The sequence below is a fragment of the Methanoregula sp. genome, from assembly GCF_050010295.1.
In the GTDB taxonomy this organism is placed as follows: Archaea; Halobacteriota; Methanomicrobia; order Methanomicrobiales; family Methanospirillaceae; genus Methanoregula.
The window spans coordinates 1-48260 of record NZ_JBEKLH010000013.1 but is presented as its reverse complement, the minus strand read 5'-3'; the positions used below and the strand labels follow the sequence as shown (position 1 = coordinate 48260).

43 protein-coding genes are annotated in these 48260 nt (G+C 57.0%); 20 read left to right on the top strand and 23 right to left on the bottom strand.

The window, feature by feature from the left end; genetic code table 11:
* Nucleotides 1-269 (top strand): hypothetical protein (locus tag ABSB80_RS12725; protein WP_428371005.1); only part of this gene is annotated, 269 nt, incomplete at its 5' end.
* A gap of 322 nt (nucleotides 270-591) precedes the next feature.
* Here the strand turns inward: ABSB80_RS12725 and ABSB80_RS12720 are convergent.
* Nucleotides 592-1428, bottom strand: coding sequence for an ABC transporter permease (locus ABSB80_RS12720; protein WP_428371004.1), 837 nt, complete (start codon nucleotides 1426-1428; stop codon nucleotides 592-594).
* 1 nt (nucleotide 1429) lies between these two features.
* On the bottom strand, nucleotides 1430-2443 hold the full coding sequence (locus ABSB80_RS12715) for an ATP-binding cassette domain-containing protein (RefSeq protein ID WP_428371003.1): 1014 nt from the start codon (nucleotides 2441-2443) through the stop codon (nucleotides 1430-1432).
* A 234-nt stretch (nucleotides 2444-2677) separates the two neighbouring features.
* Between ABSB80_RS12715 and ABSB80_RS12710 the strand changes: the two genes are divergently transcribed.
* The 3 genes from ABSB80_RS12710 to ABSB80_RS12700 are packed head-to-tail and all read left to right on the top strand — an operon-like array spanning nucleotide 2678 to nucleotide 6077.
* Nucleotides 2678-3352 (top strand): vWA domain-containing protein, encoded by a 675-nt coding sequence (locus ABSB80_RS12710; protein ID WP_428371002.1) that lies wholly within the window; start codon nucleotides 2678-2680, stop codon nucleotides 3350-3352.
* A complete protein-coding gene (locus ABSB80_RS12705; RefSeq protein ID WP_428371001.1) occupies nucleotides 3349-4116 on the top strand; it encodes a PP2C family serine/threonine-protein phosphatase in 768 nt (255 codons plus the stop codon). The genes ABSB80_RS12710 and ABSB80_RS12705 overlap by 4 nt, the downstream gene beginning before the upstream one ends.
* Before the next feature lie 5 nt (nucleotides 4117-4121).
* Entirely contained in the window at nucleotides 4122-6077 is a 1956-nt protein-coding gene (locus ABSB80_RS12700; RefSeq protein ID WP_428371000.1) for a helix-hairpin-helix domain-containing protein, read from the top strand.
* Nucleotides 6078-6148: 71 nt separating this feature from the next.
* Here the strand turns inward: ABSB80_RS12700 and ABSB80_RS12695 are convergent, their stop codons facing one another.
* Nucleotides 6149-6784, bottom strand: coding sequence for a class I SAM-dependent methyltransferase (locus tag ABSB80_RS12695; protein ID WP_428370999.1), 636 nt, complete (start codon nucleotides 6782-6784; stop codon nucleotides 6149-6151).
* Nucleotides 6785-7062: 278 nt separating this feature from the next.
* On the opposite strand from ABSB80_RS12695, the gene pth2 reads away from it, so the two are divergent.
* Nucleotides 7063-7425, top strand: coding sequence for a peptidyl-tRNA hydrolase Pth2 (gene pth2, locus ABSB80_RS12690; RefSeq protein WP_428370998.1), 363 nt, complete (start codon nucleotides 7063-7065; stop codon nucleotides 7423-7425).
* A complete protein-coding gene (gene truD, locus ABSB80_RS12685) occupies nucleotides 7422-8696 on the top strand; it encodes a tRNA pseudouridine(13) synthase TruD (protein ID WP_428370997.1) in 1275 nt (424 codons plus the stop codon). Before pth2 ends, truD begins: the two co-directional genes overlap by 4 nt.
* An 11-nt stretch (nucleotides 8697-8707) precedes the next feature.
* Here truD and sppA read toward each other — a convergent pair whose 3' ends face one another.
* Entirely contained in the window at nucleotides 8708-9451 is a 744-nt protein-coding gene (gene sppA / locus ABSB80_RS12680; protein ID WP_428370996.1) for a signal peptide peptidase SppA, read from the bottom strand.
* A 61-nt stretch (nucleotides 9452-9512) separates the two neighbouring features.
* The gene (locus tag ABSB80_RS12675) at nucleotides 9513-10199 is read right to left on the bottom strand and encodes a dihydrofolate reductase family protein (RefSeq protein ID WP_428370995.1); all 687 of its coding nucleotides are present in this window, start codon (nucleotides 10197-10199) and stop codon (nucleotides 9513-9515) included.
* A gap of 140 nt (nucleotides 10200-10339) precedes the next feature.
* Here ABSB80_RS12675 and ABSB80_RS12670 point away from each other — a divergent pair, with 140 nt between their 5' ends.
* Complete coding sequence (locus ABSB80_RS12670) at nucleotides 10340-10972, top strand: CDP-alcohol phosphatidyltransferase family protein (protein ID WP_428370994.1); 633 nt, start codon at nucleotides 10340-10342, stop codon at nucleotides 10970-10972.
* Here the strand turns inward: ABSB80_RS12670 and artA are convergent.
* Nucleotides 10944-11753, bottom strand: coding sequence for an archaeosortase A (gene artA / locus ABSB80_RS12665; protein WP_428370993.1), 810 nt, complete (start codon nucleotides 11751-11753; stop codon nucleotides 10944-10946). The genes ABSB80_RS12670 and artA overlap by 29 nt on opposite strands.
* A 164-nt stretch (nucleotides 11754-11917) precedes the next feature.
* On the opposite strand from artA, the gene ABSB80_RS12660 reads away from it, so the two are divergent.
* The 4 genes from ABSB80_RS12660 to mreA all read left to right on the top strand — a co-directional run bounded on the left by ABSB80_RS12660 (nucleotide 11918) and on the right by mreA (nucleotide 15540).
* A complete protein-coding gene (locus ABSB80_RS12660) occupies nucleotides 11918-12229 on the top strand; it encodes a transcription factor S (RefSeq protein WP_428370992.1) in 312 nt (103 codons plus the stop codon).
* A 243-nt stretch (nucleotides 12230-12472) separates the two neighbouring features.
* Nucleotides 12473-14365: an acetate--CoA ligase gene (gene acs, locus ABSB80_RS12655; protein ID WP_428370991.1), complete on the top strand. Its 1893-nt coding sequence runs from the start codon at nucleotides 12473-12475 to the stop codon at nucleotides 14363-14365.
* Between the two features lie 51 nt (nucleotides 14366-14416).
* A complete protein-coding gene (locus tag ABSB80_RS12650) occupies nucleotides 14417-14977 on the top strand; it encodes a TATA-box-binding protein (protein WP_428370990.1) in 561 nt (186 codons plus the stop codon).
* A gap of 188 nt (nucleotides 14978-15165) precedes the next feature.
* Nucleotides 15166-15540, top strand: a complete 375-nt coding sequence (gene mreA / locus ABSB80_RS12645) for an MreA family transcriptional regulator (protein WP_428370989.1) — start codon at nucleotides 15166-15168, stop codon at nucleotides 15538-15540.
* Here the strand turns inward: mreA and rpiA are convergent.
* Together rpiA and surE are read right to left on the bottom strand one after the other, a co-directional pair.
* The gene (rpiA, locus tag ABSB80_RS12640; protein ID WP_428370988.1) at nucleotides 15520-16233 is read right to left on the bottom strand and encodes a ribose-5-phosphate isomerase RpiA; all 714 of its coding nucleotides are present in this window, start codon (nucleotides 16231-16233) and stop codon (nucleotides 15520-15522) included. The genes mreA and rpiA overlap by 21 nt on opposite strands.
* 62 nt (nucleotides 16234-16295) lie before the next feature.
* Nucleotides 16296-17078 (bottom strand): 5'/3'-nucleotidase SurE, encoded by a 783-nt coding sequence (surE, locus tag ABSB80_RS12635; protein ID WP_428370987.1) that lies wholly within the window; start codon nucleotides 17076-17078, stop codon nucleotides 16296-16298.
* Nucleotides 17079-17285: 207 nt separating this feature from the next.
* Here surE and ABSB80_RS12630 point away from each other — a divergent pair, with 207 nt between their 5' ends.
* On the top strand, nucleotides 17286-18173 hold the full coding sequence (locus tag ABSB80_RS12630; RefSeq protein WP_428370986.1) for an ATP-grasp domain-containing protein: 888 nt from the start codon (nucleotides 17286-17288) through the stop codon (nucleotides 18171-18173).
* Complete coding sequence (locus ABSB80_RS12625; RefSeq protein WP_428370985.1) at nucleotides 18170-19171, top strand: hydantoinase/oxoprolinase family protein; 1002 nt, start codon at nucleotides 18170-18172, stop codon at nucleotides 19169-19171. The genes ABSB80_RS12630 and ABSB80_RS12625 overlap by 4 nt, the downstream gene beginning before the upstream one ends.
* Before the next feature lie 340 nt (nucleotides 19172-19511).
* Here the strand turns inward: ABSB80_RS12625 and ABSB80_RS12620 are convergent, their stop codons facing one another.
* A complete protein-coding gene (locus ABSB80_RS12620) occupies nucleotides 19512-20165 on the bottom strand; it encodes a hypothetical protein (protein WP_428370984.1) in 654 nt (217 codons plus the stop codon).
* 186 nt (nucleotides 20166-20351) lie between these two features.
* Between ABSB80_RS12620 and ABSB80_RS12615 the strand changes: the two genes are divergently transcribed.
* Together ABSB80_RS12615 and ABSB80_RS12610 are read left to right on the top strand one after the other, a co-directional pair.
* Complete coding sequence (locus ABSB80_RS12615) at nucleotides 20352-22211, top strand: molybdopterin oxidoreductase family protein (protein WP_428370983.1); 1860 nt, start codon at nucleotides 20352-20354, stop codon at nucleotides 22209-22211.
* Nucleotide 22212: 1 nt separating this feature from the next.
* Nucleotides 22213-23466: a Coenzyme F420 hydrogenase/dehydrogenase, beta subunit C-terminal domain gene (locus tag ABSB80_RS12610; RefSeq protein ID WP_428370982.1), complete on the top strand. Its 1254-nt coding sequence runs from the start codon at nucleotides 22213-22215 to the stop codon at nucleotides 23464-23466.
* Nucleotides 23467-24061: 595 nt separating this feature from the next.
* Here the strand turns inward: ABSB80_RS12610 and ABSB80_RS12605 are convergent.
* From ABSB80_RS12605 to ABSB80_RS12590, 4 genes are all read right to left on the bottom strand, one after another.
* On the bottom strand, nucleotides 24062-24553 hold the full coding sequence (locus tag ABSB80_RS12605; protein ID WP_428370981.1) for a GNAT family N-acetyltransferase: 492 nt from the start codon (nucleotides 24551-24553) through the stop codon (nucleotides 24062-24064).
* Entirely contained in the window at nucleotides 24550-25896 is a 1347-nt protein-coding gene (locus ABSB80_RS12600; RefSeq protein WP_428370980.1) for an ATP-binding protein, read from the bottom strand. The genes ABSB80_RS12605 and ABSB80_RS12600 overlap by 4 nt, the downstream gene beginning before the upstream one ends.
* Nucleotides 25897-25973: 77 nt before the next feature.
* Nucleotides 25974-26426 carry a hypothetical protein gene (locus tag ABSB80_RS12595; RefSeq protein WP_428370979.1) on the bottom strand — a complete coding sequence of 151 codons (453 nt, stop codon included), beginning with the start codon at nucleotides 26424-26426 and terminating at the stop codon, nucleotides 25974-25976.
* Nucleotides 26427-26481: 55 nt separating this feature from the next.
* Nucleotides 26482-27519: a histone deacetylase family protein gene (locus ABSB80_RS12590; RefSeq protein ID WP_428370978.1), complete on the bottom strand. Its 1038-nt coding sequence runs from the start codon at nucleotides 27517-27519 to the stop codon at nucleotides 26482-26484.
* A gap of 432 nt (nucleotides 27520-27951) precedes the next feature.
* Between ABSB80_RS12590 and ABSB80_RS12585 the strand changes: the two genes are divergently transcribed.
* The 3 genes from ABSB80_RS12585 (at nucleotide 27952) to ABSB80_RS12575 (ending at nucleotide 30305) form a co-directional block, all read left to right on the top strand.
* A complete protein-coding gene (locus ABSB80_RS12585) occupies nucleotides 27952-28851 on the top strand; it encodes a formate/nitrite transporter family protein (RefSeq protein WP_428370977.1) in 900 nt (299 codons plus the stop codon).
* Nucleotides 28852-28874: 23 nt separating this feature from the next.
* Nucleotides 28875-29399 (top strand): nucleotide-binding protein, encoded by a 525-nt coding sequence (locus tag ABSB80_RS12580; RefSeq protein ID WP_428370976.1) that lies wholly within the window; start codon nucleotides 28875-28877, stop codon nucleotides 29397-29399.
* Nucleotides 29400-29474: 75 nt separating this feature from the next.
* Entirely contained in the window at nucleotides 29475-30305 is an 831-nt protein-coding gene (locus ABSB80_RS12575) for a hypothetical protein (protein ID WP_428370975.1), read from the top strand.
* Nucleotides 30306-30379: 74 nt separating this feature from the next.
* Here the strand turns inward: ABSB80_RS12575 and ABSB80_RS12570 are convergent, their stop codons facing one another.
* The 7 genes from ABSB80_RS12570 to ABSB80_RS12540 all read right to left on the bottom strand — a co-directional run bounded on the left by ABSB80_RS12570 (nucleotide 30380) and on the right by ABSB80_RS12540 (nucleotide 42587).
* Nucleotides 30380-31027, bottom strand: coding sequence for a DUF4013 domain-containing protein (locus ABSB80_RS12570; RefSeq protein ID WP_428370974.1), 648 nt, complete (start codon nucleotides 31025-31027; stop codon nucleotides 30380-30382).
* A gap of 92 nt (nucleotides 31028-31119) precedes the next feature.
* Complete coding sequence (locus tag ABSB80_RS12565; protein WP_428371006.1) at nucleotides 31120-32739, bottom strand: ATP-binding protein; 1620 nt, start codon at nucleotides 32737-32739, stop codon at nucleotides 31120-31122.
* Nucleotides 32720-33745, bottom strand: coding sequence for a DNA double-strand break repair nuclease NurA (locus tag ABSB80_RS12560; protein WP_428370973.1), 1026 nt, complete (start codon nucleotides 33743-33745; stop codon nucleotides 32720-32722). Before ABSB80_RS12560 ends, ABSB80_RS12565 begins: the two co-directional genes overlap by 20 nt.
* Nucleotides 33746-34021: 276 nt before the next feature.
* Nucleotides 34022-38074, bottom strand: a complete 4053-nt coding sequence (locus ABSB80_RS12555) for a PAS domain S-box protein (RefSeq protein WP_428370972.1) — start codon at nucleotides 38072-38074, stop codon at nucleotides 34022-34024.
* A 119-nt stretch (nucleotides 38075-38193) separates the two neighbouring features.
* Entirely contained in the window at nucleotides 38194-38691 is a 498-nt protein-coding gene (locus ABSB80_RS12550; RefSeq protein ID WP_428370971.1) for a putative immunity protein, read from the bottom strand.
* Nucleotides 38692-38719: 28 nt separating this feature from the next.
* Complete coding sequence (locus ABSB80_RS12545) at nucleotides 38720-41158, bottom strand: AAA family ATPase (RefSeq protein WP_428370970.1); 2439 nt, start codon at nucleotides 41156-41158, stop codon at nucleotides 38720-38722.
* Between the two features lie 286 nt (nucleotides 41159-41444).
* On the bottom strand, nucleotides 41445-42587 hold the full coding sequence (locus ABSB80_RS12540; protein ID WP_428370969.1) for a metallophosphoesterase family protein: 1143 nt from the start codon (nucleotides 42585-42587) through the stop codon (nucleotides 41445-41447).
* A gap of 209 nt (nucleotides 42588-42796) precedes the next feature.
* Between ABSB80_RS12540 and ABSB80_RS12535 the strand changes: the two genes are divergently transcribed.
* Both ABSB80_RS12535 and ABSB80_RS12530 read left to right on the top strand, forming a co-directional pair.
* Complete coding sequence (locus ABSB80_RS12535; protein WP_428370968.1) at nucleotides 42797-44740, top strand: ATP-dependent helicase; 1944 nt, start codon at nucleotides 42797-42799, stop codon at nucleotides 44738-44740.
* A gap of 65 nt (nucleotides 44741-44805) precedes the next feature.
* Nucleotides 44806-45699, top strand: a complete 894-nt coding sequence (locus tag ABSB80_RS12530; RefSeq protein ID WP_428370967.1) for a PD-(D/E)XK nuclease family protein — start codon at nucleotides 44806-44808, stop codon at nucleotides 45697-45699.
* A 52-nt stretch (nucleotides 45700-45751) separates the two neighbouring features.
* On the opposite strand, the gene ABSB80_RS12525 is transcribed toward ABSB80_RS12530, so the two are convergent.
* The 3 genes from ABSB80_RS12525 to ABSB80_RS12515 are packed head-to-tail and all read right to left on the bottom strand — an operon-like array spanning nucleotide 45752 to nucleotide 47721.
* Nucleotides 45752-46996 (bottom strand): 7-cyano-7-deazaguanine synthase, encoded by a 1245-nt coding sequence (locus tag ABSB80_RS12525; protein WP_428370966.1) that lies wholly within the window; start codon nucleotides 46994-46996, stop codon nucleotides 45752-45754.
* Nucleotides 46983-47276 carry a hypothetical protein gene (locus ABSB80_RS12520; protein WP_428370965.1) on the bottom strand — a complete coding sequence of 98 codons (294 nt, stop codon included), beginning with the start codon at nucleotides 47274-47276 and terminating at the stop codon, nucleotides 46983-46985. The genes ABSB80_RS12525 and ABSB80_RS12520 overlap by 14 nt, the downstream gene beginning before the upstream one ends.
* The gene (locus tag ABSB80_RS12515) at nucleotides 47269-47721 is read right to left on the bottom strand and encodes a hypothetical protein (protein WP_428370964.1); all 453 of its coding nucleotides are present in this window, start codon (nucleotides 47719-47721) and stop codon (nucleotides 47269-47271) included. Before ABSB80_RS12515 ends, ABSB80_RS12520 begins: the two co-directional genes overlap by 8 nt.
* Nucleotides 47722-48260 lie beyond the last annotated feature (539 nt).

Genomic DNA, 48260 nt, shown 5'->3' with positions numbered 1-48260 from the left:
TCGGAGCTGACCTGAAATCACGAATATTCCAGATTCAGAAGAAAGAAATTTCATGCAAGATCATTCTCGCTAACCTTGACAGGTTTATACAATTTGTCTGGATAGAGGTTTTCTACAGAGCATATTTTTCTGATCATTTGCTTGTACTCTGCTGCGGTCAGGAGGGTGACCCTCTCTCTCCCCCGGAGGGGGAGGCATCCCAAGGGGAGCATCCCCTTGAATCTCTGAGAGGTCTTCAGACTTCGAAAAGGAGAAGATTTACAAAGTAAACCTTCGACCCCTTTTTTCGGGTTTTCCATCAACCTTCTGAGGAACTATCCCAATATAGGGGGTGCCCGAGCGGCGGGGAATGAATCGTCGCATCAGCGAAGAGAGCCTAACGGCTCTCTTCTCGTGTTCCTTCGTCACACAGCGAGGATTAATTGGAGAAGAATTCGCCAGAATTCTTCGACTGCGGATTCGGGAATAATCGAAGAACGCTTCGCATTCTTCTCCCGCCTCACCTCACGTTCCGTGAGGTTCGTCGCCCCCAAGAGCGATTGCATGTTTCTCCGAGGATTTCAACAGAGCTCAAAATTCTGTTCTCAGGTTTTACGTTACGACGGCTTTTTTGAACCGCCACCATGCCAGCAGGAACGTGATCCCGGTGAAGACTGTGAGCCCGGCAAACGAGACCAGAATATCAGCGGGCGTGAACACATAGTGTTTACCGAGTGCGACAAAGTCCGGGCCGATCGCAAAGTACCGGATGCCGGTGATAAGCAGGGTCATCGGGTTATAAATTGAAATGACTTTCAGGATCTCGGGGAACGCGTCGATCGGGTAGAGCGCGTTGCTGGCAAAGAATATCGGCATGGTGAGGAGGGTGATGACTCCCTGGAGCCCCTCGGGACTCTCCATCGAGATGGCGATCGCTGCCGAGAGAAAGAGGAACCCGAGGGCGAACATACCAACGAACGCGAGGATGCCGAGGACCCCGGTAACGACCTGGACGGCGGTATACCCGGAGAAGAATGCAGCTCCGATCAGGATGCCGAAAACCATGATGATGATGGCCTGGATGAAGGACTTGGTCACCCCGGAGAGCCCGATCCCGAAGATGATGTGGTTCCGGTTCATCGGACTTGCGAGGATCTCCCGCATGAGCCCCCAGTTCTTGTCAAACAGGATGACAATGCCGCCGAAGAGGCTGGTGAAGAGCGTGGTCATCGCGATGATGCCCGCTCCCATGAAGGTGAGGTAGCCCACCGCGTGAACTCCTGCGGGAACCGGCACCCCGGCCAGGAGCCGGTCAAAGTTACTGGACATGGCAATCCCGAAGAAGGCCAGCCAGAGCGCCGGCTGCAGGAGGGAGGAGACCAGCAGTGTCTTGAACCGGACAAAGCGGATCATGTCGCGCCAGTAGATGGTGGTAAACCCGTACTGCATCTCACCGCCCCCCGGCCCGCATGAACCTCGGGCGTGCGGGAGCCTGCCCCTCGTCCCGGATCTCTTTTCCGGTATAGAAGACGAAGACGTCGTCCATGGACGGCTTCTTCAGGTTGATGGTGGAGATCTCTATGCCGGCATTGCGGAGGGTGTCGATGATGCCGGGCAGCACTTTCGTCCCGTCCTCGTTCACCATCAGGGTGAACCCCCGCGTCTTGGCCTTGATGTCCCTGACAGGTGGCAAATCCTTCAGGAGTCCAAGGGCGGCCTTGTCGTTGTCCGTCTCGAGGTAGATCAGATCCTGCCCGAGCGTGTTCTTCAGTTCCCAGGATGTCCCCGTGATGATGATCTTCCCGTGATCGATGATGCTGATCCGGTCCGAGAGCTGGTCTGCCTCGTCCATGTAATGGGTCGTGAGGAAGATGGTGGTCCCTTCGCGGTTGACACCCTTGATGTACTCCCACATGCGCATCCGGGTCTGCGGGTCGAGACCGATGGTCGGTTCATCGAGGAAGAGGACTTTCGGGCGGGTCATCAGGCCGCGGGCGATCTCGAGCCTGCGTTTCATCCCCCCGCTCAGTCTCTTGCTGAGCTCATTGCGCTTCGATTCAAGCTGGACCAGTTTCAGGAGTTCGTCAATCCGTTTCCGCCGCTCCCCGGCCGGCATGGTATAGAGCCTTCCGTGGAACTCGAGCAGTTCCCAGACGGTCATGTCCCGGTCGAGAGTGATGTCCTGGAAGACAATGCCGATCGATTCCCGGACCTTTTGCGGCTCTTTCGTGACGTCATACCCGGCGATTGTCGCGCGTCCCTTCTGCAGGGCGAGCAGCGTGATGAGCACGTTGATCGCGGTGCTCTTGCCCGCGCCGTTCGGCCCGAGGAACGAGAAGATCTCCCCTCTCCTTACCGCGAAGCTGATACCATCGACTGCCCTGAAGTCCCCGTAAGCATGTTCGAGGCTCTCAACGCATATGATCGTCCCGTCACTGCTGCCTGCCGGGTCATCCGTTTCCATACCGGGAATATTCCTGAAGAGAATATATGAACGTGGCGATAGCGGCCAGCGGCCCGGAACAGGGCAGGGTCCCGGCAGGGCAGTTGACTGGCAACCAAGTACTGTGCAGGGATTTGCGGTACCAGGGGTTCGCTCTATCCCTTTCCGCAATACAAATGTATAACCAAAAATACGGGAAAGATCTAATGAACGTTATCCACTACCCGTGCTCCGGATAGTGAGAGGTGAACACAATTGAACGATACCATACTCCTTGATCAGCAGCCCCTCGGGCCCGTCACCTTTGCAGAAAATCCCGAACCCCGCTGCCCCTGCCTCCTGTTGCTGGACACGTCCGGTTCCATGGCAGGGCGTCCCATAGAGGAACTGAACGCCGGGATCCGCGCGTTCTACGAAGAGCTCCAGTCCGATTCCCTCGCGGTCAAACGGGTCGAGGTGGCACTCATCTCCTTTGGCCCCGTCAGGATCATCAGCAACTTCAGCACCGCCGATTTTTTCCTCGACCCGACGCTCGTTGCTGAAGGAGACACGCCGCTCGGCGAAGCAATAACCATGGGGATCGACCTCGTCCGGAAGCGCAAGGAGGAGTACCGCTCAAACGGCATCTCCTTCTACCGCCCGTGGATCTTCCTGATCACTGACGGCTCGCCAACCGACAAGTGGCAGCATGCTGCGTCAATGGTCCGCGAAGGGGAGAACACAAAGTCCTTCGCATTTTTTGCCATCGGCGTCCAGAACGCGGATATGAAGGTGCTCCGGCAGATCTCGGTGAGAGAACCGCTCAGGCTTCAGGGCCTGAAGTTCCGGGAGTTCTTCCAGTGGCTCTCGAACTCCATGAAGTCCGCCTCCCGCAGCAACCCCGGGGACAAAATTCTGCTCGCTCCACCGTCAGGTTGGAGCGAGATATGAGCTGGAAATACACTGCTTCATCCGTGACCGGGAGAACACATCTGGACCGGAACGAACCGGGCCAGGACTACTGCCGGGCCGGCGCAGTCCAGATCTCGGACCGGGAGTTTTTCATCGGTCTCGTAGCAGACGGGGCCGGGAGCACGAGGTGTGGCGGGGAGGGGGCAAGGACTGCCTGCGACACCGCTTATGAGTCCATAATGAAGGCGATCAGGGTGGCGGGGGAGATCCATCCCACCATGACGGACGCGGATGTCAGGGACTGGGTCTGCTCTGCCCGGGGGGCAATCGTCGCACAGGCCGCTGAATCGGGAGCACCGGTCCGGGAGTATGCCTGTACCCTGATCGGCAGCGTGATCGGCAACGGGCAGGCGATCTGCTTCCAGATCGGGGACGGGGCCATTGTCGTGAAGGAACGCGATGAGTACCAGGTCGTTTTCTGGCCGGACCAGGGGGAATATGCCAATACCACCTTTTTTGTCACGGATGAATCGTTCCTGAAGCACCTGGAGATATCCCGGAAGGATTTTCTGCCGGAAGAGGTCGCGCTGTTCACGGACGGCCTGCAGAGCCTCGTCCTCTCGTTCTCGAAAAAGGCTGCCCACGACGGTTTTTTCCGCCCCCTGTTCGCTGCGGTACGGGCCCATTCGGGAAACCGGCTGCCGGACCTTTCCGCCCAGCTCGATGGGTTCCTGTCCCGCAGCGACGTCAATGAGCGGACTGATGACGATAAAACGCTGGTCCTCGCCGTCCACGTCCCGTGATCCCAATGCAGGAAAAAGGTCGTTCGTTCTTCGATTGCCATGGCAGGAGGATCCTGCCCGGGAAAAAGGTCGGGAGCGGGGGGGAGGGCGATGTGTACGATATCGGGCAGGGCCAGCGCCATGTGGCAAAGATCTACCACAAGCCGCTCAGCATGCAGAAGCAGGAGAAACTCCGGCTGATGGTCCAGGGGTGCAACGAGGAACTCGAGGAGATCTCCGCCTGGCCGGTCGACCTTGTCTATGACGGGCCTGACGGGCCGGTCTGCGGTTTTCTGATGCCCAAGGTGACGGACGGCGAGCCCGTCCACAAGGTATACGGGCCAACGCACCGGAAGCTCATCTTCCCGACCGCTGACTGGAAATTCCTGGTCCGGGCTGCAAAGAACCTCGCCGCCGCGTTCGACGTGATGCACCATTACGGGTACGTGATCGGGGACGTCAATGAAGGAAATATCCTGGTCAGCAACCATGCCTGCGTAACCCTCATCGACTGCGACTCGGTCCAGGTGCGGACTTCCGGCACCGTCTATTACTGCGAGGTCGGGGTGGCCCAGTTCACCCCGCCGGAGATCCAGAACTCGAAAGACTTCCGGATCGAGCGGTCGAAGAACCATGACAATTTCGGCCTTGCCATCCTGATCTTCCAGCTCCTGTTCATGGGCAGGCACCCGTTTGCCGGAGTCTATTCCGGAAAGGAAGACATGCCGATAGAACGGGCGATCGCAGAGTACCGCTTCGCGTTCAGCCGGGATGCACCAAAAAGGCAGATGTCGCCCCCGCCGAATTCGGTGGGTCTCGCTGTCGTCCCGCCGGAGGTGGCTCGCCTCTTCGAGCAGGCGTTCGGCCAGTCCCACGGGAGGGACCGCCCCTCTGCAGGGGAGTGGTGGACAGCGCTCGACTCGCTGGAACGGAAGCTGAAGCGGTGCAGTGCCGATTCGGGACACGTGTATCTCTCCGGTCTCCCCTCCTGCCCATGGTGCCGGCTCGAGCAGGAGTCCGGGGCGTTCCTCTTCCTGAGCCCGGATGCAGTCTCCAAATTCGACCTGGTTGCCGAATGGAAGAAAGTCACTGCATTTCCGCCGCCCGGTCAGCTCCCGGTCATCTCCCCGGACCAGTCCCATCCCGCTCCGGTCCCCCTGCCCCCGGACCTGGAACGATCGTTTTTCTTCACGAAAGTCCGGATGGTTACAGGATTGGCGCTCGCGATCTGGTGCGGGCTTGTCCTCGCCAGCAGCCTATCCACCGATTACGGGGTCACCGCTGCAGTCGCGGTCGCTGCAGCCTTCCTACTGCTCTTCCCGGGAAAAGAGGCAGCGGAGAAGAGAAGGCGGCGGACGGCGTTTGAAAGTGCCCGCTACCGCTGGGACCTGATCCGCAAGAAGTGGACTTCAGATGCCGGCGATGAAGCCTACCGCGCCAAGCTGCAGAAGCTTCAGGTGCTCAGAAATACGTACGCGTCCCTTGAGAAACAGTATACGGTCGCCCGGGGCTCATTCCAGCACACGGCAAAGGAACGGCAGCTTGCAGCGTATCTCGGGACCTGCTTCATCGACAGCTACAACTTTCTCCGGATCGGTGCAAACCGGAAAGCGGTGCTGAGGTCGTTTGGGATCGAGACCGCGGCAGACATCAACCGGGGGAGCCTCCAGCGCATCACCGAGTTTGGCGATATTCACCGGGACGAACTCCTGTCCTGGCGCACGCAGATGGAGGAGCGGTTCAGGTTTGATCCCTCCAAGGGGCTGGACCCGGCGGACCGCCAGAACCTGATCCACCGCTTCCAGCCGAAGATGCGCCCGGTCGAGCGGGAACTTCGGCTCGGGATCGAGTCCCTGAACCAGGTCAGGCAGAAGATCCTGCAGAACCGGGCCCGGTACCGCCCTGCGGTCGAACGAAGCGCCCGCGAACTTGCTCAGGCGGCCGCAGACCTCGAGGTCTTCACCCTCCTGAAAAAACCGTGAAACCGGTCGACGGGGCCGGAAATTTCCGGGTGAGGGGGTCATCCTGGGCCCGTCCGGAGCAGATCAGCCGTTCACTCCGGTTTCTTCCCGGTCAGCAGGAAGACGGTGAGCGCCCTCGTCCCCCCGCCGGGCACCGGTTTCAGGACAATTGCCGCGGTCCGGTTCCTGACCGATTCAAACCCTGCATCTTCCAGTTGTTTGCGCAGGAGGCAGCGGTCGAACCCGGCATGGAAGACACCGGTATTGTCGTCGTGGAATGTTCCGCCGTCCGGATCAAGGTCCGCAACACAGAGAAGCCCGGAAGGTTTGAGAATCCGGGAAAACTGCCCGAGCAGCGGGCGGATGTCCAGGATGTGGTGGAATGTCATGCTGCTGACAACCAGGTCATACTGCCCCTCGAGCAGATCCCCGCGGTCAGGATCCATGAGCCGGGTCTTCACGTTCTTCAGGCCCAGGCTGGAGATCTTCCTGTTGAGAATTTCCAGCATTCCCTGCGAACTGTCAACCGCAATGGCAGAACGGACTTCGGGCTGGAGCTCGAGGGTTAAGAGCCCGGTCCCGCAGCCGAAGTCGAGTACGTCCATATCGGGTCTGATCGCGATCGTCTCGCGGATGGCCCGGGCGACATCCTGTGCCATCTTCACCCGCCCCGGGTTCTCGTCCCAGGTTGCTGCCACGGCATTGAAATCCCGTTTTTCGTCGCTCATCTGATCTCAGGTTAGTTAGCGGGCGGCAGCGAATAAATTCATGGGATCTGTGTGCAATGGAGTGATACAACTCGTGTACGGGAGCCCGGATACCATGTGCCGGGAAGAACCGGCGGTTTTCTCCTGCATCTGCATCATGGCCGCCGGCCATCCAGGCGTATTGTTCTGGCAGGAAACCGGTCGCAGGCGATTGTAATGCGGATCCATGATCCGGAACGTTTCTCGGAACATGGCGTCGTGCTATACATATTTGACGTGAAGCGACCAAGAATAAAAGAATGGTACCCGAGCCCGTATTCCGCTACAAACAGTGCCTGATCATCAGGAACGATATCAAGATGAGCTGCGGCAAACGGTGCGCCCAGGCCGGCCACGCCTCCGTCGGAGCGTACAACGGCGCGGACAAGGCCCTGCAGAAAGCGTGGCTCTCCGAAGGGCAGAAGAAAGTGGTGCTCAAGGCAAATGACGAGCGGACACTCTTCGAACTCAAGGTCATTGCAGAACGATCCGGCATCTCCACATCGCTCATCCAGGACGCAGGAATGACCGAGATCCCTCCAGGTACAATCACGGCCCTCGGCCTCGGGCCTGCGAAGAGCGAGGATCTCGACAAAATCACCGGTGCTCTCTCTCTTTTATGAACCAGAGCCCCTACCCCCTTGAACGCGAGCTCGGCATGCGGTACTACGCGAGCGATGCCGAGGGGATCGGCGGGAGACTGCGGTCGGTGCCCGGGGACTTCCGGGTAGAGGAGATCCCCCTGCCGGAGAAAGGGGGGACGAGCGGGCCGTACCTGATCTGCACCCTCACCAAGACCAACTGGGAGCTCCAGCACGCAGTAAAAGAGATAGCAAAACGGCTGGGCATCAGCCACCGGCGCATCGGCTGGGCGGGCACGAAGGACCGGAACGCCGTGACCAGCCAGCGGATCTCGATCTACAATGTCACGGCTGGGCAGGTTGCAGGTGTACGGCTGAAAGACATCCTCCTTGAACCATTCGGGAATGCGAACGAGGCCCTGTCGCTTGGCGACCTGAAGGGAAACCGGTTTGACCTTGTGATCCGCGAACCTGATACGCCCGATCCCGGGGAACGTATCCAGGAAATTACGGAAACGGTCAGGGACGGCGTACCCAACTATTACGGCCTCCAGCGCTTCGGCGCCATCCGTCCGGTGACGCACAAGGTGGGGAAATGGATCCTGCGGGGCGACTTTGAGCAGGCCGTCCTGACCTACATCGGGCTTGCCTATCCCGCCGAGACCGACACGGTGAAAGCGATCCGGTCGGAATTTTACCAGAGCCGCGACCCCGCGCCGGCGCTCCGCAGTCTCCCGGTCCAGATGAACTATGAACGTGCCATGCTCCATCACCTGCACGTCCATGCCGGCGATTATAGCGGGGCACTCCGGGAACTGCCGCCCAAGCTGCTCTCGATGTTCGTCTCCGCGTTCCAGTCGTACCTCTTCAACTGCGCCCTGAGTCTCCGGTTTGACGAGGGATACGGGCTCAGCGATCCCGTACCAGGAGACCGGCTGTTGTTTGCCAACGGGCGGACTGATACCGCTACCACATCAAACCTTGCTGCGGTCTCGTTGCATATCCGGCGGGGACGGTGCAGCATTGCGCTCTTCATGCCCGGCAGAGAAAAGATGGATCCGAAAACAGAAGGCGGGCGCGTGATGGAGGAACTCCTGGCAGAGTATTCGATCACCCCGGAGGACTTCGGACACGCTTCAGCATTCGTGCACACGAAGTTCGAAGGCGCATGGCGGCCGATTGCGCTGAAAACGGAGATCGAATCTGCCCTTGAGGGAAGCAGCGTCCGGCTGAAATTCACCCTGCCCCCCGGCCACTACGCGACAACGGTCTGCCGCGAGTTCATGAAGGCAGACCCGGTCCGGATGATCTGAAAGGTACAAGGTCAACGGCGCGATTCCGCAAGTCTCTTGGCGCCGTCAATGGCATCGTTGAGGTTGCCCAGCTCGTCGACAATATTGAGTTTCACCGCGTCGGCGCCCCGGATCACCCTGCCGTCCTCAATATCTGAGCGTGCGATCACGCGCTGGGTGGTAACATCGGTGATGAACGCTTTGAAGCTTTCGTCAACGATCTGCCTGGCGTATTCCTGCTCGTTAGCAGTCATGGGGCGCGAATCCGAGCCCATGTCCTTCATGTTGCCCGATTCTACCACGCTCGTGTTGTAGCCTTCGTTCTCCATCCAGCGGCTGATATCGGAGAACCTCCAGATCACCCCTACACCGGCCGTGAACGTATCAGGATCCGCGTAGATCCTGTCCGCATGGGCACTTACATAATACGCAGCTGAAGTTGCCATATCTCCCATCGAGACCACGACCGGTTTTTTCGTCTTTGCGTATTCGAGGTCGCGGATGATCTCCTCAGCAGCTGCAGGTGAACCGCCGGGGCTGTCGACCCGCAGGACGATTGCCTCAGTCATCGGGTCATCAGCTGCCGCCCTCAGGTTGTTGCCTACCACCTCGCTTCCGATCGAGGTGCCATCATCCACCAGCCCGGTGACCATGGTCCCTTCCATCCGGACTACGGTCACGCCACCGGTTCGTTCCGGGTGGGTGAGATACAGGGCGGCGATGACAGCTCCCGTTACGACGATGACGAAAACGATGATGACGAAAATCCATTTCATAGCCGGCCGGCGTCCCACGCGAGCAGGACCTGCAGCACGTTGCCAGATATCCATGTCCATGTTATACCCCGGCATAGAGTACATCAAATTCAGAGACGAGGTTGCTCCCGCACATGTAGTATTTTTTCAGGTTGAGCCGGATCATCTCGTCTTCGCTGTTGATGTGCATCCCGCCGACAAGCGATGGCGTGTCGGAACCCCCGACAATGAACGGCAGGTGGATGAGGCGGATCTCGTCCACGAGCCGGTCGTGCAGCATATGCCAGTTCAGGGTGGGCCCGCCTTCGATCATCAGCTTCTTCACGCCGAACTTTTCCCTGAGGATCTTCAGGAGCAGAGGGAGCTCGACATGGGTCTTTCCGGCAACGATGACGTGGGCACCTTTCTTCCTGATCGCTCCGACCCGCTCCAGCGGGGCCGCTTCGCAGACCGCGATTGCCGTCGGCGCATCCGGCCCGAGCACGTTGGCATCGAGCGGGATATCAGCCATACTGCACGGGATGACGCGGAGCGGGCTCTTCCCCGGCACCAGCCGGACCGTGAGGAACGAGTTGTCGATCCGGATCGTGTTGGCCCCGACCATGATGGCATCGTATTCGGCCCGGGTGGTGTGCAGGAGGGTCTCGGTCTCGGGTGCCATGTATTTCATCAGGATCTTCGAGGATGCCCCTTTCTTGAGCGTGAGCTTGCCGTCCGCAGTAATTTCCGACATCATCAGCACGTGCGGGCGATCGTGTGTAGTTGTCATTGCCGATCTTCTCGCCTCCTGTATTGGTCGGGGAACATAAATAACGTGACGATAGCGGCTACCGCCCGGCGCAGATCCCCGGTGCTCCCGCTGCGCCCGATGAGCAACTATTAATGGTTTATGTACCCATGAATTGAGTTATGAATATTACTGCACTCCGGCCACGGTTTATCAGGTATCTTGAGCCGGTCGCAGACGTCTTTGTCAGGCTCAGGATAACGCCCAACCAGATATCGCTGCTCGCACTCGCTGCCGGTATTGCATGTGCGGTTCTCTTCTGGCAGCGGCAGTTTCTTACGGGGGCTCTCTTCCTCCTGCTCTCCGCCGTCCTGGACCTCGTGGACGGGAGCGTTGCCCGGAAGACCGGCGCCCATACCGATTTCGGGGCTGTCTTTGACTGGATCGTTGACAAGTACGTGGACGCGCTGGCCCTGCTCGGCGTCGGGCTTGCCGGCATCCCGATCGTGAGCGGATTTTTCCCGGTCCCCCCCGCTGCCGACTTTGCCGTCGTCGCATTTGCGATCATCGGCTCCCTGATGAACACCTTCATCAAGCCCGTGGTCTACGCGGAGATCGGGTACCGTGAAAAAGTGGAGGGGAAGATCGACGACCCCCTCGAAGGGGTCGGGTTCTTCGGCAGGCCGGAGACGCTCCTTGTCCTGATCCTCGGCGGGGCCTTCAACCTGATCTGGGCCGCGGTCATCATCATCGCGGTCTTCACGAACCTGTCCGCACTCCAGCGGATCACGTACCTTTACCGAACGCTTTCCTGATCTCGCCGTAATAGAGCTGGTAGAGGTCTTCGGCAAATTTCCCGAGGTTCGGGATGATGGTAAACAGCCCGTAGGCGATCACGATGAGACAGATGAGGGCGAGGAATTCTGCGATGACATTGTGCGCCCAGAAGAAACTCTCGTATCCCAGTTCGCCGTTGCTGGCGATGTCCGGGTAATACGGGAACCATTGTTGCGTGTACGCCATGATGACAAAGACGTTCCTTAACAGGTTCAGGAAATAGATCGTCGGGGCGACGATGAGGAAGGCCAGTATTTTCTGCCGGAACGTCGTTGGCACGGCAGCCGATACCCCGAGAAGGATGGCGATGCTCTGGATGCCGGTGCAGGCGAGGATAATCTCCACGCGGAAACCGTTACGGGAGATGATGTTCCAGTCTGCAAGGTTCACGCTGAAATGGAGGAGGTTGAGCAGCCAGACGATCTGCCCGACGACCGCCCCGATGAGCCAGTCGCCGAGTACGGGAATATATTCGAACGGGGCGTAGATGATGAACGCCACCGCGGCAGCCCGCGACAGGTGCATGACCCGCTCGTCATCGGCCATAAGGTACTGGGCCGTGATGACGAGGAACGGTACCGAGAGTGCCGCTATGACCGGGTACATGAAATTATTCTCGCTGAAATAGAACGGCAGTTCGGCAAAGAGAGACAATACGATAAAAACCCAGCCGATGATGGCCGAATATTTACGGTGGGGACCGGGTATGAGGAACGCAAGAAACCCGATACAGGATATCAGGACCAGATACTCGATCATTATAGAATTTATTCACCCAATACCAAAAAAAGGATTCTGAACGGGCAGAGTTCAGGACGGGTTCCGGGACAGGATAACTGCTTTCCGGAGGCGCCGGGCTCTCCGGGTGAGCCTGACACGCACAAGACGAGGCTTAATCTCCTATGGTCGCGCATACTATACCGATGTTCTGTCCTGAATGTAAAACCATGCTTATGTCATCTGCAGGCCAGCTGAAGTGCCGGAAATGCGGGTATATCCGGAAGATTGAAGGCGCTGACCAGATGAAGCGCAAGGTAAGCCGCAGTGAGAATGAGATTGTGATTGTTGAGGAGGAGGGGCAGGAAAAGACCATGCCCACCATCCAGATCAAGTGTCCCAAGTGCGAGAACAATCTTGCTATCTGGTGGCTCCGTCAGCTCCGTGCAGCCGATGAAAGCGAAGTGCGGTTCTTCCGCTGCACTGAATGCGGGCACACCTGGCGCCAATACGACTGAATTTTTTCCCATACCTTTTTTGTTTTAAAATTGTGCCTGAACGGGATCCATGGTATCAGGATCATACTTCCCAAAATTTCAAACGGTCATTGAAGACCAAAAAATGCCGTTAAAACAGGATGCCGTACACACAAAATGACTGCCCCCATTTTATACTATACGGTTCCCGCTCGTTTCGCCAGCGGAAATGGCAACCCTTAATTTGCGCCACTCATCACTAATAATGGTAAATCGGGGTTTTGCATGGCCGAAGACTTTGATGTCAGACTTACCGAGAAGCACTACATGCCCGACCCGTCCTACAAGCAGAACAGCTGGGTCGGTGACTATGCAACAGCATACCAGGATTTCCTTAAAGACCCGGAACGGTTCTGGGACACGATTGCACAGGAGCTCCACTGGTTCTCCCCCTACCGCAAAGTGAAGGAGTGGAATTACCCGTACGCCCGCTGGTTCATCGACGGCAAGACCAACATCACCTACAACTGCCTCGACCGCCACATGCAGAACTCACGGCGCAACAAGGTGGCGCTCATCTGGAGAGGCGAGGACGACACCGAGCGGATCTACACCTACCGCCAGCTCTACCGCGAGGTGATGCGGGTTGCAAACGGCCTCAAAAAACTCGGGGTCGGCAAAGGCGACCGGGTCTGCATCTACATGCCGATGGTGCCGGAGCAGATCGTATCGATGCTTGCCTGCGCCCGCATCGGCGCCGTCCACAGCGTGGTCTTCGGCGGGTTCGGGGCAGCGGCGCTCAACAGCAGGATCACGGGAGCCGGAGCCAAGGTTGTCATCACAGCCGACGTCACCTTCCGGCGCGGCAAGTCCATCCCGCTCAAGCACATCATCGAGGAGGCGATCATCAACGCCGAGACCGTCGAGCACATCGTCGTTCTCCGGCGCGAGCAGCACCAGCCGGTCGAGATCCACCGCGAGATGGAGGTCGACTTCTACGACATGATCCGGGGCGCCGGGGCTGACTGCGAATCCGAGGTCATGGACGCGGAAGACCCCCTCTTCATCCTGTATACCAGCGGCTCGACCGGGGCTCCGAAAGGGATCGTCCATACGTGCGGGGGGTACATGGTCGGGACCTACTACACCACAAAGAACGTCTTCGACATCAAGGACACCGATGTCTACTGGTGTACCGCGGATCCGGGCTGGATCACCGGGCACTCTTACGTGGTCTACGGCCCGCTTTCCGTGGGTGCGACCATCATCATGACCGAAAGCACTCCCGATTTCCCCGACCCCGGGGTCTACTGGCGGATGGTCGAGGAGTTCGGGGTCACGATCCTCTACACAGCGCCGACAGCGATACGGATGTTCATGAAGCTCGGGGAGGAGTGGCCGGGTAAATACAACCTGAGCACGCTGAGGATCCTCGGATCCGTTGGCGAACCACTCAACCCCGAGGCGTTCGAGTGGTACTACCGCGTCATCGGGAAGGGCCGCTGCCCGGTCGTGGACACCTGGTGGCAGACCGAGACCGGCATGCACATGGTGACAACCCTGATCGGGGAACCGATGTACCCTGGGTTTGCGGGCAAGGCAGTCCCCGGCGTGGTTGCCGATGTCGTGGACAAAGACGGGAACTCTGTCCCGCCCGGAACCGGGGGTTTTCTCGTGATCCGGGAACCCTGGCCTTCCATGCTCAGGACAGTGTACAAGGACGACGACCGGTACAGGAAGTACTGGACAACGATCCCCGGGTGCTATGCAGTCGGCGACCTTGCGGTCAGGAACAGGGAGGGCTACATCATGGTCCTCGGTCGGGCCGACGACCTGATCGTGGTCGCGGGCCACAACATCGGGACAGCCGAAGTCGAGAGTGCACTCGTCTCCCACCAGGCTGTCGCAGAGGCTGCGGTCATCGGCAAACCGGATCCTGTGAAGGGAAATGTCATCAAGGCGTTTGTGATCCTCCGGGTCGGGCACATTCCCAGCGAACGGCTGAAAAACGAGTTGCTCTACCACGTGCGGATAACGCTCGGCCCCATTGCCATGCCCTCAGAGATCGAGTTCGTCCAGTCCCTGCCCAAGACCCGCAGCGGCAAGATCATGCGGCGGGTGCTCAAGGCCCAGGAGCTGGGCATGGACCCGGGCGACATCTCGACCCTTGAAGAATAAGGCCGGATCAAGACCCATCTTTTTAAATACTGTTTTGTGGCATTTATAAATATGAAGGTCAGACCAGAGGACTCCCTCAAGATCGAGAACATTGTCGCTTCCGCAAAGGTGACCGACTATCTGGATCTACCCGCGCTCGCATCCAAGATCAAGGACGCCGAATATAACAAGAAGCGGTTTCCGGGGGTCGTGCTCCGGATGCAGGACCCCAAGATTGCGGCTCTTGTTTTCGGGTCGGGCAAAGTGGTGCTTACCGGGGCAAAGAGCATCGACAGCCTGAGCAAGGGGCTCAACATCCTTGGCGGGCTCTTACGGAAACAGGGCATCGACATCCCCAAGAAACTGGAGTACAAGATCCAGAACATCGTCACCTCGGCCGACCTTGCCACCGCGATAAACCTGAACAAGATCGCGGTCGGCTTCAATCTCGACCGGATCGAATACGAGCCCGAACAGTTCCCGGGCCTCGTCTACCGTCTGGACAACCCGAAAGTCGTGGTGCTCCTCTTCGGGTCCGGCAAACTGATCATCACCGGTGGCAAGGAACCGGACGACGCGAAGAAAGCGGTCGTCAAGATCCTCTCAGACCTCCGCAGCCTTGGTCTCCTGTAACCATCGTCCCCGGCAGGTTTACGTCCCGGAGGTCCAATTTTATTTTTTATTTAACTGTTATGATACTGCATATATTGCCCCGGTTCATAATATATAAACAACCGGCCATTGCCTGACAATAACGGAGCCTATATATCCTCATTTAGATAAATATATACTAGGTAGTTTAAAAAATCTGGATGTGATGCATGAGAACAGAGAACGTAATGTATTTTACTGAAAAGGAAGAGGAGTTTGCAAATCTCCTCATCGAGATCGGAACGAAACGGAATGTTGCAAAGGTGCTGGTATTCCTTGCAAACACATCCGAGGCGACATCACGCGCCATCGAACGCGGGACCGACCTCCGCCAGCCGGAAGTCAGCATCGCGATGCGCTACCTGATCGAGCAGAACTGGATCTCGAGCAGGGAGAGCAAGGCGGAGAGCAAGGGGCGCCCGGTCAAGATTTACGAGCTGGCCAAACCCATCAACGAGATCATGGACAACATCGAGAAAGAGAAGAAGAAGGAAGCAAACAACCAGCTCGCCCTGGTCCAGAAGTTACGGGACTACATCCGCTGAAGTAACAATCCTGCACTTTTTTTCGCCACCGACGATCACGGTGGTCTTGTCCGCAAAGCCGGTGAAGAGTCCGCTCTCCACGACTCCCGGCACAGAAGCAAGTGCCGCTTCGAGCTCAGCGGGCCGTGCGATCTCTGCAAACGTGCAGTCAAGGATAAAATTCCCGTTGTCCGTTATGACCGGGCCGTCTTTTCTGACCCCCTCGCGGATGACCGGGCGGCACCCGAACCCCCTGAGCTGGGTCATGACCGGGCGGACAGCAAACGGGATCACTTCCACCGGTACCGGGGCACCAAGCCGGGGAACCACTTTCTGCTCGTCAACGATGACGACGAACCGGAATGCGGCAGCCGCCACGCATTTCTCCCGCGTGTGGGCGGCCCCGCGCCCCTTGATCAGGTTCAGGCCGGGGCCGACCTCGTCGGCGCCGTCAATTGCGATATCGATGACCGGGTTGTCATCGAGCGTGGTCAGCGGGATGGCATATTCACGGGCACGCATGGCGGTCTGGTAGGATGTGGGGACCCCCGATATCTTCAGCCCTTCCCGGACCCGGGACGAGAGCCGCTCGATCATGTAATACACGGTCGAACCGGTGCCAAGCCCGATCACCATGCCGTCTTCCACCATATCCGCGGCATGATAGCCGGCCGCGCTCTTTGCCGCCGTAAGGGCCCTCACTTTCTCATCCATGCAAGTGATACGTATCGGTGCGGGAATAATTAAAACTGGTGATTCCGGGCAGGGCCCGGGCGTCAGGATAAAAAGATCTTCCTGGTGTCCTCGTGGGCCCTGTGGGCCGTGCAGTCGAGGGTGACCGGGGTTATCGAGACGTTGCCTTCCCTGACGGAATGGACATCGGTCCCCTCCCCGGCGTCGGTGAAGAGGGGGCCGTTGATCCAGAAATACGGGCGGCCGCGGGGGTCGAGCCGTTTTTCCACGCCGGTGTGGAAGAGCTTCCGGGCAAGGCGGGTCACCTCGTAGCCGCCTCTCACCTTCGAAGGGATGTTCACGTTGATCACGTCCGCATCGGGAGGAAACCCGTGCGCGAGCACGCGATCGACGACGTCGCGTACGATCTTCTTTGCCGCATCGAAACTCTGGCCGTGCGTGCGGGGGTCGTCGAACTTGTCGCCCTGGTCCTCGACCTGAAGCGAGAAGGCGATGCCCTTGACCCCCTGGTTCGAGGCTTCCAGTGCCGCCCCGACCGTCCCGGATGTCATGATGGACTCGAACGAGAGGTTCTCTCCGATATTGATCCCGCTCACAACCATCGTCGGGTTGAGTTTGAGTGCATACAGCCCGATGATAACGGCATCGGTCGGCTTGCCGGCCACAGCCCACGCAGGCACCCCGTTCAGCACGACCTGGTTTGCCCGCAGCGGCTCGAAGATCGAGATCGACCTGCCGACTGCGCTCTGCTGGGTGGCCGGGGCGACGACCGTCACGTCCGCGATGGGAACGAGGGCTTCGTACGCCGCCCAGAGCCCGATCGAGCTCACGCCGTCGTCATTGGTCAGCAGGATGGAAGGTCTCATATGCATCGTCCCTTGCTTCTTCTCCACACATAAAGTCGGAGACCTGCCTCTTATTCCTTTCCGGTCTTCTCTCAAGGGAGTTCCCCCGCATTTCACCCAACGACCAGTCCCGGTCATGTACCTACTGCCGGTTGTGAAATCGGGCGGAACCTGCGATGGTTCACCGATCGGATAGGGTAATTTTCACGGACAGCGTATGTACGGGGGATGAAGGTCCTGCTCGCCGAATACACCACTGCCCATGACCCCGCCCTGGCCCGCGAGGGCAGGGCAATGCTCGATGTCCTTACCCGGAGCTTCACGCGCTGCGGCCACGAACCGGTCCTTGTCGGGAGCGGTGACTTTGCATCGGAGATCGAACGCCTCGCTCCCGGCTGCGATATGGGGCTCGTGATCGCACCGGACGGGATGCTCGCGGGGTTCACGATGCTCCTCGAGCAGCACACCCACAACCTCGGCTGCGGGTTCATGACGGCCGCTCTCTGTGCGAATAAGGTGCAGACCGGAAAAGTCCTGCGGAGCCACGGTATCCCGGTCCCCGGCGATGCGGGTACCGGGAAGCGGGTGATCAAACCGGTGAAGGGCTGCGGCTCGCAGGGTGTCAGGCTGTCGGACGGCGAACCGGGCGAAGGAGAGTTCTGCCAGGAGTACATTGACGGAGAACACTTATCGGTCAGCATCGTCTCCAACCGTGTCATCGGGGACGCCTGCCTCTACTTCACGGGAAATCCCGCGGCTGTCCTTGCGGTCAACCGGCAGCTCATCGGGATTGCCGGGGACGGGTCATTCCGGTACTGTGGCGGGGAGACGCCTGTCCACCCGGCCCGCGAAGACGAGATTACCGGCGTGGCCAGAAAGGCAGCGGAGGTGCTCGGCTGCCAGGGGTATTGCGGGATCGATGTCGTGGTCGCGGACAAGGTCTATGTCGTTGACGTGAATCCGCGGATCACGACGAGCCTCGTGGGGATTGCCGCCTGCATGGAAGAGGAGATCGCCGACCTCCTCATCTCAGCCTCGAAAGGCGAAGGGCCGGCTGGGGTCCACCTGAAGGGAAGCGTCCGGTTCGATACGCACGGGAAGGTGACGCAGCTGTGATCGGGATCGATGTCGGGGGCGCGAATCTCAAGGTTGTTGACAAAAATGGCGTCCACCTCCACTACTGCCCCCTCTGGGAGGAGGCGCCCGTCACGGACTGCCTCCTGCGCTACGTGCAGGAGCCGGCCGATCCTGCGGCTGTCGTGATGAGCGGGGAGCTTGCCGACTGTTTTGAGAACAAGGCGCAGGGGATCTCATTCATCGTGGGTGCCGTGAAGGCTGCATTTCCACGGGCGAAGTTCTATGGCACGGACTCCCGGTTCCATGAGGGGGCATCCCCTTTCCTTGCTGCTGCCAACTGGCTTGCTTCTGCGGACTATCTCAGGACACGCCACCCCGGCGCCGTACTGCTGGACATCGGGAGCACGACGGCCGATATCATCCCCCTCGGGCGGTTCCCGGAACTGCACGGCCTCACCGATCTCCTGCGGCTCCAGAAGGGATATCTCCTGTATACCGGCATGCTCCGCACGAACATCGCCACGCTCCTCCGGTCCGTGGACCTTGCGGGTGTCTGGACACCGGTCAGCACGGAATATTTCGCGACGGGCGCCGATGCCCACCTCGTCCTCGGCCATATACCCGCCGCCCTCTACAGCTGCGATACGCCTGACCGGAAGGAGAAGACCCCTGCAGCATCGCTGCGGAGGCTTGCCCGGGTGGTCTGTGCCGACCTCGATGAGATTGGTGCGGAGGGTGCGATGGAGATCGCCCGGCAGTTCTGGGACATCCAGCGGGAGCTGGTGTGCGGCCAGGTGAGAAAAGTTGCGCAGGATTCCCGTACCCGTGAGATTATTGTCGCGGGCATCGGGGCCCCGATTTTTGCCCGCGAACTGGGCGGCACCGACCTCACGCAGGAACTGGGCCCTGCCGCCGATGCCCTGCCGGCGTTTGCCGTACGGGAGATCGCGGTGAGGGACGGGATATTTTCCGGGGAGACTGCTGTTCCCGAAGGGAAGAGCAGGCTGGAGAAGAACCCGGAGGGTTCTTCGACTTGAGAGAGGGGGTCATGCTCATAACTTTGAAGAATATCAACGAATCATTCAATAAAAATGGATTTCTAGAAAGGCGATATCCCGTAAACCTCCATGCCCCGCCGCGCCTCGAAGGTCTTTGAGACCTTCTCGACCTCCTTCGTCAGTCCTCGGAGAGGCCCTGAGGCGGGGAGACCTCGCAAGGAACAATCCTACCCTATCTTACTCTTCGGCAGGTTGTTTTTATTTGGAAATTCACCTACACACTGTAAGGAAAAAAGCCTATGAACCCGTCGCCCGACCGTTCCATCACCGGACTCCCATGAAACCCTGGAAGCTGAGCCTCCTCCTGCTCGCAGGCTCCTTAGCGGTCACCGTTCTCCTCTGGTACCTGGGCCTGCCGTTCTTCTTCGTCTTCCTCTTCATCCCGCTTGCGCCCTTTTTCGGCCGCAGGAGGACGGTCAGGACTTGCCCCCTGTGCGGATGGGAAACCACAGGCAGCGAGCGCTTCTGCCCCTGGGATGCGACCCCCCTCCGGGATCCGGGCGGCGAGGGTGGAGAGGGAGAGAAGTGAGAACGGGAGCCTCATCCCGAATACGTCCGCGGTCGGGATATCCCCGAAATTCCGTCCCGCGTAATTCCGCCAGGTCGTGCGATCGACGACAATCCCCATGGCATCGATCACCCGGGCAGCCCGGCTGGGTGGCATCGTGGTCGAGAGCGTGGAAAAAATATCAACGACCGGTGACCCGATGCGGGTATCGGGATAAAACGGTTCATCGGCATAACAGAGGCTGCTGCATGTCTTGCAGGTAAATCTTTTCACGCGGACGGTAATGGTGTATTCCTGGTCGTGCTCCCTGAGCACAGCAAATTTTTTCTGTCTCGTGTCATAGCCCTGCAGCGGTCCCCCGCACTTCGGGCATCGGGACAATCCGGTGAATTCGATCCCGTCAAACGAGGAGAGGGTGGTCTGTACCAGATCTCTGACCATCGGCGGGATGCGGGGGGGTCTCATGGTGGGCACTCAGGGAACCTGACTGTTCTTTCATTTTTGCCGGCATGTAAACAGGTTTACCCGTCCGGCTTGTTATAAGAAATATAGTACATAGCTCATATACCCACCGGTATTCATCAATTTGATGTACGTTTTACGTAACATTAAATACGATCAGGTGGAACCCTGTTTGTTTGAGGACAGAACATGGATTTCAATTACGTACCAAGCACCTGCCCCTATTGCGGCAACGGCTGCGGGATCAACCTTGTCGTCAGGGACGGCATCGTTGCCGGGATCTCCCCCTGGCACCGCAACCCGGTCAACGAAGGGAAGGTCTGCATCCGCGGGAACAAGTCGTTCGAGTTTGTCAACAACCCCGCGCGTCTCACCGCTCCCCTGATCAGGAAGGACGGGAAGTTTGTCGAGGCCAGCTGGGAAGACGCGTATAAGGAGATCGCCGCCGCGTTCAAGGCCGTCAAGGGAGACGCAATCGGGGTTGTCGCCTCCGCACGGAACACCAACGAGGACTCTTTTGTCTTGAAGAACTTCGCGGCAAACGTGCTGAAGACCGCCAATATCGACTACTGCGGCCGCCGTTGCAATGCCGACGCAGTCAGGGGACTCGCTGACGCTTTCGGCGCCGGCGCAACCACCAACTCCCTCGCCGACCTGAGCGAGGCAAAGGCAATCCTTGTCGTGGGCAGCGACCCGCTTGCGGAGAACCCGCTTGCCGGCCGCAGGGTGATCATCGCCCAGCAGAACGGCGCAAAGATCATCGTCGCCGACGCCCGCACCACGGCAACGGCAAAGATCGCCGACCTTCACATCGCCTGCAACCCGGGCACCGGTGTCGCACTGGTCAACGGCATCATCAGCGCGATCGTCAAAGCCGGTAAGGAGGACAAGGACTTCATAGCCAGGAAGACGAAGGACTACGAAAAGTGCAGGGCAGCCGCAGCCTCCGCAACCCCCGACGCGGTCGCCAAGATCTGCGGTATATCCGCTGACGTCGTCACCAGGGCAGCCGAGATCTTTGCAGCAGCCCAACCCGCGGCAGTCGTCACTTCCGCAGGGGCAGGCTCGGGAGACCTCATCCGGGCAGTCGCAAACCTCCAGATGGTTACGGGCAATGTCGGCAAGGCCGGTTCCGGTGTCAACCTCCTCCGCGGCAAGAGCAATGCACAGGGAGCAGCCGATGTCGGTGCAGTCCCCGGCGAGGGCGGCCTGACCGTCCCGGCCATGATCGACGCGGCAGCAGCCGGCAAGATCAAGGCGCTCTACGTAGTCGGCGAGAACATCGCCTCCGCAGGCGCCCATGTCACCGACGCCCTCGGCAAGCTTGACTTCCTCGTTGTCCAGGACCTCTTCATGACCGAGACTGCAGCGAAGGCAAACGTTGTCCTGCCCTCTGCCTCCTTTGCAGAGCGCGATGGCACCGTCACCAACGCCGAGCGCCGTGTCCAGAGAGTGCGGAAGGCAGTCGAGCCGGTCGGGTCCTCCAGGGCAGACTGGCAGATCGTTGCCGAACTCGCCAGGGCCATGGGACACGAGAAGGAGTTCGCCTTCAAGGACGCAGAGGCGATCTTCAACGAGATTGCAAAGGCAGTCCCCGCCTATGCAGGGATCACCTACGCGAAGCTCGAGCAGCCCGAGGCCGTCCAGTGGCCGGCAGCAGGCGGGGCGTTCGGCACGGCATTCCTGTATGCCGACAAGTTCGCGACCGGGGATGGCAAGGCAGCCTTTGCCGCCGTTGACTTCAAGGCAGGCGAAGCAGTCAGCGCAGAGTTCCCGTTCATGGTCGCCGCCCAGTGGCCCATGGGCACCCTGTCCGTCAACACCGCCTCCATTGTCCGCGAATGGCCCAACCCGGCAGTCTCCATCAACAAGGAGGATGCAAAGTCCCTCGGGATCACGAGCGGCCATCCGGTCAGGGTGAGCGGCAAGGGCGGCAGCGCAGTCCTCGAGGCCAGGGTCACCGCAGATATCAAGAAGGGTGTCGTCTCCATGCCGGCAACCTTTGCGGCTGCGGCGGTCAAAGTCGAGAAAGTAACGGAGGGAGCATAACATGGCAAAGAAAGGCGACATGCTGTATGCATGGACCAATGATGCGGAGATCAAGAAGAAGGCCGAGCTCGGTGGCGCGGTCACCGCGCTCTGGAAGCACGCGCTCGAGTCCAAGGCTGTCGACGCGGTGCTCGTCATCTCCCGGGGCAAGGATCTCTACGATGCAAAGCCGACCCTTGTCAGGAATGCGGCCGATCTCGCCAAGACGGCAGGATCGCTCCACTGCGGTACCCTCCTCCTGCCAAAACTGGTGAAGAAGTACCTCGACGGCGCCGAGACCATGAAGATCGGTGTCACCGTCAAGGGCTGCGACGCGATGGCGTTCTACGAACTGGCCAAGCGCAAGCAGATCAACCTCGACAACGTCGTCATGATAGGGGTCAACTGCGGTGGCTCGGTCAGCCCGGTCCTCGCCCGGAAGATGATCGCCGACAAGTACGGCGTAGACCCGGACAAGGTCCACAAGGAAGAGATCGACAAGGGCCAGTTCATCATCGAGTACGAGGGCGGCCACAAGGGCATCTCCGTGGACGAGCTCGAAGAGCACGGCTACGGGCGGCGCAGCAACTGCCGCCGCTGCAAGATGAAAGTCCCCCGCCAGGCAGACCTCGCCTGCGGGAACTGGGGTGTCATCGGCGAGAAGGCCGGCAAGGCCACGTTCGTGGAGGTCTGCTCAGAGAAGGGTGCAAACCTCCTCTCCGGCGCAGTAAAATCCGGCGTCCTCGCAACGGAGCCGGCAAACCCGAAGGGCCTCGACATCCGCGGCAAAGTCGAGGGCGCAATGATGAAGCTCGGCGACAAGTGGCGCAAGAAAGATTTCGAGGCGCTCGGCGAGGGCAAGGACCGGCTCAAAAAGATCATGGCCGAGACCTCCCGCTGCATCAAGTGCTACTCCTGCATCTCGGCCTGCCCGATCTGCTACTGTGTCGACTGCACCACCAAGAACCCGTCCTACGTCACTCCCGGCGAAGTGCCCCCGAACTTCATGTTCCACCTCATCCGCTTCGCCCACATCGCCCCGTCCTGCGTGAACTGCGGCCAGTGCCAGGAACTCTGCCCGGCGGAGATCCCGAACGCACTCTTCATGCACGCCCAGCAGGTGGAACTCGAGAAGATGTTCGGCCATACCCCGGGTATCTCGATGGAGCTCCCGATCCTCGCATACGCAGAGGAGAAGGTGGAGCGCGAGCGGCTGCACAACACCGGCAGCGATATGATCTACGAAAACGTCTTCAACCCACTTAAAAAACACTAAATTTTTTTTTTCCTTTTCTGCTCTATAGAAAACCTGCTCGTGTTCATATTTTGTAAAATGCATGAATAGGCTATGAGGGTGACCCCCTCTCTCAAGTCGAAGAACTCTGATGAGTTCTTCTTATCCTCGAGGTCCTGTTGAACCTCTTCGGAGATCGAAGAACCTTTAGGTTCTTCTCCAGCCTGCTCTTCCCTTCGGGAACAGCAATCTCCCCGGAGGGGGAGGCAGCGAAGATGCGAAGCATCTTCTCGATTTCGTAGTCTGCTGACTACTCAATCATCCCAAGGGGTGCATCCCCTTGACCCCCGTCCATTAATCCTCCGGTTTTCTTGAGATTTTTCTGCCGATCTTCTGAGAGACTATCGCGTCATGGGGACCTATCCGATGCGATAGTGCGGTATTACCTGTTCTGATGCCATCCCAATGCGCCCCGTCCCCCTTGGGGGACTGGTGGCGCAAGAGGGGGTAATCATGATACCCGAAAATGGATTTCCAAAGACAAAAAATATGAGATTATCACTGCATCGGCGACCGATTATTGATAATCACTTTATTTTTTACCAGGATCCATCGTGCCTGGAACCGGTCCCTATTTTCAGTTCCTTCTCCGGCCTGATCCTTCCAGCAGTTCCCTGAACTCCGCCAGCTTCAGTCCCGGTCCGCGCCTCATCGGGCGGACGTTGGACCCTTCCATCTCCCCGAGTGCGAATGCGAACCGCGCTTTTATGCTGGGCGGTAACTCGTTCTCGTCGATCGGCTCAAAACCGAATTCCTGGTAAAAAGGGACGAGCCCGAGGACCGCGTGCATGTAGAGAAGATCATGGTGGCAGGCCTCGACAAGGGCGGCGACCGCGGCCTTCGCGTACCCGTGCCCCCTCCGGTCTTCCGGTGTGAAGACCCCGTCGACCTCGTACCCGTCCGGGTGGCGCCGGCAGCGGGCGACGCTGACAAGGGCATTGCCGGAGAAGACCCCGAATACCCGGTCGATCGACGGGTCACCTTTCGTCTGGTGGTAGTCCTCCCAGAGTTTTTCGGCGAGCCCAAACTCGTCGCTTCCCAGTTCCCGTGCACCTGCCTCACCCGTCATACTATCCTGAACGCTCCTGCGGGGATATGGATCTCAAACCGCGCACCGCTGCCCGGTACCCCGGTCTCCGTGATGCTGATCCCTGTCACCCCGAGGATCTCCCGGTCGATGAAGAGGCCGAGGCCCGGGTGCTTCTCCGACCCGTACTCGAAGATCGCTTCCTTGTCGGTGTCCGGGATGCCGGGGCCGTTGTCCTCGACAACCAGGTCCAGCCCGTCCCCCGCAAGCCGGTAGGTCACGACAATGTCCGTTGCACCCTTCCCGTGCCTCACCGCGTTGTCGAGGAGGTTGGAAAAGACGTTCTTCAGCAGCCGGTCGGCGTAGATCTCCAGCCGTTCGGTCCAGACCCTGAGCGAGACAGTCCCGGGGTCTGACCGGGAAGCCTCGTTCAGGATGACCTCCCGGACATGGTGCCAGACCGGCTCTTCCGCTCCAAGGTCCTGGTAGTATTTCGTCAACTCGAGGCGCCGCCGGATATACCGCACCGGCTCCCACAGCCTGCCTGCGAGGTCCCGGGCCTCGGGGCTCTGGCATCGCTCTTTTCCTGATTTTAGCATCTCCGACAGCCGCCCGGTCACGCCCAGCAGGTCGTTCCTTGTGACGCCCGAGAGGAGGTTGAGCTCCCGGTTGGCCTGCCGGAACGCGTCTTCGGTGCGTTTCCGGTCCGTGATGTCGACAAGGGTCACGATGAATTCCGAGTCCGATACCGCGCCGGCCGAGAGGATGCCCTCGACATGCGCCCCGTCCTTCCTGACCAGCCGGGCCTCATGGGAATACCGGGCCCCGTCCTTCCGGATCCCGCTGATGAACTCCTCCAGGTTACCGGGGTCGTCCCAGAACGTCCGGAAGGGTTCTCCCGCCATCTCCGCGGCACGGGTGCCGAGGATCTCCGCCCCCCGGAAATTGGCGTCCTCGATGATCGGGACGGGGCCGTCGAGCCGGACGAGGAAGGAGCCGGCCTCGGAGTGATCGAACAGCCCGCGGTACCGCTCTTCCTGTTCCTTCAGGTTCAGGGAGAGGTACGCCACTACCCAGCCGATGGCGACAAGGACCACGAACCGTGCTGCCGCCGGGATGATCCCGCCCGCTGCCGGGGGCGGGACCAGGCAGACCATGACAACATAGACAAGGCCGATGCAGGAGGCGAACAGAACCCCCCTCCGCGGGAAGCGGTACGATGCGATGATGATGGGGAAATACAGGAGGTGGGGGGCGACGATGGTGACCTGGTAGAGCAGCCCGAAAAGGTTACCGGTCAGGCTTACTGCCGTGGCAAGGGCCAGGAGAAGAAGCCACGCCCGGTCGTCCCGGAATATCCGTTCCAGTCTCCTTTGCAGTTCCATCGTGATCCCGCTGGTTCGGATCTATGAAAATGCTGCTATTTAAAACCCCGGGGTCGCACACTCCCGGAAAACTGCGATCATTTCCACCCGAAAAGGGGGAGCAGGGGCTTCAGGGGGTCGTAATTCCCGCCCAGCGCCGAGAGCAGGAACGACTGCGAAAATTCCCGCCCCTCGTTATTCTCAAACCGGATCACCACTTTCAGTTCCGTCATCATTCCTCCGAGCGGGTGTCTGTGGGACTCATCTGCCCCGAGGGACGGGAGCTCGAACTCCTTATCCGCTGGCACGAGCGTGACGTGGATCCGGTGCGCAGCTGCGCTTCCCACGTTGGTAAGGATGAGTGTTTTTGCGTCCTCGCTGAGTGCCGCAGTAAGATCCGGAAGAGATGTGGAATCCTGCATGATCAGCAGGGACATCAGGACGGTGATGAAGATCACGAAGACGAAGCCGGCAAGATAGATATTGATAAAAAAGAAGACGATGGTGAGGATGGGCCCCAGAACAAGGACGGCCCGCGTAGTTCTGTCCATAGAGACTCTTCTCCGCGTGACTTTTTTTGTTTAACGGTTTGTTCTCCCTGCCACCTTACAGGTGGTGGAGGCTGCGGAGTTGTGACACAAGCTCAGAGGTATGACGGGACGGGTCCCCGCTCTCTTTCCTGCAGGGGGATCCCTGCAATGCCCGGAAAATATGCCGTACTGCCTCGCCGTGGGACGGGCCGTACCCCCCCTCCAGTACCAGGGCAAGCGGCTGCGAGGTTGCATCGAGCAGCAGGGCGGTAAGATGCCCGAGGTCTTCCGGCACAAGGTTCATCCCCCCGACCGGGTCGTCCGAGAGGGTATCCTGGCCGGCAGAGACCATCACCAGATCCGGCTTCATCCGTTCCAGCAATGGCAGGAAGACTTCAGAAAAGACGCAGGAATAATCAGCACCGCCCGAGCCCGACAGGAGGGGGGCATTCACCGAAAAACCCTTTCCGGCACCGGTGCCGGTCTCTCCGGGCGCCCCGGTATGCGGGAAGAGACCGGACTGGTGGACCGAGCAGTAGAGGACGCGGTCGCTGCCAGAGAAAATATCCTGCGTCCCGTTGCCGTGGTGGACGTCCCAGTCGATGATGGCGACGCGGTCGACCAGGGTTAAGGCTTTTGCAGCGGCGATCGCAACATTGTTCATGAGGCAGAACCCCATTGCCCAGGCCGCGGCAGCATGGTGGCCGGGAGGACGGACGAGGGCAAAACAGCTCGTCCCGTCGAGCGCATGCTCCATCGCGGCGACCGCGGATCCCGCCGCATAGGTCGCCACATCGTAGGAGTGAGGGTTGATATAGGTATTCTGGTCGATGAACCCGGTGATGAAAGTGTTCTGTTCGAGATATCCCCCGGAGTACACGGTGTCCCGGACATAATCGTAATCCGTATGCTGCAGGCACTGGCCCCTCAGCCATGCAAGGTATCCCGGATCGTGGACGCGTTCGATCTCCCCGCAGGCTGCGGCTACGGGATCTTCCAGCGGCACGCTCTCCGGCAGGCGACGGAGGATGGAGAGGAGGCGGTCATGGCTCTCGATGTGACCCTCACGGTTGTGCTGTTCAAAGACCGGGCCGCTGATCGCTGAACACTTCATTGATCTTATCAGGGGGATTATCCTGTATATATCCTCTTTTTTGAGACGTGGAGCGCAGAACCTTGGGGAAAAACCTTCCGGACCTCAGCCGGAAGACGGGTGGCAACCGTTCCGTTTTTTCCGGAATGCCGGATGATTCCAGCTTGCTACGGGGTTGCGCGTCGGGCATATACCGGGACGAATTCCGGAGGATACACGTTTTCCGGCTGTTTTGCAGGGTTTTATACCCTTATACCAGATTCCGGCAAAAGTCAAAGGAATTTACTTGACCTGCCCCGCACGGTCTCCTCATTTTTCCTGCATTATCACTGACCGTCCGGCGAACAATTCGAAAATTATTAATAACCACACAAAAAAGTGTTACTTTGGCCTATACGTGATGTTATATAATACGTTGCTGGTATAGGTGGACATTTCAGAGGTGTGTAAAGAATGGCATTTCATCCTCCGGTAGCAATCATCGCAAAAGCAGGTGACTCCGGAAAATACAAGGTAGGCCTGCCAGCATGGAACATGCTCCTCCGCGGGTTCCTGGCCGGCGCCTTTATCGCCATGGGTGGTGCGCTTGCAACGGTATGCAGTACCAATATTGCTGCGAGTGCAGCGGCGATCAAGGACGTACCCGGCCTGGCATTTGGTGTGTCAAGTGCCGGGTTCGCACAGTTGATCCTGGGAGCCACGTTCCCTGTTGGGCTTATCATCATCGTCCTGACAGGTGCGGAACTCTTCACCGGTGACGCAATGCTTGCCCCGGTGGCGGCGTTCGTGCACAAGGTGAGCTGGATGCAGGTCATCAACCTGTGGGTCTGGGTCTATATCGGAAACTTCATCGGATCGATTGTCTGGGCATATATCATGGCAAACGGGCCGTTCGTGTCCTTTGGCATGGATGCCACAACCGGGGCAACCACCGCAACGATCACTGCGTTCGGAACGAGGGCGATAGCGATCGCGGTTGCAAAGACCAGTTACGTGGGAATGATGGGCATGTGGTCTGCGTTCCTCAAGGCAGTCGCCTGTAACTGGCTCGTCAACCTGGCCATCCTGCTCGGCATCTGCGCCGATGACCTGATCGGCAAGTTCTTCGGCATCTGGTTCCCGATCATGGCCTTCGTCTCGAGCGGGTTCGAGCACTCGGTTGCCAACATGTACTTCATCCCTGCCGGCATCCTGACCGCGGGCCTGACGAATACCGCAACCACGGTGAACTGGGTCAACATGTGGACGAGCAACCTTATCGTCGTCACCATCGGTAATATCGTCGGCGGGATGTTCTTTGTCGGTGTACTCTACTGGGTTGCGTTCCGGAAAGAGATCGCAGCACTGAAGTAGATTTACCACAAACACTCTTTTTCATGAAGATCGGAAATGTTGACGTAAAGATCTCGATCCTCGTCATTGTGGTGTTTGTTTTCTTCGCCCTCCTCATTGTCGTCGCATCTTTCTCCAGTCCCGCTGTCCGTTCCCAGCTCTACTGGATGCTTCCCGCGCTTGTCCTGCTGCTTGTCATGCCGATGGCCCTCAACTACATGACCAGGAAAGAGTATGCGGATCTTGAACCGGTCTATGAGCGGGAAGCACGGCCGGTAAGGATCCGGATGATCAACGAGTCGATGATTGGGAAGATCGTGAAGATCGAAGGAGTGGTCGAGAGCGTACGTTTCCAGTTCCTGAACCGTCCCCAGTTCATGGTCGCGGACCGCACCGGGGAGATCCCGGTGAAGATGTTCACGAGCCCCCCGGAAGATATCCGCAAGGACGATCTCGTCGAAGTCCTTGGATCCGTCATCCGCAGGTACATGGTTGTCGGCGACCCGGTGGTCAACTGCGTCTCGATCCGGAAACAGGATAAAAAAGCCAAATCGGGGGAGAAGTCCTGACCCCGGGTCTGGTGCGGGAAGGTATAGGTATGAATGCACATTCCTCCGGGACCGGGATGTCCCGGATCCCCTGCCATGACCCGTACTGACACCGCCCTGCGGTCCGGGAGTGCCGGGACACCATTCCTTGAACTTCTGGTCCCCGTCCTCTCGTTCGGGGGAACGCTTGCCGGGATCTTCATCTGGAGCCTCGGTCTTCATTTCGGCATCCAGTATGCAGCGATCGGTTCTGTCCTGGGTTCGTGTATTCTCGCCTACCTTGCCTGGATCCGGCAGAAGAAAGACATCGTCTCGCTGACAACGCCGATCTATGCCATCATCTTCTTTGTCGTGCCGTCTGACTACCTGCCCGGGATCGTGCTCCAGCTCCTCTTTGCCGCAGGTCTGACAGTTCTCCTGGTCCGGCTGAAGTACCGCTTCGGCGCCGTGCCGGCAGCCCGGCCTGAAGGTGACGTGCTTGCCGGACCCCTCCGGCAGTACGTGGACGGGCTGGCCGGTTCCTTCCCGTTCCTTTCAGCGGAAGCTGCGCACCATGCGGCCGATGTTTTTTGCCGATTCTCCATGGGCGAGTACCGGGAGGCCGGCCGCGTCTCGGACCTGCTGAGGAAGGATGTTGTGGAGGTACCGGAAGCTGGGGTCCTGACCCGTGCCCTGTCCGTCGTCAGCGAGCAGGCGGGATACACGGAACAGTCACTCGATCTCCCGGAAACATTCCTGACCTTTGATCCGGGACAGTGCCCGAAGCTTGCGCACACCGATCTTCCGGTGCAGGACCGGGAGCAGGAATATTGCCTGGCCCTGTACAACGCACTCCTGTACCTGTATGCCGCGGCCTGGGACCGTTCTCCCGCCGACCGCGACCGGCTCCTGCGCCTGAAGGACTTCGCCCTGAAACTGGCGTCGTGATTTTAATCAGCCCGCGCTGTGTGACGAAGGAACACGAGAAGAGAACCGTCAGGCTCTCTTCGCTGTTGCGACAATTAATTCCCGGCGCTGTCGTAGACCTGGCAGAGGTAGCGCGCCTCGAAGAGGACGATGAACGGTATGAGGATGAAGAGGATCAGCCCCCCGACAAAGGGGATCGCCATGCAGATCATCTCGATGATCCCGACGATGACCATCATGATGATCAGGGCCACGATGTAGGAGACCCAGCCGATCTTCCCGATGGTCCCGATGATCGCACTGAAGTTGAAGGCCTCGCCCATCTTCCCCGTCCGGGCGAACCTGACGACGCCGATGAACTCGAAGAGGGCGATGATGATCCCGATGATCGCGAGGACCACGATACTGGTGAGGAACGTCCCGATCCCTGCCGCGATCGCCGCCTGGTTCCCCGCGATGGCGGCCATGACCAGCGGCCAGATCGTGATGACCGCGACGATGATGACCGGGATCGCGTAGATGAGGCAGATGATCAGGTACTTGATCCCGTCGATGAAGAGCGTCGCCCATCCGGTGACCTCCGGGGCCGGTTTCTCCCCGCGGTAGATCTTCAGCTCGTAGCCAAGGAGCGGCAGGGCGAGCAGGATCGTTGCCACCAGCAGCAGCACCCATTTCATCCATTTTCCTACCAGACCTTCTTTTGCGTATCCGAACGCTTCCCCCAGCATCTTACCGTAATCCATCTCAATCACTTCCTGTAATACGTTCGTTTTGGCGTTCCGGCCTTAAAAATTGTTGTTGTCCAACGGTCCCGCGGATGAACAGGGAGAAAAATTCAGGAGAACCCGGACGAGAGTCCCTCTTTGATATCCCGCTTCCTCTCGGTATTGAGCCCCGCGATGTAGTCCTCGTAATAGTGGATCCTCGTGCTGACCGGGAACGGGATGCCGATTGTGGAGATGATCGCCTCGCCCCGGTCGAGAGTCTGGATCTCGATCTCCATCTTCGAGAGGTCCTGCTTGGCGCTGCCCATGATGATCTCCCGGTCGCCCCGGTCGCCGAGGCCCATCACCACGAAGGTGTTGATCTGGGCGAGCACCTTGGGGTCCACGTTCTTCGGCTGCTGGGTGATGACGCAGAGGCCGACCCCGAACTTGCGGCCTTCCATAGCGCACTCGCGGAAGATCTGGGTGGAGGAGCCGCCGGCGCTGAGCACCCGTTGCGCCTCCTCGATCGTGATCAGCACCTTCTTCTGCTCCAACGGTTCGGTCTCCGTCCCGAACTCCTCCGCGGACTTCCGGTGGGCCTGCATGATCCTCCGCGTGATCATCGAGAGGACGAAGAGTTCGCTCCGCTCGCCCATCCGGGGGATGTCGATCAGGACGACCTTGTTGTCGTGGAGGTGCCGGAGGATCTCCGTTACGGACGAGCCGGACTCGCGGAAGAACTTCCGGTTGCCGCTCACGATGTTCCGGATCCGGCGCTGGATCACCCCGAGCGTGCCCGGGTGGAATGCTGCCAGCTTCTCCGCAATGGCCGGGAACGGGCCGGCGTACGTGCCCGCCTTCACGGCATCCGGGAGCGTGTCGACGTTCGCCTGCAGGAAGAACGGGATGATCTCCTTGCCCTCAAACTCCTCGAGCGACTCGATTGCGTCCCGCTGGGCCTGCGAGAGGTCGTAGAGGAGGGCAAGGTCGGTCATCCGGAAGTCGTCGTAGTCAAGCCAGAGGCTGGAAAGGCCGTACTTCTTCCGGTCTGCATCGCTGATGGTGAAGACCGCGAGGCCGTCCCTTCCGGCCGTGTAGTGGACGAGCCCGAGGGTCCGCTCCCCGGTGCTCGACTGCCCTCCCCGGACGTACTCGCCGTGCGGGTCGACCATCAGGAGGCCGAACTGCTGCACCTTCATGCACGAGGCGCAGAAGGTCTTCATGAAGTTGGACTTGCCCATACCGGTGGTGGCAAAGACGCCCATGTGCTGGGGCAGGACTTTGCTGTGGATCTTGACCGGGACGTCTTTTAAGACTCCCTGCCCGGTCCGCATCACGCCGACCTCGATGTCGCCCATCACTTTCGTCAGAAACGCGAAGTCACCCGCTTCGGGTATAGTGACCTGCGAGAATTTTGTCGGGACGGTGCGGGGCTTCCGGAATACCCCGTTCCCGTCAACGAACCCGAGCGGGACTGCCTCGACCCCCAGGAAGACATCCTCGCCAAGCCCGTAGAAGTGCTCGGAGAACGGGCGGGTGTCCCACTTCTCGTCGGCAAAGTTGCTCTCGTGGATAAGGTCGCTGACCTTGGCATAGAAAGAGTAGCCCTTGGCGGTATCGGTGATCTTCAGGATGTCGCCGACAAAGAGGTTCTCCGCATGCGGGATGATAAACCGGTACGAAAGCACGCTCCGGCCAATGAGCCGGAACTTGGTGGCGTCTGCATTCTCAGTATCGTTCAAATTCATCATGTAAATCTCCAAACAGGTCTTCAAATGTCCGGTGCAGGATCCCCTGCCTCACAAAGCCGGCTCTCAGGTCCTGCTGCATCTGGTCGACAAGCTCATCGGTGATTTCGACCGTGCGGTGGGCGTCGAGGAGCGGGTAGGGGTATCCCGGTATCCTCCCGTCGCCCGCACAGGCGGCGAGGGCCTGCATGGTCGCTGCCGCGGTCCGGTCGTCCGTCCCCTTCGGGAGCTCCATCTTCAGCGGCCGGCCACGCGGGTGGAGAGAGGCGACAAAGATCTCCCCGTGCCGCCCCTGCCGGTACTCGGTGTGGTCGATCAGGCGGGGGTCGATCCGGGTCCACCACGGGCCGGCGATGCGGTACTCTGCCGCAAGCCCGGCAAGCGCGGGAAGGAGCGGGTGTCCCCCGCCCCACGTCGCCCGGGTCCGCTTGGCCACGGCAGCAAGGAGCACCCCGCGTTCTGCTGCCGTGTTCACAATCCCTGCCAGCACCGGCCCGTGGTTCTGGCTTGAGACCCGGAGCGCACCGTCAAGGAGCAGGAGCGAGCCTGCCGGCAGGCTGGCGGCAGTCTGCTGCGCCACCCAGTACTCCAGCGTATCGCGGAGGACTGCCGAGGCCCGCTCGGGGTCGGCGTTGTCAAGGCCTTTGTGCGGCAGGTCGCCGAAACACTCCCGGAAGAGCTCGTCGAAGTCTGTATTCCGGTGCCCGGGACCGATGGTGACGAGTGTTAGGGGGGTTGCTGCCCGCCCGGCCCGCTCGTTGCCGCTGAAGGTGGTCCGGGCTGCCCGGATCGCGGCAAGGGTAACGCTCCCGCCGTCCAGCACCGTCGCGTTCGATCCGTCCACGGCGCTCACGGTGCCGGATGGGCCGGGTCCGATGAGGCAGATGTCGTCCCGCCGGATCCCGCTCTTTTCAGCGAACTGCTGCACGATATCGTCCGGCACGTGGGCTGCGATCCTCCGGAGCGCCTTTACCACCGACTCCTCGTACGAGGAACGGTTGTCCATCACGCCGCCTTCTTTACCGGTCCTGAGTATTCGGCCTTCATTTCATTGAATTCTAGTTGGCATGTAATGGGATATAAGGGGGTGGGGGACGAGGTGAAACTGATCATTCGTTTCACCGTTGTCGGGGCCTTATGAATCCGGGACCTTTGTCAGAATCCAAACGGTTCATCGGAACCGCGAGGACGAGAAGAACCCATCAGGGTTCTTCGAAGGTCGGGGGAGAGAAGATCTCAAAGGTTCTTCGAACCTCTCCAGGGGGGAGACTGTCATGGGCCGTCATCCCGTACTCTCCCTGGAGTTCCGCCAGGCCTCTTTCGGTACCGTCATCTCGAACCGTGCCCCCCTGCCCGGCTCACCGCTCTCCCGGATGGTTATTCCGGTGATGGAGAGTATCTCCCGTGCGAGGAAGAGGCCGAACCCGGAATTTTCCCCGTACCCCTTCTCGAAGATCCGCTCTTTCTCCCCGGCGGGGATCCCGGTGCCGTTGTCCTCCACCATGATGACCAGCCCGTCGGGAGCCGGTTCGCAGCGGACCCCGATCTCCGTCACCCGCTTCCCGTGCCGCATGGCGTTCTCGAACAGATTGAAGAAGACCTTCTCCAGCATCGGGTCTGCGAAGACCTCGATTCCCCTGCAGGTGCCGGAACAGGCGACCTCGTTTCGCGCTGCCTTTGCGATGGTCTCGTCGAGCCGGAACCAGCCCGGGGTATGGACCCCCAGTTCCTGGTAGGTCTTCATGAACTCGATCTGCCGGCGGATCGTTGCCGAGCCGGCATCGATCTTCCCGAGGTACCCGGCGATGACCGGGTCGCGCTCCTCCATCGCGGCGATCCGGGTGAAGCCCTGGAGGGCCGTCAGCTGGTTCACGACGTCGTGCCGGGTGATGCTGTTCAGGAGACCGAGCTTCCGGTTGGCTTCCCGGATCGCGTGCTCCATTGCTTTTCGCTCGGTAACATCCTCGAGTGTCTCGACCGCACCAATGAGTACCCCGTCCGCGTTCCAGAGCGGCGCTGCCGTGAACGAGAGCCAGGTACCGGAAGCGCCCATTGCCGGGAAAAAGTCCGTTGCCTCGTACGCACCATCGATATACCGGGACGGCTGGAGTTTTCCCGCGTACCATTTGAAGAGGCCGTCCGTGTTGTTGTCGACAAGGAGATCGGCAAGCACCGGCCGCTTGTGGGGGTAGAACGCACGCCACTGCTGGTCGGTGCCTATGATATCCGCGGCTGGAATTCCGCTGTACTCCTCGAGCGCTTTGTTCCACGAGAGGATCCGGTGGTCATGGTCGATAACGAACTGGAGGACCGGCGAACCGTGGAGGATTGAGGCGAGCCGCGCCTCGCTCTCGCGCAGCGTTTCCTCGGCTCTCTTCCGCCGGGTAATGTCTTCGGAAAAGATGATTACGCCCCCGATATCATGACCCGCGGTGTACCATGGGCGCACCTCCCATGCAAGCCACTGGACGGATCCATCCTGCCGTTCGAACTTGTCCTCATTCGCAGAAGTGATCTCCCCGGCAAGACCGCGGCGGAGCACATCCTTGATCTCTTCGGTGAGCTCGGGAAAGATCTCGTAATGGGAATGACCGCGGAGATCCCGGTCGCCGAGATGATAATCGGTCATCCAACGGCGGCTTGCTGCGATATAGCGCAACTCCTTATCGAGCATGGCAAGAGCGGCAGGTGCATGCTCGATAAAGAGCCGGAGAAGCTCCTCGCTCTCGCGCAGCGCCTCCTCCATCCGCTTCCGTTCCGTGATGTCCCGGGCAGCAGCGAAGATCCGGTCGCCGATCGGGAAGGATCGCCACTCGATCCACCGGTAGCTCCCGTCCTTGTGCCGGTACCGGTTCGTGAAGTTGAGGACCTGCTTCTGGCCCGCGAGATCAGCGACAGCAGCAAGCGTCGGAATCTGGTCGTCCGGGTGTACGAAGTCGAGGAACCTGTGGCCCTCAAGGTCGGCAAGAGTATACCCGAGCGCCTTCTCCCACTCCTTGTTCAGCCGCCGGAAATACCCGTCCGTGCCGGCGATACAGAAGAGGTCGAGGCTCGCGGTGAAGAACTGGTCCAGCTCCTCGGTCTTCTCGCGAAGCGCATCCTCAAACGATCTGCGTTCGGCGATGAAGCGGGCCTGCTGGACGTTCTGGTATGCAATCTTGGAGAGCTGGTTTGCAAGGGTCGAGAGCGACTGTGCCACAGAACTGAACCGCTCGGAAGACATCACCGGTACTTCGTAGAATGCTTTGATGAAATCCTCCTCGTTGACACCGATCTCCCGTGCATAGGCCCGCATATGCTCTTCTGTCTGGGTCTCGTTCCTCACCTGCCCGATGAGCCAGTTGGCGATATGCCGGCCTCCTAGGACGATATTCGTCCCGGCCCCCCAAAGGCCGGCACTCAGGCAGACATGGATATACGGCCCGCCTTCATGGACCTTCCCGAGCTCCGAATCCGACTTATAACACCTCTCCCGTCCCGCAGGAGTCCGTCGCACGATCTCGCTGCACAACCGGCAGAAGTTGCTCGGCCGGGTAATCGGCGTGCCGTCCGGGCGCGTCAGGAGCACAGCTACCCCGGTGGCTTTTGCAAACTCATCCTGCAGCTGCTGGATCTCATTAAGGTCGAACAGATCCTCGAAAGCAACACCGGTATCCTCCAGGGGGCGGGTCAGGGCGACGAGCCGTTTTTCAAGAGCCTCCTCCGCCCGTTTCCGTTCGGTGTGGTCGATAAACGTTGCCAGGACACCATCGTTCAGGGTGATGCCGGAGATCTCGATGATGCGCTCCTCCCCGTTCCTGCACGTCACCCGGTATTCGGCAGGCGCGATATCCGATTGTTCCTCGCCCGCACGCCGGACCGCTTCGTCCCACTGCTGAATGACCCGCTGCCGGTAGTCCGGATCCGGGTACGCCCGCTGCCACCACGCTTCCAGGGTCGGGATATCCTCAGGCGTATACCCGAAGACCTTGACGAAACGGTCGTTGACGAAGGTCACCACCCCGTCGTTCCTGACGAGGGCGAGCGGCAGCGGTGCCTCCTCCAGGATCCTCCGGCTGCGCTCTTCGCTTTCCTGCAGTTTTTCCTGCGCCTGCTTCTGGCCGGTGATGTCCAGTACCGTCCCGATGATGGCAATGAGATTGCCGGACTGGTCGTACCTGCCCTGGAAGGTTGAGCAACTATAGCCAATGCTCTTATCCGGCCGAAGGAACCGTTGTTCAAACATACCCGGCTTGCGGGACTCGATCGCCTTCCTGATCAGTTCCCTGTCGCGCTGACGTTCCTCGGGCCAGGGTGACAGTTCGATGATGGAATCAATCCGCGGAGTGAACCCGCCGGGATCGAGGCCGAAGATCCTGAAAACCTCGTCGGACCATTCCACGTGTCCCGTCTTCACGTCCCAGGACCAGAATCCCAGGTGCGCCATCTCCTGTGCTTCCCGCAGTTTTCTCTCATTCTCGCGGAGCTCTTCTTCAGCCCGCTTCCGGTCGGTGATGTCCAGCAGGACACCGTTGTACACGATCCCTGACCCCTTCTTCACCGGCCGGGACAATCCCTGGAACCAGATCACTTCTCCGCCCGGTTTGATGAACCGGCCTTCGAAATCCCAGGACGATCCCGAGGATATCACCTCCTTGATCGATCGCAGGAACGCGTCCCGGTCGCGGGGGTCGACCTGTGCCGTGAACCGTCCGACGAACCCCTCCGGATCATTGCTGATCCCGAAGACTTCCGGGGCCCGGCTGCTGACAAACGAGGCCTCCATGCTGCCGTCGGGCCGGGTACAGGACTGGTAAACGACGCCCGGCACCGAGCCCGTGATCCCGGCCAGCTGCTGCTGGCTTTCCAGGATTTTTGCTTGTGCAAACGCGAGTTCCTCGTACTGGCCACGCAGTTCCTCCTCTGCGGCAGAGATCTGTTCATATGCAGCTCTCAGCTCGTCCTGGCTTTTCTTCCGTGCGACTGCCTGCCGGATCTTGTGAGCGAGCTCGGCAAACTGGGCCGCGGGATCCCCGCCTTTCTGGAGGTAGAAGTCGGCGCCGTTGTTGATCGCTTCGATCACCACCTCCTCGCGGCCTTTCCCGGTGAAGAGGATGAAGGGGAGATCCCCGTACCGCTTCCGGACTTCTTTCAGGAAAGCGATCCCGTCCATGTCCGGCATCTGGTAATCAGAGACGATGAGATCGTACGACCGGATGGAGGGAGAGTCCAGGGCATCTTTTGCCGATGTCGACGTGAAGACCTGGAAGTTCCCGGTCTTCTCGAGAAAGAGCCGGGCTATTTCGAGGAGATCTGACTCGTCATCGACATAGAGGACCCGTATCCCCTCTTCCATGGTTATACATTTTTCCCCTCCTGTATATCTCTATCGGTGACAGAGAGGGCAGTTATTTTCCCGACCGGCGGTGCGGGCAGGTGATAGTTCTCCGGTATCCGGTCACAGCCGATGGCTTCTCAACTTCGGGGTCCTCCCGGACCCCTCAATTCACGTAAGTGCCAGTACTGCCAGTCCCGTTCCCTGGCCACGGCAGCATCGGCCTCAACGGGGTCGGCGGCCCGCCGGACCGCCTGTTGCGCATATGCTGCGGCACCAAATGCATGCGTGGGAACATGTGCCGTTGCCACCGCCTGTCCGGCCGAGCGTGCGGCTGAGCGTGCGGCGGTGTCTTCTCCCGCGTCCCGGGCAGCGGCATGGGCTGCGAGCGAAGCCCCGCGTATCTCGGCCATGTGGAATACCCCGGTCTCTATCCATGCCCGGAGCGTCCCGAGGGCGTTCCGTGGGCGGGGGTCATCCGGAAATTTTTCTTCAAAGAAGGGAAGGACACGCTCCGCGCAGTCGATTGCCCAGACGGCTAATATTTTTTTGTCGGTCTCTCTCACCAGCGCCGCTATCGCCTCGTCTTTTTGCGTGAGGGAAAATGTTGGTTGCTTCTCGTCTGGTCCGGGTTTCATGGCTGTCCGAATCGTACTCAGGGCCGCTTCACTCCACCTCTCTCACGGTGCTCGCCAGGCCGGAACCCATCTCGACCACGAGGGTGTTCGCGAACTCGCCCTGGATCTCCGCGATGTGGGAGATGAGGAGGATCTGCGGGAAGCGGGACTCCTGCGTCCGCAGGGCGACAAGGAGGTTGTTCCTCCGCTCCTCGTCCTGGCTCCCGAAGATCTCGTCGAAGATCAGGAACGTGCTCTCGTGCACCTGGTGGAGCTCGGCGAGGTAGCGGGAGAGGGCGATCCGGAGGGCGACCGCGATGTCATCCTGCTCGCCCCCGCTGAACCGCTCGATGGCGTAGTCGTCGTCCACGTCCCGTACGAGGAGGTTGAAGTCCTCGTCGAGGAGCACCTGCTCGTACCTGCCGCCCGTGATCTCGCCGATGATCCGGCTCACCTCGCCCTCGAGCCGGCTCCGCACGACCTGCATGAGGTAGACCACATATTCCGCAATGAGCGTGCGGGTGAGTTTCAGGAGCTCGATCTCGTCCTTTACCCCTGTGATCTGCTGTGCCAGAAGAGCGATCGCCGCCTCGCTCTTCCGGTAATCCGCGATCTTCTCTTCTGCGTGCGAGAGGCGTTCGGTTGTCCGGGCTATTGCCGATTCAGCGTTCCGCAGCGCTGTCTCGGTCCCGGCCAGCACCGCTTCCAGCCGGGTACCGTCCTCCGGGTCGCAGGACGACCTGCCGATCAGCGCAGTGAGTTCAGCGAGGTCCGCTTTCTTTTTTACGATCTGCCCGCCGAGCTCCGAGACCTGCTGCCGGAACACTGCTCCTTCTGCTATCTTTTTGCCGAGCTCGTTGAACCGGGCCTGGACCTTTTCGAGTGCAGCCACCTCTTTTTCCGCCCGTGCGAATTCTGCTTCATCGAACCCGCTCTCCTGGAGCTGCAGCACGAGGGCCTGCTGTGCGAGCTCGTTTATTTTCGCCTGTTCCTGCAGCTCTGCAAGTTCCGCCTCGATGGCCGCCTTTGTCTTCTGCTTCTCGGCAAGGCTCCGGAGCTCGCTGACCGCGGGTTTCTGTGCGTCGATCCTGCTCTTCTCTGCTGTGAGGCGTTCCTGTTCCCCGCACACTTCCACGGCCCGGTCCCGGATCTGTTCGAGCTGGTGCGTGAACTCCTGTTCTATGCCTGGGTAATGGCTGCCCAGCTTCTGCCGGCAGAGAGGGCAGGTGCCGTCGGTACCGGCATTTCTGATGTTGTCCCAGTCGGAAGCGAGTTTTCTCTCCTCTGCGATGAGCCGTTCCTGCCGGGCGGCGCACGTGCCGGTGGCGTGGAGGACCTCTGACTGGAGCGTGGAGAATACGGTTTCAAGGGCGCCATCCGGTATCTCCGCGGCGAGGGAGAGCGCTTCCCTGATACTGCGGGCGAGCGCGGCGATCTTTTTTGCATCCTCGTCAAGGACGGCGATCTTTGCCAGGGTCCTGCCTGTCTGCACGGTGAGGTCTGCCCGGCGCTGCCCGGTGAACCGCTGCTCTGCCCGGCACTGGTCGAACCGGGTCTTCCGGCTCCGCAGCATCTCCAGCTGCTCTTTTTTCCCGGGATATGCCGCGATCCCTGGCTCCAGTTCCCGGTATTCGTGCTCCTGCGCTGCGAGCGCGGAGAGCGTGGCCCGGATGCGTGCCTGCTGCTGTTCCAGTCCCCCGATCTCGAGCGAGAGTGAGAGCTGCCGTTCGACGAGCCGGGAACACTCGGTCATCTTCTCGGAGAACTGCCGGAGCTCTGCAGCGAGTGCGGTCTTCTGTGCCAGCAGCCCCGCCTGCTGCTGTTTCTGGTCTGCAATCGTCTGCCGGGACGTGACGACCGAGGCCTGGAGGGCCCCGATATCTTCTGCACTCACGCGCCCGGTAAGGGCCCTGAGTTCTCCCTCCATCCCCGCAAGCTCGCTGGTCTTTGCATCGATCTGTTCCTTCAGGATCTTCTGGCTCCCGGCGTTCAGGTAATCGATCCCGAGCGCCCGGAGGAACCACTCCTTGCGCTTCCCCGGCGTGTTCTCGAGGAGCGTGAGGAGGTCCTTCTGGCCGGCGTAGATGGTGTTCCTGAAGTCCACCGGGCCCATCCCGATCGTCCGCTTCACCTCCTCTTCCACCTGGCTGACGCCCGTGGCCATCAGGTTCCCGTTCCTGTGGAAACTGGCATCGTGGGTGACGGTCTTCCCCTTTTTGAACGTGCGGAGGACGGTGTAATTGTCGCCCCCGATCCGGAAGTCGAGCCTGACCTCGCACTTCTCCTTCGGGGATGCGAACGAGGAGACGATGTAGTCGGGGGCGATCCCGGTAGCCTGCACGCCGTAGAGGGCGAAGAAGATCGCCTGCACGAGGCTTGACTTGCCCGTGCCGTTGTTCCCGAGGATGCCGGTGATGCCGTCCTTGAACCGGATCTCCTCGTCCCGGAACCGCTTGAAGTTCTTCAGCACCAGCCGGTCGAGGATCATGAGGGGTCTCCGGTATTATTTTTGATAAAAAAATTGTGCTCCCAAGACAATGATGGGGTCTGATGCCCCCATACCCCCAAGTGGGAGGGGTGCCGCCGCCCCGAAGGGCGCCCCGCGGCTGCTTCATTACCGGTTTGCGAAATAAGGAATACTCCCTTCAAAGCAACACCGGATTTTTCCATGAGATTTTTCCGGACCCGGTAATCTGCCCCGCCGTGCCCCGCGAGGGGCCCTGAGGCGGGGAGTCCTCCTATCTCTATCATTTCCGGAAAAACGCTTTGGGAGATCATTCCGTTATCCCCCGGTGCTCATCCATCACGGACTGCAGCACCTCGTGTCCGCGGGCGGCCACGAACGCCTTCTGCTTCGCGGAGAGGTGCTGCTTCGCGATGAACTCCCCGAACTCCTGCAGGTAGTCGATCATCCGGATATCCTGCTGGAGCGGAACCGGCCGGTCCTCCTCCTCCGTCTTCACCCGGATCTTCAGGTCGAGGAGGTGCTCGCGGATGCCGGCGAGGTCCCTCGTGTCGATCCCCTTCCCGTGCTCACGTGACAGCCCGTCGAGCGTCACCTGCGCCATCGCGTACTCCGGCAGGTTCTTCAGCGTCACCCGGGCAATGATCTCGGCCGTGATATCCCCGGGGTGCACCCCTTCGCATTTCACCGTGCCGAGGTCGGCCATCGGCGTCTTCGGGAGTTCGAGGTGCGTTACCGTGTGCCTGCCCGGTTCCACGAGAAGCCCGCCCTTCTCGTCCGCGATCTCGCCATAAGTGAGGTACTCCGTGGAGCCCGAGTACCACGCATTGTCCGTGATCCGGCACTGGCGGTGGTAGTGGCCGAGCGCGATGTAATCGAAGCGGTCGGAGAGGATCGTCCCGTCCAGCTCGTGCTCCGCGACCGTGGCTAATCGTTTGTCCTTGATCTGCGTGGCGAGCCCGTGGGTCACGAGCACATTATTGTGCTTGCCGGAAAGCTCTATCTGGTCGTATGCTGTGCGGTAATCTTCTACCCGGAGCATGTTCGGGATCAGGTGGAAGAGCGTGTCTTGCAGCTCGACCTTTTCGTACCGGAATTTGTAGGCCGCTGTGATCTGCGACTTGTGGTACGTCAGGACCTCGAATGGCGAGGTCGTGTACCGCGTCTTGACCATGCTGTGGTTCCCGGCGATGATGACGAGTGGGATGCCGGCCGCGTGGAGTCGTTCGAGGGCTTCTAATACTGTCGTATAGGCTTTGGTCTTCGGTTTTACGGTGTCGAAGAGGTCGCCGGCGTGGACGAGGACGTCGGGTTTTTGCTGGATGATGACATCTATCGCTGACAGGAAGTTGTCGTAGATCTGTTTTTCCCGCAGATTCATCCCGGACTCTGGATCAAGTCTATTGAAGGCAGCGAGGCCGAGATGGGTGTCGGCGATGTGGATGAGGGTCATCTATACTTCTGTATGGAATTTTATGGAATATAAGAAGAGAGGGGAGGGCGGTGAAAATGGTCTTGTTGTACATCTACTTTATAAGAATTCCAGTTCTTTCACCTTTGAGATTCTTATGAATCTTTATCCACATGCAAATATATGAATAAATATAGGATTTAAAATAGGAATTTATTTTATTTACTTTTGAACAGTTAGGATATGATTGAATGAAATGGGACGAAGGATTATCCGATGAACAGAAAAAGGCTGCCAAGCACATTGGCACTCATGCCAGATTATTAGCGGGACCTGGCACTGGTAAAACTCTAACTTTGCAACGACATGTCGCATTTTTGATTAACGAAAAGAAGATAAGTCCTGATAGGATTTTAGCACTGACATTCACTCGGGCAGCAGCTCATGAATTACGTAAACGAATAATAGAAGTGCTAGATGAGAATCAAAAAATTCCTCAAGTTTCTACACTTCATTCATTTGCTTTAGCTCAATTATTACATAATATCGATCACTTAAACACGATTCCAAAACCTCTCCGAATAGCCGATAATTGGGAGGAACGAAAAATCATTTTTGAAGATTTAAAAATAATTTTAGGCTATAAATTAAAAGACGTTAAAGAAAAATTTTCTTTATTATCAGCGGATTGGCAAACTCTTGTAGCTGACGATGCCGATTGGGAAAAGAAGTTTGCTGATCCAAAATTTTTAGGGGCTTGGCAGCAGCATCGAAAAATCTTCGGATATACACTTCGATCCGAATTAGTCTATCAATTAAAACGAGCCTTAGAGCGAGTGGGATCTTTTCAATTTGATGCTGCATATTCAAATTTGTTAATCGATGAATATCAGGATCTGAATCGGTGTGATCTTGCAGTTATTGCTTCATTTAAAGATCGAGGAGTTCAAGTCTATTGTGCGGGGGATGATGATCAGAGCATTTATGGCTTCAGATTTGCTCATCCGGAGGGAATTAGACGATTTGATAAAGAGTTTCTCCCTTGTACGCAGCTTACATTAGAAACATGTATCCGGTGCGACAAAGAAATTATTGATTTAGCAATATTTGTTGCAAAATTGGATCCTTTCCGGATTGAAAAACCATTCAAACCGAAACCCGGTGCAGGAGATGGCGAAGTTCGGCTCATTAGGTTCGAAGATCAGAATGATGAAGCGAACGGGATAGCGACTATATGCGAATATCTTATTCGAAAACTTGCCTATCAACCCAATGATATCATGATATTAATGCGAGGTGATAGGAACGGAGTCTTCTCGAAAACAATCCGTGACAGATTGATGTCAAAGGAGATTCCGATAAAAATTCAAGAATCCGAAACTCCCTTGGATTCAGATGACGGAAGATATCTTTTAGCGCTTTTACGTCTTTCGATAAATCCGAGTGACAATTTATCTTTTCGAACATTGTTGATGTTAAAACACGGAATAGGTTATCAGTCAATATTTTCAATATATAAATTTGCTCAGCATAGTGGCAATAATTTTATATCTGCTGCAAATTCGATATGTGAAAATCCATTATTAATTCCAAAAGTAGGTCAGAGAATTTGCGATGCAGTAAAAGAAATAAATAATATTTTTGGGAAATATTCTTCAAGCATTCAGGAATTAAATAATCAAAAGAATCAAGAAAAATTAATTGAATTTTTAACAAAATTTGCGAATGAAATAATTGAAAATAAAGAAAATCGAAAAGAAATACTTGAATATTGTATAAATTTAATTAAAGAAACGGAATCAGAAACAATAAATGACTTTTTGACAGGGTTATCTTCTATTAATCAAAGAATTGAGCAAGAACTGGCTACCGATAAAGTCAATATGATGACAATGCATAAAGCAAAAGGCCTGACTTCAAAGGCGGTTATTATTATAGCTTGTGAGGACGAAACGATTCCCGGAAAACAAGAAAACGGGGAAAAAGAAGGTGATGAACGACGTTTGTTATATGTTTCTTTATCAAGGGCCAAACATTTTCTGGCTATTACCTATTGTGATCAACGCACCGGTGCGCAGATATTTTCAGGTCGTTCAAATGGGACGCCTTACCGAAATCTAACACGTTTTTTGGAACATGCTCCTGTTATACCTATTGTCGGGAAGCGATATTTAGAAACAATTGCGAAGAAATAAAAAAACCAAATTCTTTTTCAGGATGGTTGCAATTAATTATATTAAATCGAAATTGATTGAGGATTATGGCAAAACTTGAAAATTGGTTTTTCAAATATAATGCGTGGTCATTCAGCAAACATCGATTGTGGAATCTCTGTAAACGAAGTTTTTATTATCGATACATTGGGACCGCTCTTGTGGAATCACCAAATTTTGATATTTATAAACTGAAACGATTAAAGGATGTCAATTCGAAATATGTTCTCCAAGGCTCATTAATTCATGAAGCAATAGAAAATCAAATCGCTCAGTATCATCTCGGTCGTGATTTCAACGAAGCTGGAACAAAAGCACAATTTTCTAACCGATTAGATCAATTTAGGAAAACCGCCTCTGATACAATACTCGAATACTTTAACGGAATGCCCATAGATAATGAGTTTTTTAATTATATTCTTGAAGACGGAAAAGAAAAAATTAAGATGTTTTTTGAAGTAATTTGGCCTCAAATTAAAGATTTAGAATATTTGAAACATGAAGATTTTGATAAATTTAAAATCGGAGACGTTGAGGTCGTTGTAAAGGTTGATTATGTAAGTAAAACTAAAACAGGTCTTATTGTTTTAACCGATTGGAAAACTGGGGCTGATAATGAAGAATATGAGAGTGATTTACAGATAGGAACATACGTCTTATGGGCAATGCATTATTTTCAAAAGAATGCGAGCGATATTCGAAGCGAACTCGCCTACTTAAAAACTGGAAAAATGCGCCCTTATGCGTTCGGTGAACATGAGCTTGATGAAATTAAGAATAAAATACTTGAAGATTTTCAAAATATGAATCATTCTTATGAGATTGAAGATTATCCTGCGGATCCGAAGCCCAAAAAATGTATCAGTTGTCAATTTGGATCAATATGTCCCGATTCAAAAATAGCGGACTTCTTCAATAATAAATTAAATGCATTTGGCTGAAGATTTCCGATTGTTGATATTATTATCCTAGAGTTTTGGCAACTAAGGCCGATTAAAAAAAATGCCTTCTAGATTCCACGATTAAATAATCAGATTTTTCCGGTATCCTCCTGATAGTTGTAACTACTTCTTCAGCAAACCGGCGGAATAGATCTTCATCACTATCAACAATTTTTTTCGCCGCATAAGGAAGTTTCTTCTGCAATACTCCTTTTGAAAATCGCATCAAATCCATCACGTTAACTATTCCCTTGCCATCCTTGAATTCTTCTGAGAATGGCGATCCCTCATATTCCGAATTGTCATATCCCTGCAACGCTTGTATTGAGATAGTTCGTAGTATGCAAGCATAGCAGCGTCCGCACATCTTAGTTTTATTCCCTTGAGGTTGTTGACTGAAACAGGAATGACTTTCCCTGATTGCAAAATCGAATTTTTCTTTTAGATTACCTCTGGCAATTTCAAGAACTTCTTTCTTGGTTTTATTGATATAAGGTGTTTTTATGTGGATCTCCTCATCATAGATGTGTGTTAATAATTCCTGCATGGACCGAACAAACTCCGGATTCATTGTTCTGGTAGGTTTTGATCCTTCGAATAACGGGGGGTTGCGCATCATCAACCCATTTTCCCCGGAGATAAGCGTGTTTGATTTATTCAAATGGAGATGAATCGATGATAAACCTAAAAAAATGAGACCTCTTGAGTTGGAGATACCAGTATCCGGCGGTAGTTTACTTATCTTTCCACTGCTTGGAATGAATGTAATTTTTTCAATTTTTCGCCCTGGGAATAACTCATTGAGTTTATCGATATGTGACCCAGTAAATCGGGATTTTACTACATGTACTAATGTCGCTTCTTCAAATTCCGTCGCAGCTGCAACACTATCCAATCCTTCGGAGAAAAGAAGAATCTCACGTTGATCGTCAAAAAATTTCGTCTGAATTTGTGTGTTTGGTTTTTTCGCAGTCTCTTGGACAAAATCTAACTCAAAATCTCTTCGGTACAGTGCCCATAACATTTTATTAAGCGATTCTTTCTCATTGTCCCAAAAATGTCTTTCATAAACAGGGATTTCGATTAGGGGCAATTCTCGTTTTGTGAAAATATTTTTTTTCCGATCAATGAAATTAAAATACAGAATAATTCGAACGAAATCATCTAATCTTGCAGGCAATTTATTTCGAATCTGATCCTTCGGATTATTTGATTTAAAAAAATCATTGATTTGCTGGCTGTTGATGGTCAGCTTATATTGTTCGACAAATTCTCTATCAATTTTATTTATTTTCATGTTCTCCTCTGAAAATTTTTATAATTATATCTCGAACTTCATTTTGATGGCGTGCAATCATATTAGGGTCGGCAAGGCTTTTTTCGGTAAGGTCTTTGCCAACATTTTTGACCGATTCTTCCAATTTTTTTAAAATTGCGCGTTTTATTGCTTTTCGTTCGTCGGGAGATTTTAATTTGAATAAGGGAGCAATCTCTTCGGAATTAAGAGTTTTTCCAGCGTAATCTACTAAACCAACGTAGAGTATTTTTTCGAAATCGGTGTTAAATTTCTCACTCATTTAAAAACGCCTCTTCTACCTGATCAATGCTTTGATCTACTACCGCTCCGACAATCTCTCCTATCTGTTCCTTCAGTTCAAGTGAAATACTTCCCGATTCTATGAGCAACTCCATAGCCTCATCGGTAATATACTGTCGTATGGCACCATCAGCGATATCTTTTATAATTGCAAAAACAGCAGCTTCGGTTCCCTCTCTTTCGGCAATTTCAGCATAATGAATGATTTTTTGAATAATTACAAGAATGCTAATTGCAGAGAGAATTGTTGCAAAGAAGGGATTCGTTGCTGCAAGAGCACTCAATAAGATTTTTACAGAAACTTCTTTGCCGGCTACAGTAGGCGGTGATTCGAGGGCGATTTTAATTTGGCCGATCTCTCGATCGGTATAGTGAGCGTTTCCAGGTCCAGTTGATTTTAAGCTTGGTCTGCTTTGACTTCCCATTATTGAATACTCTGGTGAGGATGTTGGTGTGAGGGCATTTAATTATATCTTGTGAAATAATTTTTCCATATCGTATGCTTTTCATTGCATATAAGAATTTGAATTTTAGCAGATGCAATTTTCAAATTCGCCCCTTTCCTCGCCATCTTATATCCCACCCCCCACACCGGATTCCCGGAACCCTTCGTACTCTTACAATCCCTCCCTTCCTTCCACTCCAGCATGTTCCAGTTCATCCCCCAGCCTCAGATCGCTCCTTCACCACTATAATTAATATTTCGGCTCTGTAGAAAACCTATCTAAAACAAGTAGTACCGATGGGAAGTTGCAAGATCAAACTAATCCTCTACAACCTCTCGAAAATTATTCTCGCTATCGTTATCCGGATCTGTTAATGAGGTTTTCTACAGAACCGGATTTTTTGCTCTGTAGAAATGTTTTCATCGAGAGAAAAGAACCGTGCTCGACCACAAGATCCAAGGTACGGTGTCTCCTTATTTTGTTATGTTCAGTAACGATAAGGAGACAATTAAGAAATC

Excerpts from the sequence above, each read along its gene's own strand:
- ABSB80_RS12720 (WP_428371004.1), bottom strand. The coding sequence starts at position 1,428 with ATGCAGTACGGGTTTACCACCATCTACTGGCGCGACATGATCCGCTTT.
- ABSB80_RS12715 (WP_428371003.1), bottom strand. The coding sequence starts at position 2,443 with ATGGAAACGGATGACCCGGCAGGCAGCAGTGACGGGACGATCATATGC.
- ABSB80_RS12705 (WP_428371001.1), top strand. The coding sequence starts at position 3,349 with ATGAGCTGGAAATACACTGCTTCATCCGTGACCGGGAGAACACATCTG.
- ABSB80_RS12700 (WP_428371000.1), top strand. The coding sequence starts at position 4,122 with ATGCAGGAAAAAGGTCGTTCGTTCTTCGATTGCCATGGCAGGAGGATC.
- ABSB80_RS12695 (WP_428370999.1), bottom strand. The coding sequence starts at position 6,784 with ATGAGCGACGAAAAACGGGATTTCAATGCCGTGGCAGCAACCTGGGAC.
- pth2 (WP_428370998.1), top strand. The coding sequence starts at position 7,063 with ATGGTACCCGAGCCCGTATTCCGCTACAAACAGTGCCTGATCATCAGG.
- truD (WP_428370997.1), top strand. The coding sequence starts at position 7,422 with ATGAACCAGAGCCCCTACCCCCTTGAACGCGAGCTCGGCATGCGGTAC.
- sppA (WP_428370996.1), bottom strand. The coding sequence starts at position 9,451 with ATGAAATGGATTTTCGTCATCATCGTTTTCGTCATCGTCGTAACGGGA.
- ABSB80_RS12675 (WP_428370995.1), bottom strand. The coding sequence starts at position 10,199 with ATGACAACTACACACGATCGCCCGCACGTGCTGATGATGTCGGAAATT.
- ABSB80_RS12670 (WP_428370994.1), top strand. The coding sequence starts at position 10,340 with ATGAATATTACTGCACTCCGGCCACGGTTTATCAGGTATCTTGAGCCG.
- artA (WP_428370993.1), bottom strand. The coding sequence starts at position 11,753 with ATGATCGAGTATCTGGTCCTGATATCCTGTATCGGGTTTCTTGCGTTC.
- ABSB80_RS12660 (WP_428370992.1), top strand. The coding sequence starts at position 11,918 with ATGTTCTGTCCTGAATGTAAAACCATGCTTATGTCATCTGCAGGCCAG.
- acs (WP_428370991.1), top strand. The coding sequence starts at position 12,473 with ATGGCCGAAGACTTTGATGTCAGACTTACCGAGAAGCACTACATGCCC.
- ABSB80_RS12650 (WP_428370990.1), top strand. The coding sequence starts at position 14,417 with ATGAAGGTCAGACCAGAGGACTCCCTCAAGATCGAGAACATTGTCGCT.
- mreA (WP_428370989.1), top strand. The coding sequence starts at position 15,166 with ATGAGAACAGAGAACGTAATGTATTTTACTGAAAAGGAAGAGGAGTTT.
- rpiA (WP_428370988.1), bottom strand. The coding sequence starts at position 16,233 with ATGGATGAGAAAGTGAGGGCCCTTACGGCGGCAAAGAGCGCGGCCGGC.
- surE (WP_428370987.1), bottom strand. The coding sequence starts at position 17,078 with ATGAGACCTTCCATCCTGCTGACCAATGACGACGGCGTGAGCTCGATC.
- ABSB80_RS12630 (WP_428370986.1), top strand. The coding sequence starts at position 17,286 with ATGAAGGTCCTGCTCGCCGAATACACCACTGCCCATGACCCCGCCCTG.
- ABSB80_RS12620 (WP_428370984.1), bottom strand. The coding sequence starts at position 20,165 with ATGAGACCCCCCCGCATCCCGCCGATGGTCAGAGATCTGGTACAGACC.
- ABSB80_RS12615 (WP_428370983.1), top strand. The coding sequence starts at position 20,352 with ATGGATTTCAATTACGTACCAAGCACCTGCCCCTATTGCGGCAACGGC.
- ABSB80_RS12610 (WP_428370982.1), top strand. The coding sequence starts at position 22,213 with ATGGCAAAGAAAGGCGACATGCTGTATGCATGGACCAATGATGCGGAG.
- ABSB80_RS12605 (WP_428370981.1), bottom strand. The coding sequence starts at position 24,553 with ATGACGGGTGAGGCAGGTGCACGGGAACTGGGAAGCGACGAGTTTGGG.
- ABSB80_RS12600 (WP_428370980.1), bottom strand. The coding sequence starts at position 25,896 with ATGGAACTGCAAAGGAGACTGGAACGGATATTCCGGGACGACCGGGCG.
- ABSB80_RS12595 (WP_428370979.1), bottom strand. The coding sequence starts at position 26,426 with ATGGACAGAACTACGCGGGCCGTCCTTGTTCTGGGGCCCATCCTCACC.
- ABSB80_RS12590 (WP_428370978.1), bottom strand. The coding sequence starts at position 27,519 with ATGAAGTGTTCAGCGATCAGCGGCCCGGTCTTTGAACAGCACAACCGT.
- ABSB80_RS12585 (WP_428370977.1), top strand. The coding sequence starts at position 27,952 with ATGGCATTTCATCCTCCGGTAGCAATCATCGCAAAAGCAGGTGACTCC.
- ABSB80_RS12580 (WP_428370976.1), top strand. The coding sequence starts at position 28,875 with ATGAAGATCGGAAATGTTGACGTAAAGATCTCGATCCTCGTCATTGTG.
- ABSB80_RS12575 (WP_428370975.1), top strand. The coding sequence starts at position 29,475 with ATGACCCGTACTGACACCGCCCTGCGGTCCGGGAGTGCCGGGACACCA.
- ABSB80_RS12570 (WP_428370974.1), bottom strand. The coding sequence starts at position 31,027 with ATGGATTACGGTAAGATGCTGGGGGAAGCGTTCGGATACGCAAAAGAA.
- ABSB80_RS12565 (WP_428371006.1), bottom strand. The coding sequence starts at position 32,739 with ATGAATTTGAACGATACTGAGAATGCAGACGCCACCAAGTTCCGGCTC.
- ABSB80_RS12560 (WP_428370973.1), bottom strand. The coding sequence starts at position 33,745 with ATGGACAACCGTTCCTCGTACGAGGAGTCGGTGGTAAAGGCGCTCCGG.
- ABSB80_RS12555 (WP_428370972.1), bottom strand. The coding sequence starts at position 38,074 with ATGGAAGAGGGGATACGGGTCCTCTATGTCGATGACGAGTCAGATCTC.
- ABSB80_RS12550 (WP_428370971.1), bottom strand. The coding sequence starts at position 38,691 with ATGAAACCCGGACCAGACGAGAAGCAACCAACATTTTCCCTCACGCAA.
- ABSB80_RS12545 (WP_428370970.1), bottom strand. The coding sequence starts at position 41,158 with ATGATCCTCGACCGGCTGGTGCTGAAGAACTTCAAGCGGTTCCGGGAC.
- ABSB80_RS12540 (WP_428370969.1), bottom strand. The coding sequence starts at position 42,587 with ATGACCCTCATCCACATCGCCGACACCCATCTCGGCCTCGCTGCCTTC.
- ABSB80_RS12535 (WP_428370968.1), top strand. The coding sequence starts at position 42,797 with ATGAAATGGGACGAAGGATTATCCGATGAACAGAAAAAGGCTGCCAAG.
- ABSB80_RS12530 (WP_428370967.1), top strand. The coding sequence starts at position 44,806 with ATGGCAAAACTTGAAAATTGGTTTTTCAAATATAATGCGTGGTCATTC.
- ABSB80_RS12525 (WP_428370966.1), bottom strand. The coding sequence starts at position 46,996 with ATGAAAATAAATAAAATTGATAGAGAATTTGTCGAACAATATAAGCTG.
- ABSB80_RS12520 (WP_428370965.1), bottom strand. The coding sequence starts at position 47,276 with ATGAGTGAGAAATTTAACACCGATTTCGAAAAAATACTCTACGTTGGT.
- ABSB80_RS12515 (WP_428370964.1), bottom strand. The coding sequence starts at position 47,721 with ATGGGAAGTCAAAGCAGACCAAGCTTAAAATCAACTGGACCTGGAAAC.